The sequence below is a fragment of the Lentzea albidocapillata subsp. violacea genome (assembly GCF_900100275.1).
Taxonomy (GTDB): domain Bacteria; phylum Actinomycetota; class Actinomycetes; order Mycobacteriales; family Pseudonocardiaceae; genus Lentzea; species Lentzea violacea.
This window is the reverse complement of record NZ_FNET01000022.1, coordinates 57672-113273: the sequence shown is the minus strand read 5'-3', so window position 1 is coordinate 113273 and position 55602 is coordinate 57672. Positions and strand designations below refer to the sequence as shown.

56 protein-coding genes and 1 pseudogene (2 of these 57 running past the window's edge) are annotated in these 55602 nt (G+C 70.0%); 26 read left to right on the top strand and 31 right to left on the bottom strand.

Annotated features, from left to right (window positions below; all coding sequences use genetic code 11):
• Positions 1 to 270, bottom strand: partial view of an ATP-binding protein gene (locus BLR21_RS34070; RefSeq protein WP_090012765.1) — the 5' portion only. The gene continues 126 nt to the left of window position 1, outside the view; 270 of the gene's 396 nt are visible here — the first part of the coding sequence; it begins with the start codon at positions 268 to 270; its stop codon lies off the left edge, out of view.
• 120 nt (positions 271 to 390) lie between these two features.
• Here BLR21_RS34070 and BLR21_RS34065 point away from each other — a divergent pair, with 120 nt between their 5' ends.
• Entirely contained in the window at positions 391 to 1563 is a 1173-nt protein-coding gene (locus tag BLR21_RS34065) for an MFS transporter (protein WP_143028012.1), read from the top strand.
• Between the two features lie 55 nt (positions 1564 to 1618).
• Entirely contained in the window at positions 1619 to 2173 is a 555-nt protein-coding gene (locus BLR21_RS34060; protein WP_090012760.1) for a copper resistance CopC family protein, read from the top strand.
• Here the strand turns inward: BLR21_RS34060 and BLR21_RS34055 are convergent.
• Entirely contained in the window at positions 2117 to 3310 is a 1194-nt protein-coding gene (locus BLR21_RS34055; protein WP_090012758.1) for an RNA polymerase sigma factor, read from the bottom strand. The genes BLR21_RS34060 and BLR21_RS34055 overlap by 57 nt on opposite strands.
• Entirely contained in the window at positions 3310 to 3657 is a 348-nt protein-coding gene (locus BLR21_RS34050; RefSeq protein WP_090012819.1) for a YciI family protein, read from the bottom strand. Before BLR21_RS34050 ends, BLR21_RS34055 begins: the two co-directional genes overlap by 1 nt.
• Before the next feature lie 60 nt (positions 3658 to 3717).
• Between BLR21_RS34050 and BLR21_RS34045 the strand changes: the two genes are divergently transcribed.
• A complete protein-coding gene (locus tag BLR21_RS34045; protein ID WP_090012755.1) occupies positions 3718 to 5946 on the top strand; it encodes a PEP/pyruvate-binding domain-containing protein in 2229 nt (742 codons plus the stop codon).
• 23 nt (positions 5947 to 5969) lie between these two features.
• On the opposite strand, the gene BLR21_RS34040 is transcribed toward BLR21_RS34045, so the two are convergent.
• The 6 genes from BLR21_RS34040 to BLR21_RS34015 form a co-directional block, all read right to left on the bottom strand.
• Positions 5970 to 6260, bottom strand: a complete 291-nt coding sequence (locus BLR21_RS34040) for an HPF/RaiA family ribosome-associated protein (RefSeq protein ID WP_176929924.1) — start codon at positions 6258 to 6260, stop codon at positions 5970 to 5972.
• Between the two features lie 156 nt (positions 6261 to 6416).
• Complete coding sequence (locus tag BLR21_RS34035; protein ID WP_090012751.1) at positions 6417 to 6890, bottom strand: TlpA family protein disulfide reductase; 474 nt, start codon at positions 6888 to 6890, stop codon at positions 6417 to 6419.
• A 49-nt stretch (positions 6891 to 6939) separates the two neighbouring features.
• Positions 6940 to 8064 carry a helix-turn-helix transcriptional regulator gene (locus BLR21_RS34030; protein ID WP_090012748.1) on the bottom strand — a complete coding sequence of 375 codons (1125 nt, stop codon included), beginning with the start codon at positions 8062 to 8064 and terminating at the stop codon, positions 6940 to 6942.
• Positions 8065 to 8116: 52 nt separating this feature from the next.
• The gene (locus BLR21_RS43310; RefSeq protein ID WP_218131049.1) at positions 8117 to 10141 is read right to left on the bottom strand and encodes an ATP-binding protein; all 2025 of its coding nucleotides are present in this window, start codon (positions 10139 to 10141) and stop codon (positions 8117 to 8119) included.
• Between the two features lie 169 nt (positions 10142 to 10310).
• Complete coding sequence (locus BLR21_RS34020) at positions 10311 to 10832, bottom strand: AbfB domain-containing protein (RefSeq protein ID WP_090012743.1); 522 nt, start codon at positions 10830 to 10832, stop codon at positions 10311 to 10313.
• A gap of 85 nt (positions 10833 to 10917) precedes the next feature.
• Entirely contained in the window at positions 10918 to 11658 is a 741-nt protein-coding gene (locus tag BLR21_RS34015; RefSeq protein WP_143028010.1) for an IclR family transcriptional regulator, read from the bottom strand.
• 409 nt (positions 11659 to 12067) lie between these two features.
• Between BLR21_RS34015 and BLR21_RS34010 the strand changes: the two genes are divergently transcribed.
• On the top strand, positions 12068 to 12583 hold the full coding sequence (locus tag BLR21_RS34010) for a lytic polysaccharide monooxygenase auxiliary activity family 9 protein (protein WP_090012738.1): 516 nt from the start codon (positions 12068 to 12070) through the stop codon (positions 12581 to 12583).
• Here BLR21_RS34010 and BLR21_RS34005 read toward each other — a convergent pair whose 3' ends face one another.
• The 6 genes and pseudogenes from BLR21_RS34005 to BLR21_RS33980 form a co-directional block, all read right to left on the bottom strand.
• Positions 12584 to 12787, bottom strand: a complete 204-nt coding sequence (locus BLR21_RS34005) for a hypothetical protein (protein ID WP_090012735.1) — start codon at positions 12785 to 12787, stop codon at positions 12584 to 12586. It lies immediately after the preceding gene.
• Between the two features lie 251 nt (positions 12788 to 13038).
• Positions 13039 to 13155 (bottom strand): annotated as a pseudogene (locus BLR21_RS34000) (DnaJ family domain-containing protein); the annotation flags it as partial.
• Complete coding sequence (pip, locus tag BLR21_RS33995) at positions 13152 to 14069, bottom strand: prolyl aminopeptidase (RefSeq protein ID WP_090012733.1); 918 nt, start codon at positions 14067 to 14069, stop codon at positions 13152 to 13154. The pseudogene BLR21_RS34000 and the gene pip, both read right to left, overlap by 4 nt.
• A 17-nt stretch (positions 14070 to 14086) precedes the next feature.
• Positions 14087 to 15094 carry a hypothetical protein gene (locus BLR21_RS33990; protein WP_143028009.1) on the bottom strand — a complete coding sequence of 336 codons (1008 nt, stop codon included), beginning with the start codon at positions 15092 to 15094 and terminating at the stop codon, positions 14087 to 14089.
• Between the two features lie 12 nt (positions 15095 to 15106).
• On the bottom strand, positions 15107 to 16306 hold the full coding sequence (locus BLR21_RS33985; protein WP_218131047.1) for an MFS transporter: 1200 nt from the start codon (positions 16304 to 16306) through the stop codon (positions 15107 to 15109).
• A 4-nt stretch (positions 16307 to 16310) separates the two neighbouring features.
• Entirely contained in the window at positions 16311 to 17303 is a 993-nt protein-coding gene (locus BLR21_RS33980; protein WP_176929923.1) for an ABC transporter substrate-binding protein, read from the bottom strand.
• Positions 17304 to 17490: 187 nt separating this feature from the next.
• Here BLR21_RS33980 and BLR21_RS33975 point away from each other — a divergent pair, with 187 nt between their 5' ends.
• From BLR21_RS33975 to BLR21_RS44475, 5 genes are all read left to right on the top strand, one after another.
• Positions 17491 to 17808, top strand: a complete 318-nt coding sequence (locus tag BLR21_RS33975) for a hypothetical protein (RefSeq protein WP_090012724.1) — start codon at positions 17491 to 17493, stop codon at positions 17806 to 17808.
• A 49-nt stretch (positions 17809 to 17857) separates the two neighbouring features.
• Positions 17858 to 18010, top strand: a complete 153-nt coding sequence (locus tag BLR21_RS42875) for a hypothetical protein (RefSeq protein ID WP_176929922.1) — start codon at positions 17858 to 17860, stop codon at positions 18008 to 18010.
• A 63-nt stretch (positions 18011 to 18073) separates the two neighbouring features.
• The gene (locus BLR21_RS33970) at positions 18074 to 19042 is read left to right on the top strand and encodes a C40 family peptidase (RefSeq protein WP_256335112.1); all 969 of its coding nucleotides are present in this window, start codon (positions 18074 to 18076) and stop codon (positions 19040 to 19042) included.
• 265 nt (positions 19043 to 19307) lie between these two features.
• Positions 19308 to 20252 carry a C40 family peptidase gene (locus tag BLR21_RS33965; protein WP_256335111.1) on the top strand — a complete coding sequence of 315 codons (945 nt, stop codon included), beginning with the start codon at positions 19308 to 19310 and terminating at the stop codon, positions 20250 to 20252.
• Between the two features lie 164 nt (positions 20253 to 20416).
• The gene (locus BLR21_RS44475) at positions 20417 to 20977 is read left to right on the top strand and encodes a LysM peptidoglycan-binding domain-containing protein (protein ID WP_090012719.1); all 561 of its coding nucleotides are present in this window, start codon (positions 20417 to 20419) and stop codon (positions 20975 to 20977) included.
• A gap of 103 nt (positions 20978 to 21080) precedes the next feature.
• On the opposite strand, the gene BLR21_RS33955 is transcribed toward BLR21_RS44475, so the two are convergent.
• From BLR21_RS33955 to BLR21_RS44160, 3 genes are all read right to left on the bottom strand, one after another.
• Positions 21081 to 21383: a hypothetical protein gene (locus tag BLR21_RS33955; RefSeq protein WP_090012717.1), complete on the bottom strand. Its 303-nt coding sequence runs from the start codon at positions 21381 to 21383 to the stop codon at positions 21081 to 21083.
• Positions 21384 to 21534: 151 nt separating this feature from the next.
• Positions 21535 to 22179 (bottom strand): hypothetical protein, encoded by a 645-nt coding sequence (locus BLR21_RS33950; protein WP_090012715.1) that lies wholly within the window; start codon positions 22177 to 22179, stop codon positions 21535 to 21537.
• Between the two features lie 212 nt (positions 22180 to 22391).
• On the bottom strand, positions 22392 to 23585 hold the full coding sequence (locus BLR21_RS44160) for an RNA-guided endonuclease InsQ/TnpB family protein (RefSeq protein WP_090012713.1): 1194 nt from the start codon (positions 23583 to 23585) through the stop codon (positions 22392 to 22394).
• A gap of 152 nt (positions 23586 to 23737) precedes the next feature.
• On the opposite strand from BLR21_RS44160, the gene BLR21_RS33940 reads away from it, so the two are divergent.
• The 4 genes from BLR21_RS33940 to BLR21_RS33925 are packed head-to-tail and all read left to right on the top strand — an operon-like array spanning position 23738 to position 27679.
• Positions 23738 to 24439: a VIT1/CCC1 transporter family protein gene (locus BLR21_RS33940; protein ID WP_090012710.1), complete on the top strand. Its 702-nt coding sequence runs from the start codon at positions 23738 to 23740 to the stop codon at positions 24437 to 24439.
• Between the two features lie 24 nt (positions 24440 to 24463).
• Positions 24464 to 24682 (top strand): hypothetical protein, encoded by a 219-nt coding sequence (locus BLR21_RS33935; RefSeq protein ID WP_090012705.1) that lies wholly within the window; start codon positions 24464 to 24466, stop codon positions 24680 to 24682.
• 7 nt (positions 24683 to 24689) lie between these two features.
• The gene (locus tag BLR21_RS33930) at positions 24690 to 25367 is read left to right on the top strand and encodes an HAD family hydrolase (protein ID WP_090012703.1); all 678 of its coding nucleotides are present in this window, start codon (positions 24690 to 24692) and stop codon (positions 25365 to 25367) included.
• A complete protein-coding gene (locus BLR21_RS33925) occupies positions 25364 to 27679 on the top strand; it encodes a glycoside hydrolase family 65 protein (protein ID WP_090012701.1) in 2316 nt (771 codons plus the stop codon). The genes BLR21_RS33930 and BLR21_RS33925 overlap by 4 nt, the downstream gene beginning before the upstream one ends.
• Here BLR21_RS33925 and BLR21_RS33920 read toward each other — a convergent pair.
• Complete coding sequence (locus tag BLR21_RS33920) at positions 27676 to 28647, bottom strand: GlxA family transcriptional regulator (RefSeq protein WP_090012698.1); 972 nt, start codon at positions 28645 to 28647, stop codon at positions 27676 to 27678. The genes BLR21_RS33925 and BLR21_RS33920 overlap by 4 nt on opposite strands.
• A 117-nt stretch (positions 28648 to 28764) precedes the next feature.
• Between BLR21_RS33920 and BLR21_RS33915 the strand changes: the two genes are divergently transcribed.
• On the top strand, positions 28765 to 29622 hold the full coding sequence (locus tag BLR21_RS33915; protein WP_090012696.1) for an NAD(P)-dependent oxidoreductase: 858 nt from the start codon (positions 28765 to 28767) through the stop codon (positions 29620 to 29622).
• A gap of 78 nt (positions 29623 to 29700) precedes the next feature.
• Here the strand turns inward: BLR21_RS33915 and BLR21_RS33910 are convergent, their stop codons facing one another.
• Entirely contained in the window at positions 29701 to 30672 is a 972-nt protein-coding gene (locus BLR21_RS33910) for an alcohol dehydrogenase catalytic domain-containing protein (protein ID WP_090012811.1), read from the bottom strand.
• Positions 30673 to 30770: 98 nt separating this feature from the next.
• On the opposite strand from BLR21_RS33910, the gene BLR21_RS33905 reads away from it, so the two are divergent.
• The 4 genes from BLR21_RS33905 (at position 30771) to BLR21_RS33890 (ending at position 35107) form a co-directional block, all read left to right on the top strand.
• Positions 30771 to 31937, top strand: a complete 1167-nt coding sequence (locus tag BLR21_RS33905) for a beta-1,3-glucanase family protein (protein WP_090012693.1) — start codon at positions 30771 to 30773, stop codon at positions 31935 to 31937.
• 82 nt (positions 31938 to 32019) lie between these two features.
• Entirely contained in the window at positions 32020 to 32691 is a 672-nt protein-coding gene (locus BLR21_RS33900; protein ID WP_090012691.1) for a response regulator transcription factor, read from the top strand.
• Entirely contained in the window at positions 32688 to 34013 is a 1326-nt protein-coding gene (locus BLR21_RS33895) for a sensor histidine kinase (RefSeq protein WP_090012688.1), read from the top strand. Before BLR21_RS33900 ends, BLR21_RS33895 begins: the two co-directional genes overlap by 4 nt.
• Positions 34014 to 34066: 53 nt before the next feature.
• Positions 34067 to 35107 (top strand): NAD-dependent epimerase/dehydratase family protein, encoded by a 1041-nt coding sequence (locus BLR21_RS33890; protein WP_090012686.1) that lies wholly within the window; start codon positions 34067 to 34069, stop codon positions 35105 to 35107.
• Here BLR21_RS33890 and BLR21_RS33885 read toward each other — a convergent pair.
• The gene (locus BLR21_RS33885) at positions 35094 to 36254 is read right to left on the bottom strand and encodes a hypothetical protein (protein WP_090012683.1); all 1161 of its coding nucleotides are present in this window, start codon (positions 36252 to 36254) and stop codon (positions 35094 to 35096) included. The genes BLR21_RS33890 and BLR21_RS33885 overlap by 14 nt on opposite strands.
• A 121-nt stretch (positions 36255 to 36375) precedes the next feature.
• On the opposite strand from BLR21_RS33885, the gene BLR21_RS33880 reads away from it, so the two are divergent.
• From BLR21_RS33880 to BLR21_RS33865, 4 genes are read left to right on the top strand one after another with little or no spacing between them, the layout of a single operon-like run.
• Positions 36376 to 37014, top strand: coding sequence for a glycosyltransferase family 2 protein (locus BLR21_RS33880; RefSeq protein ID WP_090012681.1), 639 nt, complete (start codon positions 36376 to 36378; stop codon positions 37012 to 37014).
• Positions 37011 to 37643 (top strand): TIGR04282 family arsenosugar biosynthesis glycosyltransferase, encoded by a 633-nt coding sequence (locus BLR21_RS33875; protein WP_090012678.1) that lies wholly within the window; start codon positions 37011 to 37013, stop codon positions 37641 to 37643. The genes BLR21_RS33880 and BLR21_RS33875 overlap by 4 nt, the downstream gene beginning before the upstream one ends.
• A complete protein-coding gene (locus BLR21_RS33870) occupies positions 37640 to 38239 on the top strand; it encodes a methyltransferase domain-containing protein (protein ID WP_090012675.1) in 600 nt (199 codons plus the stop codon). Before BLR21_RS33875 ends, BLR21_RS33870 begins: the two co-directional genes overlap by 4 nt.
• Complete coding sequence (locus BLR21_RS33865) at positions 38236 to 39294, top strand: molybdopterin-dependent oxidoreductase (protein WP_090012672.1); 1059 nt, start codon at positions 38236 to 38238, stop codon at positions 39292 to 39294. Before BLR21_RS33870 ends, BLR21_RS33865 begins: the two co-directional genes overlap by 4 nt.
• Positions 39295 to 39620: 326 nt before the next feature.
• Here the strand turns inward: BLR21_RS33865 and BLR21_RS33855 are convergent, their stop codons facing one another.
• Both BLR21_RS33855 and BLR21_RS33850 read right to left on the bottom strand, forming a co-directional pair.
• On the bottom strand, positions 39621 to 40436 hold the full coding sequence (locus BLR21_RS33855; protein ID WP_090012670.1) for an ABC transporter permease subunit: 816 nt from the start codon (positions 40434 to 40436) through the stop codon (positions 39621 to 39623).
• On the bottom strand, positions 40436 to 41296 hold the full coding sequence (locus BLR21_RS33850; protein WP_090012667.1) for an ABC transporter ATP-binding protein: 861 nt from the start codon (positions 41294 to 41296) through the stop codon (positions 40436 to 40438). The genes BLR21_RS33855 and BLR21_RS33850 overlap by 1 nt, the downstream gene beginning before the upstream one ends.
• A gap of 99 nt (positions 41297 to 41395) precedes the next feature.
• Here BLR21_RS33850 and BLR21_RS33845 point away from each other — a divergent pair, with 99 nt between their 5' ends.
• Entirely contained in the window at positions 41396 to 42451 is a 1056-nt protein-coding gene (locus tag BLR21_RS33845) for a sensor histidine kinase (RefSeq protein ID WP_176929921.1), read from the top strand.
• Positions 42448 to 43092 carry a response regulator gene (locus BLR21_RS33840; protein ID WP_030478877.1) on the top strand — a complete coding sequence of 215 codons (645 nt, stop codon included), beginning with the start codon at positions 42448 to 42450 and terminating at the stop codon, positions 43090 to 43092. Before BLR21_RS33845 ends, BLR21_RS33840 begins: the two co-directional genes overlap by 4 nt.
• Here BLR21_RS33840 and BLR21_RS33835 read toward each other — a convergent pair.
• Together BLR21_RS33835 and BLR21_RS33830 are read right to left on the bottom strand one after the other, a co-directional pair.
• Entirely contained in the window at positions 43078 to 43698 is a 621-nt protein-coding gene (locus BLR21_RS33835; protein WP_090012663.1) for a DJ-1/PfpI family protein, read from the bottom strand. The two genes, BLR21_RS33840 and BLR21_RS33835, sit on opposite strands and share 15 nt — an antisense overlap.
• The gene (locus tag BLR21_RS33830; protein WP_256335110.1) at positions 43698 to 44636 is read right to left on the bottom strand and encodes a GlxA family transcriptional regulator; all 939 of its coding nucleotides are present in this window, start codon (positions 44634 to 44636) and stop codon (positions 43698 to 43700) included. The genes BLR21_RS33835 and BLR21_RS33830 overlap by 1 nt, the downstream gene beginning before the upstream one ends.
• 105 nt (positions 44637 to 44741) lie before the next feature.
• Here BLR21_RS33830 and BLR21_RS33825 point away from each other — a divergent pair, with 105 nt between their 5' ends.
• On the top strand, positions 44742 to 45746 hold the full coding sequence (locus BLR21_RS33825; protein ID WP_090012657.1) for a GDSL-type esterase/lipase family protein: 1005 nt from the start codon (positions 44742 to 44744) through the stop codon (positions 45744 to 45746).
• Here BLR21_RS33825 and BLR21_RS33820 read toward each other — a convergent pair.
• The 4 genes from BLR21_RS33820 to BLR21_RS33805 form a co-directional block, all read right to left on the bottom strand.
• The gene (locus BLR21_RS33820; RefSeq protein ID WP_256335109.1) at positions 45743 to 46531 is read right to left on the bottom strand and encodes a carboxylesterase family protein; all 789 of its coding nucleotides are present in this window, start codon (positions 46529 to 46531) and stop codon (positions 45743 to 45745) included. The genes BLR21_RS33825 and BLR21_RS33820 overlap by 4 nt on opposite strands.
• A gap of 56 nt (positions 46532 to 46587) precedes the next feature.
• Positions 46588 to 48987 (bottom strand): hypothetical protein, encoded by a 2400-nt coding sequence (locus BLR21_RS42870; RefSeq protein ID WP_176929920.1) that lies wholly within the window; start codon positions 48985 to 48987, stop codon positions 46588 to 46590.
• Between the two features lie 119 nt (positions 48988 to 49106).
• Positions 49107 to 49784 (bottom strand): hypothetical protein, encoded by a 678-nt coding sequence (locus BLR21_RS33810; RefSeq protein ID WP_090012652.1) that lies wholly within the window; start codon positions 49782 to 49784, stop codon positions 49107 to 49109.
• Positions 49781 to 50149 (bottom strand): YchJ family protein, encoded by a 369-nt coding sequence (locus tag BLR21_RS33805; protein ID WP_030478886.1) that lies wholly within the window; start codon positions 50147 to 50149, stop codon positions 49781 to 49783. Before BLR21_RS33805 ends, BLR21_RS33810 begins: the two co-directional genes overlap by 4 nt.
• Before the next feature lie 95 nt (positions 50150 to 50244).
• Here BLR21_RS33805 and BLR21_RS33800 point away from each other — a divergent pair, with 95 nt between their 5' ends.
• Positions 50245 to 50796, top strand: a complete 552-nt coding sequence (locus BLR21_RS33800) for a DivIVA domain-containing protein (RefSeq protein WP_090012649.1) — start codon at positions 50245 to 50247, stop codon at positions 50794 to 50796.
• Positions 50797 to 50920: 124 nt separating this feature from the next.
• Here BLR21_RS33800 and BLR21_RS33795 read toward each other — a convergent pair whose 3' ends face one another.
• Together BLR21_RS33795 and BLR21_RS33790 are read right to left on the bottom strand one after the other, a co-directional pair.
• Positions 50921 to 54688, bottom strand: a complete 3768-nt coding sequence (locus BLR21_RS33795; protein WP_090012647.1) for a DNA gyrase subunit A — start codon at positions 54686 to 54688, stop codon at positions 50921 to 50923.
• Between the two features lie 31 nt (positions 54689 to 54719).
• Positions 54720 to 55602 carry the 3' portion of an ATP-binding protein gene (locus BLR21_RS33790; RefSeq protein WP_090012644.1) on the bottom strand. Its footprint extends 2624 nt past the window's final position, so 883 of the gene's 3507 nt are visible here — the last part of the coding sequence; the start codon falls outside the window, past its right edge; the stop codon is at positions 54720 to 54722.

Here is a 55602-nt window from a genome sequence, read left to right as displayed (position 1 = left end):
CAACGGCGGATGGGCACGGGCGTCGTGCGCGATCTCGATGCGGATCTTGTGCGGTTCCACGACGACGCGCAGGAACGACGGTTCCGACGTGTACCGGTAGGCGTTGCTGACCAGCTCGTTCACCACCAGCAACACATCGGCGACGGCGTCCGCGTCCTCGCCCGTCAGTTCCAGCCGTACCCAGCGGCGGACGGCCGCGAGTGACGGTCGTTGCCTGCCCAGGGGCAGATCCGCCGCCTCACCCGTCCTGGCTGCCTGGTCGCGAGCCAAACCGCTCCTCGGTCAGTTGATCAGTTCGGCGGCGGGTTACCCAGCTGCATCCGCGGCCAAACCACTCGTTCATCAACCTGATCTACCCTCACGGCTCCGCCGCGAATCCAGGGGGACAGCGTGCCCAGATCCTTGACGCCGTTATTGGCCGCGTTGCTGGTCATGTACTCGGTGCACCAGATGCTCACCGGCGTCATCGCCCCGCTCGCCGGCGAACTCGCCCTCACCGCCTTCCAGCTGAGCCTGGTGTTCACGGTCACGTCCGTGACGATCACCGTGACGAGCCTGCTCTGGGGACTGCTGTTCGACGCCGTGGGACCGCGTCCCGTGCTGTTCGCCGGACTCGTGCTGTGCGTGGCCGGGCCCGCCGGTTTCGCCGCGACGGTGGCGTTCGGCCTCGACGAGACGCTGACCCCGAACCTGGCGTTCGCGTTCGTGCTGCTGTTCCGCGCCGTGCTGTTCGGCGCGGGCCTCGCCTCGGTGCTCGTCGCCGCGCTCGCCGTCGCGGGTCTCTCCACCCAGAGCGAGACGGCGCGCACCCGAGCCATCGGCTTCGTCGGTGCCGCTCAGAGCCTCGGCGCCGTGATCGGCCCGGTCGCCGGCGGCGCGCTCGCGGTGGCGTCGATGTGGCTGCCGCTGTACGTCGCGCCCGGGGTCGCCCTGCTGCTCTCGCTCCTGGTCCTCGCCACCTTGAAGCCTCTCGCTCCGCAGCCGGGGGAACCGGTGCAGGTCCAGCCGCTGCTTCTGGTGCCCGCCTTCGGCACCGGCTTCTTCCTCTACCTGTCACTCGGGATGGCGCAGGTCGTCGTCGTGTACCTCGCCGTGGACAAGCTGCGGATGGCCGCGGGCGCCGTCGAGGGCGTGCTGTTCGCCTCCGCCATCGGGCTCGTGCTGACGCAGGGGCTGCTCGTGCCGCTGCTGAAGTGGTACCCGGTCCGGCTGATGCGGATCGGCTCCCCCGTCTCGGTGGCCGGCTACGCGCTGCTCGCGGTGGCGCCGTCGTCCTCGTTGATGGCACTGGCGTTCCTGGTGGTGGCGGTCGGCGTCGGTCTCGCGCTCACCGGGTTCGCCGCGGCGGCCTCGCTCGGCGCCGGGCCGCGGCACCAGGGCCTGACGGCCGGGCTGGTCACCACCACGAGCGGGCTGACGTTCATCGCCGCGCCGATGCTGAGCGCGCTGCTGTACGAGGTGGAGCCCGTCGCGCCCGTGCTCGCCGCCGCGGTGGCCGCCCTCGTCGCGACCGGATTGTCGTACGTGCCGGTGACGCCGCAGTTACCCCGGCCGGTGGCGTGACGGTTCCCGGTTCTGAGACTGCCGGACTGATCGGCACAGCCACTACGCTGCGCACGTGACGCGTTACCTAAGCGTGCTCGTGCTGGCACTGCTCGCAGCGACGGCCGTGGCCGTCCCCGCGCAGGCCCACGCCGAGCTCAAGAGCAGCAATCCGGCGTCCGGCGCGGCCCTGGCGGCTCCGCCCGAGCAGATCGAGCTGGTGTTCAGCGAGGCCGTGCAGCTGCCGGACGGGGACGCGGTCACCGTCACGGGGGCCGACGGCACGACGCTGCCGGTCACCCAGGTGCACGCCGTCGACAGGACGATCACGGCGAAGATCGACACCGCCGCCGCCAAGTCCGGCGCGCACACGATCGCCTGGTCGGCCAAGTCCGACGACGGCGACACCGTCACCGGCACGTTCAGCTTCACGATGACCGTCGTGGCGCAGTCCACGTCGGCCAGTGCCCCGCCGTCGGCGGTGACGCCGAGCGCACCCGTGTCGAACGCTCCCCCGTCGACCACGCCCTCCGACTCCGGTGGCGTGCCGGTCTGGGTGTGGATCCTGATCGGGCTAGCGGTCGTCGTCGGCGCGATCCTCCTGGTCCGCCGCAAGCCGGAGAGCCCGTAGCCGTTCGCGCAGGAGCTCGCGTTCGGCCGGGTGTTCGGCCCGGTCGAGTGCGGCCTCCAGTGCCGCCGCCGGGTCTTTCCCGAGCCGTTGCAGCAGGTCCGCGCGCACGGCGTGGAACAGGTGGTAGCGATCGAGGTCGAGCGCGTCGACCTCCAGCAACGCCCGCTCCGGGCCTTCGGTCTCGGCCAGCGCGACGGCGCGGTGCAGGGCCACGACGGGGCTCGGCGTGATCGCAATCAGCTGGTCGTAGAGGGCGACGACCTGGTGCCAGTCGGTCGGCGGGTCGCTGTGCACGGCGTTGATCGCGGCCTGGAGCTGGTACGGGCCGGGCCGGTTCCAGCGCAGGCAGCGGCGCACGAGGTCCTGACCCTCCCGCACGAGATCCGCGTTCCACCGCGCCCTGTCCTGGTCCTGGAGCAGGACGATCCTGCCGTCCCGCAGCCGTGCCTCCCGGCGGGACGCGACGAGCAGCATCAGGGCGAGCAGCCCCCACACCTCGGGCTCGTCCGGCATGAGCCCCGCGAGCACCCGGCCGAGCCGGATCGCCTCCTCCGCGAGCTCCGCCCGGTCGAGCCAGCCCTCGTTGAAGATCAGGTAGACGACGGCGAGCACGGCCTTCAGGCGTTCGGGCAGGTCGGCGTCGCGCGGCACCCGGTACGGGATGCGGGCCGCGCGGACCTTGCCCTTCGCGCGCACGATCCGTTGCGCCATCGTGGGTTCCGGTACCAGGAACGCCTTGGCGATCTCCGCCGTCGTCAGGCCGCCGAGCAGTTTCAACGTCAGCGCGACCTGGGCGGGCAACGCGAGCGACGGGTGGCAGCAGGTGAAGATCAGTCGCAACCGGTCGTCGGGCACGTCCCCCACCTCCTGCTCTTCCGGTTCGTGGTGCAGCAGTGCCGCCTGCGCCTGCTTCTCGTGGCCCTTGGCCTCCCGGCGCAGCCGGTCGATCGCGCGGTTGCGGGCCGTCGTGATGATCCAACCGGCCGGAGCGGGCGGGACGCCGTCGACCGGCCACCGCAGCACGGCCGTGGCGAAGGCGTCCTGCACCGCCTCCTCGGCGAGGTCGATGTCACCGAGCAGGCGGGTCAGGACGGACACCGCACGGCCGTACTGGGCCCGGAAGACGTCCTCGATCATCAGAACGCGACGGGCCTGACCTCGATCGGCAACGGGCTGAGCACGCCCGCGAGCCGGCGGCCCCACTCGAGCGCCTCGTCGAGGTCGGCGGCCTGGATGATCGTGAAGCCGCCGATGTGCTCCTTGCCCTCGGCGAACGGCCCGTCCGTCATCAGCACGTCGCCGTCGTTCGCCCTGAGCACGGTCGCGGTCGACGGCGGGTGCAGGCCGGCGGCGAACACCCAGACGCCCTTGGCCTGCATCTCCTCGTTCAGCGCGCCGAGATTCGCCATGATCGGTTCGAGCACCTCGGGCGGCGGGGTCTCACCGTCGGGCTGGTAGATGCTGAGCAGGTACTTCTGTGTCATCGGGATCTCCTTTCCCCCTTTGTACGAACGGGACAGGCCCCTTTCGACGACCATGGCGACATGATCCCGTTGATCCTCCCGCTCGACGACCCGCGAGCGGTGCTGGCCGTGGCCGGCGGCAAGGGCGAGTCGCTGGCAAGGCTCGTCCGGGCGGGCCTGCCGGTGCCCGCCGGATTCCACCTCACGACCCGCGCCTACCGCGAGCGGTCGATGGAGGGCGTTCTGGAGGCGTTCCGCGCGCTCGGCGGACCCGTGGCGGTGCGGTCGTCGGCGACCGCGGAGGACCTGCCTGGGCTGTCGTTCGCTGGCCAGCACGACACCGTGCTGAACGTGTCCGAGGACGGGCTGTTCGACGCGGTCCTGCGGTGCTGGGACTCGCTGTGCTCCGAACGCGCCGTCGCCTACCGCGAGCACAACGGGATCACCTCGGCCGAGATGGCGGTCGTCGTGCAACGGATGGTGCCCGCGGAGATCTCCGGCGTGCTGTTCACCGCGGACCCCGTGACCGGGCGGGCCGAGCCGGTCATCAACGCGGTCCGCGGGCTCGGTGAGGCACTCGTCAGCGGAACGGAGAACCCGGCCGACGTCCTGTCCGGCGACCAGAAGGCGTCACTGGTCGCCCTGGGTGCGCGGATCGAGGCCCTGTACGGCACGCCGATGGACATCGAGTGGGCGCTGGCCGGGGGCGAGTTCCAGATCCTGCAGGCGCGGCCGATCACGTCGTTGCGGGTCGAGTGGAACGACACGCTCGACGGCGACTACCTGTGGTCCAACGGCAACGTCGGCGAGGCGATCCCCGAGGTGATGACGCCGGTGACGTGGTCGCTGGCGCAGGTGCTGTCGAGCGCGGCGATCGGGCCGCACCGGATCTCCGGCAACATCGGCGGCCGCTTCTACCTCAACATCAGCACCTTCACCGCGCTCGGCGCGGCCGTCGGCAAGGCCGGCGCGATGCTGCGCTCCGGCGAGGAGACGTTCGGGCGCATCCCGGCCGGCGTGACCGTGCCGCCGCTGCCGATGTCACGGGCCGCGATCCTCGGCGCGGTGCTGCGGGGCGCGGGCGGGCCGTTGAAGCAGCAGATCCTGTACCGGACGCGGTTGCCGCGGCTGGTCCGCGACAACCCCGCCCGCTGCGCCGCCGCACGCCGGGCCGTCGCCGCCTGTGCCACGCCGGACGCGCTGCTCGCCCTGTGGCACAACGATCTCGACCAGCTGCTGCGGTTCGTCTGCCCGATCCTCGACGCCGGCGCGCGCATGATCGGGGGCGGGCCGGTGGCGTTGCGGCGCGAACTCGTGGCGCTGGCCGGCGAGGAGGACGCCGCCACGTTGCTGACCGGGTTCCACGCGGGCGCCGGGCTGTCGAGCGTGGGGCCGCTGATCGGGCTGGCGCGGGTGCGCTCGGGAGAGCTGAGCTGGGAGGAGTACGCGGAGCAGTGGGGTCATCGGTCCCACGACGAGTTCGAGATCCACCAGCCGCGTCCCGCCGAGGACCCGGCGTGGATGAGGACGCAACTGGACGCGCTGGCGGATCCCGTCGCGTTGCTGGAGCGGCAGGCGGCGGCGCGGGCAGCCGCCTGGGACCGGCTGGTGGCGGCGCAGCCGCGGCGGGCACCGCGGATCGAACGGCGGCTGGCGCGGATCGGGGCCGGGGCGCGGGCCCGGGAACAGGCGCGTTCCGAGATGGTGCGCGCGTTCTGGGTGATGCGGGCGTTCGTGCTGCGGGCCGGGGAGCTGACGTCGTCCGGCGACGACCTGTTCTTCCTGCCGATCGACGACGTGCTGCGCGTGCTGGGCGGCGAGACCTCGTTGCTGGACCGCGTTCCCGCTCAACGGCAGGCCTATGAGCGTTATCGCGCGCTGCCGCCCTATCCGGCCGTGATCCGCGGGCGGTTCGATCCGGAGTCCTGGGCCGCCTCACCGGACCGCCGGGCCGACCTCTACGACGCGACCTCGGACGTGCCGATGCCGTCGGACGTCACCGGGTTCCCCGGCTCGGCGGGCGTGGTCGAGGGAGTGGCCCGCGTGCTCGCCAGGATCGACGAGGGCGGGGCACTGCAACCCGGCGAGGTCCTGGTGACGTCGGTGACGAACGTCGGCTGGACGCCGTTGTTCACCCGTGCCGCGGCCGTCGTGACCGATGTCGGCGCGCCCTTGTCGCATGCCGCGATCGTGGCGCGGGAACTGGGCATCCCGGCGGTGGTGGGCTGCGGCAACGCGACGACCCGCATCGCCACGGGGGACGTCATCCGGGTCGACGGTGCTCGGGGCACCGTGCAGAAGGTGCGCTGAACCCACCCGCCCGTCCGCCGTGGTCAGTTGTGCGCGAGCACGCCGTGCATCGAGACGAGCTGGCGGCGCATGCGTTCCCGCACCAGGTCGATCACCTCGGTGACCGTGTCACCCTCCGCGTACGCCTGCACCTCGACCCACTTCAGGTCGAGCCGGGCGTGCGCGTGGATCACGGACCTGTCCGAGGTCAGGTTGACCCACGCGAAGTCGACGTGATCCGGCGCGTAGCGGTCCAGCGAGCCGATCCGAGCGGACGCGTAGTCCCTGGCCTGCTCGGGAATGGCCTCCGCGAGCGAGACCTGGATGTAGTCCATCGACACCTGCCTCCTCAAGGCCATGCGGCATCGCCACGTGGCCGGTTCGACGGTACGTTTCCGATCGCGACGCCGAACCAGGCCTTGGTCCCGACAGCACAGGGACTTTCTACCGAGAAGACGGTGATACCAGCCGACCCGGCGATGTCACCGGGATCAAGTCTTTGGTACCAAAGAGGAAACTCGCTGGTCCAGCTGCTCCTCGGTGGGCGAGCCGGTGAGCAGTTCCACGGAGCCGTCGGCGCCCACGAACGCGAACGTCGGCTGCGCGGTGACGCCGAACCGCTTCCACACCGCGCCGTCCAGGTCCGCCAGGTGGGGGAAGGCGGACATCCTGTGGTCACTCACGAACTTCTTCATCGCGTCGAGCTGGTCCTCCGCCGCGACACCGACGAACTGGACCTTGCCGTGCCGCTTGGCCAGCGCCTCGACCGTCTCCGCCTCGGCGTTGCACGCCGGGCACCACGGCGTCCAGAACCAGAGCACGGCGGGCTGGCCGACGAGCTTGTCGCCGCGGAACTCCGCGCCCTCCAGGGTCTTGGCGGTGAATTGGAACTTCTCGGGCGCCGGCGCCTTCTCCGCGCAGCCGGCGAGCAGCAGGATCCCTAGCAGCAGTCCGAGGATGCGCATTCGGCTCCTCACCTCCTGCCCGGACGTACGGCCTAGCGCCGCCTCCGGTTCACGCCCGCGTGGTCCAGGCGGCGATCTGGGCGCGCGAGCGCACACCCAGCACGGACTTGAGGTCGCGCACGTCCGCCTCCACGGTCCGCAGCGACACGTGCAGCCCGTCCGCGATCTGCTTGTTCGTCAGGCCTTCCGCGACCATCGCGGCGACGCGCAGCAGCCGTTCGTCACGCCACGAGAGCGCGGCCTCCTCCGGTTCGGCCTGCGGGCGTGCCGTCGTGACCGACACCCCCGGCAACGCGAACTGCCGGACCGACTCGAGCATCGTGAAGTCGGGTTCGAGCAGTGACCGCGACCGCAGCCGCTCCGCCATCTCCTGCCCGACGGTCCCCGGCACCAGCGCGAACCGGTGCAGCGCGACCTTCTCGGCCTCGGTCAGCAACTCGTAGCCGCGGTCGAACGCGGCGCGCAGCGACCGGTGGTGCGCCGGAGCGTCCCGAGGTCCCGTGGTGAGGACGGCGAACCGGTCGTCCAGCCGTGCCACGATCTCCTCCAGCGTCAGCACGCGCACCAGCCGTGCCGCGAGTTCGAGCGCCAGCGGCAACCGGTCCAGCCGCGCGCACACGACGTCCAGCAGCGCGGCGTTCCCGTCGAACTCGCTGTCGAGCGCCACCGCCCGGTCGACGAACAACCGCTTGGCGTCGCGCGCGCCGAGCGGCTTCAGCCGGTACACCTGCTCCCCCGGCACGTGCAGCGGCTCGTGGCTGGTCGCGAGGACGCGGAGCGAGGGGTGCGCGGCGATAAGGTGCGCGCAGCCGGCCAGCACGTGCTCGCAGCCGTCCAGCACCAGCAGACCGGGCCGCGGCGCGTCGGCGAGCAGGTCCGGGACCCTGGTGACGTCCGCCAGTTCTAACAGCAGGACGTGCTGCCGGTTCGCGATCACCTCGTGCACGAGCCGCGACTTGCCGACCCCGGGCGGTCCGGTGACGGTGACGATCCTGTTGCGCGCCAGCAGGGTGGTGACCTCGGCCAGCTCGGTGGTGCGGCCCGCGAACGTGTCGAGGCGCGGCGAGGCGGGGACTACGTCGCGGGCACGTTTGCGGTAGGCGCGCTGACGACACGCGCCGGAGCAGTACTTGGCGGTGGTGGTCAGCTTGGTGCCGCACTCCTCACACTTCATGAGGTACCGCCTGGGCGGGTCTCACCACAGCCAGCGGATGCGGCACGCCCACTCACCGCGCCCTCGCCGTCCGCGCCGCCAGCTGGGTCCGCGAGCTCAACCCCAGCCGCGACAGCATCTGCGTCACGTGCGACCGCACGGTCGCGACCGAGATCCCCAGCCGCACCGCGATCTCGGTGTTGGTCAGCCCGTCCGCCACGAGGTCGGCGATCTCCCGCTGCCGCGCGGTCAGCGGTCCGTGCTGCCGCGGCGTGCTCACGTACGCGAGCAGCCCGGCGTGGTCGAGCCGCTCCCCCAGCGACCAGGCCCGCGACGCCCGCCGTGGTCCGGCGGCGGACAGCGCCAGCTCGCGTGCGTCCGCCACCATGCGGTTCCAGGGTTCTTCCTGCCGTGAGCCCCGTGTCCGGCGGGTGGCGGCCGCAGCGGCCAGCAGCACCACGGCGCGGTCGGCGTCGCCCCGGTGTGCCGCCACGATGCCCAGTCCTTCGAGCAGGCCTGCTTCCGAGACGGCTGCGAGGGCTCCTACGCGCAGGGCGGTCGTGAAGTGGTGCTCGGCCTGGTCGACGTCGTTCGCCGCCAGCGCGATCACGCCCGCGGTGTGCCGGGAGGCCATCAGGCGGAAGCCGTCCAGGACGCCGAGTGACAGCGATTCCAGTGCGGCCGCGAGGGCGGCGGTCAGGTCGTTCAGCCGCATCAGGAGCCAGGCGTGGTTGTTCAGGAACGTCATCAGCAGTTCCGGGTCGCCCAGGAACCGCGCCGCTGCCACCGACCGTTCGTTGGCGGTGTGGGCGCCGGCGAGGTCGGAGTTGATCCCTCGCGCGTAGCCCAGGGTGTTCCACCCGCGGGCCTCCCAGGCCGGCCGGCTCATGGCCGGGTGTGCGACGAGGGCCTCCGCGTACCGCAGCGCGGCCGCCTCGTCGCCGGTGAAGCCGGCCAACCACACCGCGCGGAAGAGCAGCAACTCCGCGTGGGACGTCAGCGGGCCGTGCGCCAGGGCGGTGGACGCCAGGCGCATCGCCTCGTGGTAGGAACGGTGCAGGTACCAGACGTGCACGATGCCCGCGACGAGCCACGTGTGGCGCGGGTCGGTGCGCGGGACGCGTCCCGCGGCCTGCAGCAGCTGGTGTTCCTGGCTCGCCAGCCACGTGTCCATCCCGGCCGTGACCACCGGGGCCGCCGAGATGGACTGGATGGTTCCGGTCAGCGAGTCGACCAGCAGGTCGAACGTCGCGTCCGTCTCGCCGCTCTCCTCCAGCCGCGCCAGGCCGAACAGGCGGATCGACTCGAGCAGCCGGAACCGCGCGCCCGACGACGACGGCGTGCGCACCACCAAGGACTTGGCGCGCAACGAGGCCATCAGCTGCACGACGTCCGCCCGGTCGCCGCACACCGCGGCGGCCAGGTTCAGGTCGAAGTCGCCGATCAGCGAGGAGAGCCTGCGCAACGCGGACTGCTCGACCGGCGCCAGCAGGTCGTAGCTCCACCTGATCACGGCGTCGAGCGTGCGGTGGCGGGCGGGCACGTCGGTGCGGGCCGCGGCGAGTGCGATCGCCAGCGGCAGGTGGTCCCGCACCGAGCCGGCGAGTTCCGGGGCACCGCCGCAGTCCACGAACAACTGCCGCGCGTCGGCCGGAGACAGCGGGCCGACCTCGACGCACATCTCCCCGGCCAGGTCGAGGGGTTCGCGGCTGGTCACCAGGACGCGCAGGCGCGGGCACGCGGCGAGCAGCTCCGCCACCGCCGAGGCGGCCTCGTGGATCAGGTGCTCGCAGTTGTCCAACACCAGGACGCGGTGATCGGCCAGTGCGCGCCGCACGGTCTCGCGCAGCGCCGAACCCGGCTCCTCCCACACGTTCAGCGAGAACGCGATCACGTGCCACAGCAGGTCCGGCCGGCGCACGGGCTCCAGTTCGACGACGGCGGCGCCGAGGCTCAGTTCGGCCGCCAGCCTCGACTTCCCCGCCCCGCCGGGCCCGACGAGCGTCACCAGCCGGTGCCGCCGCAGCAACCGTCGCACGGTGGTCAGTTCCCGCTCTCGTCCCACCAGACGAGTTCGCGAGTCCACCGACCACCACATGCGCGCGATTCTAGAAGCGGCGGCAATGCGAACAATCGTCGCCCGAGAAATGCAATACCGCACACAAACCGGTTTGAACTGCGCGAACACCGATTTCCACCGGCAGCCTGCCGAGACGGTGGTTCCCACCGGACCTGTCCCGTCCGGCTGGAGTTGGCCGGTCAGGGGTTCACCGAATGTCGGGGCGGGGTGGTCCGGGGACCAGTCCGTCGGTGATGCGGAAGGTTGCATCGGCGCGGGCCAGGTCGTCGTTCGCGGGTTCCAGGTAGAGCTTGAAGCCGCGGTGGCGGAGGTAGCGGTCGGGGTAGTTCACCGATCGGATCGACACGCATGTCGAGTCCGCCAGCCCAGGTACGAGACGGAAACCGGCGTCGGCGTAGAACAGGCCGGATTCGGGGGTGCGGTAGGTCGGTGGCCGGTCGGGATCGATGACGAGGTGCTCCTCGTGGAGCTTGACGACGAAGTCCTGGTGCCGCAGGTAGAACCTCCGCCAGTTGCACGCCTCGAACGCCACACTCTCACCGACGACCGGGTTGCGGTCGCCGCGTCCCCCGAGGAAGGTGGCGTCGTTCTTGTCGAGGTCGGTCGAGATCTCGGTCAGCTCGCCGAGAAAGTGGCGGTGACGGATGTACCTGGTCGGGTAGTTGTACGACTGGAGGGAAAGCGACGGGTAGTTCCCTTGGTGCGTCATCGGAGTTCTCCCTTCACGTGGGTGTCGGAAGGGTCCGTCGCCGTGCCCGCCCCGGGAAACCGAACGGTTCGCTGAGCGGACCGGGTCACCCGGCTTGGAGATTGCGGGTGATCTCCAGGGACGCCCGCCGTACCAGGTTGTCCAGGCCTGGCGGCACGTGCTCCTTCACCGCCATCGCGCCGACCGCGGCGAGAAGCGTGCCGTCCGCCCGGCGAACCGGTGCGGCCACGCAGCACATCCCGGCGACGACCTCGTGCCGGTCGACGACCACCGATCCGGTGCGGCGGAACTCCTCGCGCGCCCGCCGCCACTCGTCGGCTGGAAGTCCGGCAGGCACGTCCTCGGCCGCGGGTGCACCGGCCAGCAGGAGCACCTTGCCGGTCGCCGTGGTGACGGGGAACTCGTCGGCCGGGTGGATTCGGGGTAGGTCCATGACCAGGCCACGGGTGCCGACGACGACCCGGACACGGTCATCGTGCAGCACGGTCACCACGACCGCGGTCGACGTCAGGGCCGACAACAGCCGCACCGGTTCGCGCGCGGCTCGCTGCAACCCAGGGAATGGCTGCCAGGCGGTGCCCAGACGGGACAGCAGGTGCCCGACGAAGTAGCGCTCGCGGTACCTCTGCACCGCGCCCAGCTGCACCAACTGCTCCACCAGCCGATACACGGTGGCCTTGGGCAGGCCGGACTCGCGGGCGAGCCGTGACAACCCCATCCCGCCCTCGGCACGGGAGAGAAGGTCGAGGAGCCGAAATCCGCCTTCGAGCACGCCACGCCCACGGACGGCGCCCCCGTCGCGCCCCGGATGGTCATCGATGTGCAACGGTCCACCTCCCGGCTACACCAACAGGCTCGCCGACCAAGCCATCGCCGTTACGGCCGAATCGACCACAAAGAGTGCGTTCGAGGAGAAGCCGCCCGGCGGTTGCCTGCTCCCGCGCGGAGCGGGGCACCGGACTGCGTCACGCCGACCGCCCGGCCGGCACCATCGGCGCCACGCCAGGGAATGATCAAGCTCCGACGCGCCGGAACTCTCTCGGGGCGGCGCGAGCACAGCAACCTCACCGGCCCTGACAAGTGCCTCCGGACACCGGCAAGTTCGTCCGGACAGGACAACCTGACTGATCTGTCAGACACGTCTTGTGGCGTCGTGATTACGCGCGGTATGGTCTAGACCTTCAGTCGCCGCCGCGATGTAACGGGAGTACGCACATCAAGGCAAAGGAAGACACATGAAGATTGGACGTAAGGTTACGGCCGCCATGGCCGGCGTTCTCGCTGCACCGTTGATCGTCGTGGCACTCCCCAGCGGCACGGCGTTCGCGCACGGCTACGTGAACTCTCCTGCCAGCCGTCAGGCGCAGTGCGCCGCCCGCACGATCTCCTGCGGCGCCATCCAGTACGAACCGCAGTCGGTCGAGGGCCCCAAGGGTCTGCAGAGCTGTCACGCCAACCTGTCGCAGTTCTCCGAGCTGAGCAACGACAACAAGGGGTGGAGGGTCCACAACACCGGCCGTTCCGTGACGTTCAACTGGACGTTCACCGCGCGGCACCGCACGCGTGACTACGACTACTTCGTCGACGGCCGCAAGGTCGCGACGTTCAGCGGCAACAACCAGCAGCCGCCGGCCAACGTGCAGCACACCGTGAACGTGGGGTCGCCCGGCAGGCACAAGGTCCTGGCCGTGTGGAACATCGGCGACACCGCGATGGCGTTCTACTCCTGCATCGACATCAACGCGAGCTGATCACTCTCCGCGTGAGGTCCCCTTCCTCTCACGCAGCAGCTCGCCGACGTCGAACGGCATCAGGTTCAACGGCGGACCGGACAACGGTTTCCGCAGCGCGTCGAGGATCTCCGCGTTCATCCGCTCGATGATCGAGCGCGCCTCCTCGTCGGTCTCGGCCGCCAGGGCACGGGCCCTGGCGGTCTCGGCCTGCTTGCGCAGCACCAGGGAAGGGGGCAACCCTGCAGTGCCCTCTTCCTCCCGGATCTTCTTCCTGATCCACCAGTCTTCGTCCAGGGCGTGTATCGAAGTCTGGTTCGATGAGAGCCGCGCTTGAGGTGGTTCCTGGTGGTGCGGGCGACCGGCCCGCATACCGGTGTTGTATGTGGGCCGGTCGCCCGTGCCGCCAGGGGCCGCCTCGGGCCCGGCTATCGCGGATCAGACTTCGATACACGCCCTAGCGTCTCGCCCGCACCGGGCAACGGTTTGCCCGCGCTCGGCAGGTCGTCGAACTCGCCGCGCTCCTGGGCCTCGCGGATCTGCCTGTCGATCCACGACTCGAAGCCCATTCCGGGCGGTTTCCGTTGTGTCATGGGGAGAACCTCCTGACCGCGGCCCCGATCGCCTCTGCGAAGGCGGGGCTGCCCTTGTGGCCACTGTCGTCCACGAGGGTCAGCTCGGCGTCCGGCCACGCCTGCGCGAGTGCGTAGGCCGTGTCCGCCGGGCAGCTCATGTCCCTGCGGCCGTGGATCAGCGCGGCCGGGATGCCGGCGAGCTTGCCGGCGCCACCCAGCAGATCGTCCACGAAACCGCCGCGCGAGTAGTAGTGCGCGATGATCCGCACGAGCGCGATCACCTCGCCGGACGCACGGCCGGCGAACACGTCCGGCTTGCCGAAGTTCTCCAGCGACAGCACGGTGTCCTCCCACCGGCACCACTCCAGCGCCGCCTGCTCCCGGACGTCGTGATCCGGGCTCTCCATCAGCTGCGCGTACGCACGGACGACGTCGGGCCCGCCACCGGCATGCGCGCTGAACCGGGCCCAGGCCTCCGGGAAGAACCGGGAAACGCCCTTGTAGAGCCAATCCAGCTCGCGCTGCGACGACAACGTGACCGCGATCAGGATCATCTCCGACACCCGCTCGGGATGCCGCTGGGCGTAGGCGACCGCGAGCGTCGTGCCCCAGGAACCGCCGTACAGCAACCACTTCTCGATGCCGAGGTGCTCGCGGAGCTGCTCCATGTCCGCGATCAGGTGCTCGGTGGTGTTGACGCTCATGTCCGCGGCCGGGTCGCTCGCGTGCGGAGTGCTCTGGCCGCACCCGCGCTGATGGAAGATCACGATGCGGAACTTCGCCGCGTCGAGCGACTTCCGCGCGCCCTTCGCCGGGCCGCCGGGGCCGCCGTGGAGGAACACGGCGGGCTTGCCGCCGGGGTCGCCGACGGTCTCCCAGTAGATCTGGTTGCCGTCGCCGACGTCGAGCATGCCGTGGTCGTAGGGCTCCATGAAGCGAGGGTACCGAGCTACACCGACAAGATCTTCCAGGTCAGTCCGGCGTCGTCGGTCCGGTGGATCTCGGCGAACTCCTGGCCGGGCCCGCCACGCACCAGCGTGGCGTGGCGCGAGCCCGAGAACGCCAGGTCCTCGAACGGCGGTCCGCCCAGGGTGAGCGGCGTGTCCCACTTCGCGCCGGCACCGCGGTGCACGAACGACCAGTCACGTCCGGTCGCGGCCACGAGCGCCGCCTCCGATGACACCGCGAAACCCGTCGTGATGCCCTCGCGCGGCGGCACGCTGACGGTCTTGAACGGCCCATCGCCCACGGCCTGACGTAGTTCCTTCGTCATGTTCCCGAAGCCGGGATCGAAGCTGCACAACGCATAGCGGTCGGCGCCGACGGTGCCGAGCCGGGTGGCCGAGAACTCCGTGCACGGCGCCGGTTCCTCCAGCCAGCCCGCCGGTGACCGGGTCCAGTACCGGTTCTCCACGCCGATCGTCGACAGCGAGACCTGACCGGGAGCGATCTCACCGTGAGACTGACCCTTGACCTCGACGCCCGGCACCGGCTGCCACGAGCCGAACCACAGCTCGCGGTGGAAGAGCCGCGACGACGTGCCGTCGTAGCTCACCGCGAGGAAGCCGGAGTCGTCGAAGCCCAGTGCGCCAACGGTTCCCTTGATCCCGGACGGTTCCCAGCGCGTGCCGCCGTTGCTGGTGACGAACAGCTGCTCGCCATCGGTCACCATGCCGGCCGCGTCGTTCGCGAACAGCACCCGCAGCCGGTCGGTCTCCGGCACGGACAGCGCCGGGGTCTTCACCCGCGTCCACGACGCGCCACCGTCGAGCGTGCGGACGAGCTGCGGGCAGTTCGCGGTCTGGCACAGGGTGTCGAGGCCCAGGACGAAACCCCGGTCAGCGGACGTCCACGACGTCGACGCGGGCACTACCCCGGCGCCCGCCTGCGCGACGGAGGCGGTCAATCCGGTCAGCAGCAACGAAACAGCAAGAACAGCAATGCGTTTCCCCCACATCGCCTTCTCCCCTCAAGAGGCTGGTTCCCACTCAACACCTCTCGCCCGTGCGGCGGCAACCACCCACAACGACACCAAAACCCCCGCGCCGCCCGCGATCACGAGGATCAGCTGCGGCCCCAGCACGTCGATGAGCAGACCACCGGCGATGTACGACACCGCGGCCGCCACACCGATCCCGCCGTAGAAGTTGCCGAACACCCTGCCTGTCCGATCACCGGGCACGAGCCGCTGGATCAGCGTGCTGTGCGCGACGTCCATCGCCGCGATTCCCAGTCCCCGCACCGCTTGCAGCGCGAACGCGGACGCGACGCCCCACGCCAGGCCGGTGAACAGGTTGCCGGCACTGCTGATCAGGAACCCGGTGACGAGCAACGCGACCATGCTCCACCGCGCGGAACCCCTGGCCAGCAACGCATAGCCGATCAGCAGACCAATACCCACCGCGCCGAGCACGACACCGGCGACACTCTCCGACTCGCCGAAGACCCCCATGGTCAGTTGCAGCACGGCGACGTCGTCGATGGCGGTGCACGCGACGACACCGCAGAAGCCGAGGAACATGATCCGCAGCGCCCGGTTGCGCCAGATCTCGCTCACCCCGGCCTTCACGTCGGTGAACACCGTCTCCCCCGGCTCGGCCGGCACCACGAGTTTCGGCAGGCGCAGCAACAACAACGCCGACAGGCCGAACGAGACCGCGTCCACGAGCAGCACGCCGCGGGTGTCCATGAACTGCAGTAGCAAGGCGGCGAGGAACGGCCCGATGACGTCGGCGCTGTTGGATCCGAGGCCCAGCGCGGTGTTCGCCTGCGCGAGGTCCTTCGGGGCGACCAGGCTCGGCACCGCCGCTCGCGAGGCGGGGATGAAGACCTGCCCGATCACGGCCCGCACGCCCACCAGCGCGAGCAGGATCGGCAACGGCGGCAGCGTGAGCGCGATGACCGCCAGCAACACGCCCTGCGCGACCTCGCAGACGATCATGACGGTGCGCCGGTCGAACCTGTCGCTGATGACGCCCGTCAGCGGGCTGAGCAACGACGGCGCGAAGTCGCCCACGAGCAGCAGCGCCGCCACCGCGATGGCTTTCCCCAGCACGGACTGCACGTGCACCATCAGTGTGACGAGACTGAGCGCGTCCCCCACGACAGAAACGACCCGTGCGGTGCTGAGCACGCGCAACGGGCCGTTTTCCCTCAGAAGCGTCAGCACATGGCTACTTTGCCAACACCTGGTCCAGCTGGTCAGCCAATTTGTTCATGATGGCGGCGTAGGAGGAGTAGCTCAGCGGCGCGACCGCGTTCCACTCGACGAACCGGCCGGCCTGCACGGCGGGCAGGCCCTGGAAGACCGGGTGGCCCTCCTTCATCTGCTCCGGGGCGAGCACGTGCTGGCGGGTGTCCCACATGATCACGTGCTCCTTGTACGTGCCGGAGTTCTCCCACGACAGCGACTGGAAGTAGCCGCCGCCCTCGGCGTCGGGCTTCTCCGGCGTGAGCATCGGCAGCCCGAGCTCCTTGACGTACCAGTCGAGGTCGGGGTTGCGGGCGGGCACGGCGACGTAGAGGAGCTTCGGGTCCGCGCCGATCACCTGGATCTTCTGCTTCGCGTCGGTCATCTTCCTGCCGATGGCCCTGAGCCTGTCGGCTGCCTTGGTGAAGGCCTCCTCGTCGGCCTTCACCTTCGCGGAGTCGACGTCGGCGCCGAGCGACTTCGCGAGCTCCTTGAAGCGCTTGATCCCGTCCGGCAGCTGGATCTTAGACTGGCCGATGCCGACGGTCGGGGCGACCTTGAGAACCTTCTCCTCGAACTCGGCGGTGAGGTGCCAGAGCCCGGAGACCTCGGGGTAGTAGCCGGCGACGACCAGGTCGGCGTTCAGCGCGGCGAACTTCTCGAAGTCGATCTCGCCGTAGCCAGGGCCGGTGACGTCGGTGACCTGGCTCGGGTCGATGCTGCCGGCCTCCGGGTCGGTCGTGCCGTCCGCGCGCTTGAGCGGGCCGAACGTGCCGACGACGTTGATGCCGTAGTCCTTGAGTGCGCCCGCGGCGGACACCTGCGCGACGACGCGCTCCGGCCGTTTCGGCGCGGTGACCTCCTTACCGCGATCGTCCTTGAAGGACCACTGGCCACTTCCCTGCTCCGTGGGAGCGTTTCCACCGCACCCGGCCACCAGGCCGAGCAGCAGAACCGCGGCGACTGTCCTGCGCACCTGTCCACCTCCTGATTTAGGCTTGCCTAACCTATCAAGAGGGTGTGCGACCCAGGAATTCGCGGTAGGCGGATCACCGTGCGGAATCACGCGACGACTGCGCGTCGAAAGCCGGCGGCGCGTGTCGATTTCGCCGTCGCCGGTTCGACGTTCCAGCAGAAGGCAGGTTCCGGATCGGAGGGTCGCCATGATCGCCACGCTCATCGCAACACTGGTCGAAGAGGACCACGCCGAGGACGACGGCGTGCTGGCGCCCGACGACCGCCTGACCTGCCACGTGCACGGGAGGTGGATCCACGAGTGCGTCTCGTCGCCCGTGCACGTCAACCCGGTCACGCGGCACCGCTGGTGCCGGGGCTGCGACTCGCCGCTGGGCGTCGTGGTCGACGAGCTCACCGGTGCCGTCGCGATGCGCTGCCCCCGCTGTGGGCGCGGGGGCAGCGCCGCCACCGCCCGCCTGATCGCCGCGTGCCGTGCCTCGATCGAGGCACGCCGGGCCGCCTGATCGGGTGAGGCCGCCCGATTTGCGACTTTTGGCCGTTAGGTTGCTCTTCGTGTCTTTGACTTCACGCATCGCAACCACCTTGGCCGCCACCGCGGGAGCCGTGCTGGTGACGGCCTCGCCAGCACTCGCCGACGAACTGGTGGACGTCGAGTTCGACGCTCCCGTCCTCGTTGTCGAAGGACCGCTCGTCGACCTCGACTGAACCCCTGCACCCGTTCGGCCGTAGGCCTCCTCAGAAGCCGATTCCGACTCCTGAGGAGGCCGCGTGCCCGGCCGTGCTGCAAGGACTACCGCTTTGGCCGCCGTGATCGCCGCGACGGTGGTGTCGATGCCTTCGGCGCGCGCGCAACCCGCCGACGACGCGCTGAAGGTCTACAACGACCTGACGCGGGAGGCGGAGAAGCTCAGCCAGGACCACCTCAAGGCGCAGAGCGACCTGTCGAGGGCGAACGGGATCGTGGTCGCCGCCACCGAGGCCGAGAAGAAGGCGCTGGCCGAGTCGGAGCAGTTCCGCGGCCAGGTCGACACGCTGACCGAGGCGACGTTCGAGGGTGCCCGGCTGGGCGACCTGTCGGCGTTCCTTACCTCGACGTCCCAGCAGGACTTCCTGGAACGCATGCAGGCGATGAACATCATCGCCGCCGACCAGAACGCGGCGGTCTCTCGGATGAACGCCACGCTGACCGAGGCGACGAAGGCCCGCACCGACGCGACCAGCGCCGCGGCCGCCGCGGAGAAGCTCGCCGCGGACGTCTCCACCCGCAAGGCCGCCATGGAACAGCAGGTGTCCACCGCGCGGACGAAGTACCAGTCGTTGTCCGCGCCGCAGAAGCAGACCCTGGCCGCTCCCGGCCCCAAGGTGACCGTGAACGCGCCCGCCGGTGCGGCCGGCGCCGCGCTCACCTTCGCGCTGGGCGAGCAGGGCAAGCCGTACGTGTTCGGCTCGAACGGACCGAACTCGTGGGACTGCTCGTCGCTGATGCAGGCCGCCTACCGGGCCGCCGGCGTGTCCATTCCGCGCGTCACCTACGACCAGGCGAAGGTCGGCCGCGGCGTGGGTCGCGGCGAGGTCGCGCCGGGCGACCTCATCATCTATTACTCGGGTCAGTCGCACGTGGCGATGGCCGTGGACGGCACCCGAGCGGTGCACGCGTCCACCGAGGGCGTGCCGGTGAAGATCGCGAACATCGACTCGATCGGGCCCATTTCGGTGATCCGCCGGGTGGTCGGGTGACGCGTCTCTCCCACCCCGCGATAAACCCACGTGGACGACTGTGAGAGCGTGCTGGCCGGTGAACTGATGGGGCCCCGGTGGTAGACGAAGGCAAGGTCATTCCGTAACCTTGCCGAGACCTTCGGCCCAGCAGTTAACCCACTCGGGGCACCCGCCAAGGTTGTCGCCTCACGCGGAGTAGTTCTCGCGGGGGCGACTGCCAGGAAAAAGGAGGAACCGCGACGTGGTGTCGCAACCCTCACGCCGCATCGTGCGTGGAGCATTCGTGGCGACGGCAGCAGTTGTCGCCGCGGCACTGCCCACGGCACCGGCCACCGCACAGCCCAGCGCCGCGGACGCGCTCGCGAAGTTCAACGAGCTGTCCGAACAGGCCTCCAAGCTCAACCAGGACCACCTCAAGGCCCAGGAAGACCTGAAGGCCAAGCAGGGCGAGCTGGACAAGGCCAAGGGCGACCTGGCCGGCGCCCAGCAGGCCGAGGAGTCCCTCCGCGGTCAGGTCGACCTCCTCACCGAGGCCACCAACTCCGGCGCGAACTTCAGCCAGATCTCCGCGCTGCTGGTGAGCGACTCGCAGCAGGACTTCCTCAACCGCATGTCGGCCATCAACATCCTCGCGGCCGACAACGCGGACGCGCTGCAGAAGCTGACCGACGCCGTCAACGCGGCCGACGCGGCGACGAAGTCGGCCAACGAGGCGACCGAGACGTCGAAGAAGCTCCTCGCCGAGATGGACCAGAAGAAGGCCGCTCTCGACAAGCAGCTCGCGGAGGCGACGGCCCAGTACCGTTCGCTGAGCGCGTCGGTGCGCAACACGCTGGCGCAGGCCGGCGACATGTCGAACATCAACGTCCCGGCGGGCACCGCGGGCCGCGCCCTGCAGTTCGCGCTCGACCAGCGTGGCGACCTCTACGTCTACGGCTCCAACGGCCCGAACACGTGGGACTGCTCGTCGCTGATCCAGAAGGCATACGCCTCGGCCGGCGTATCCATCGGCCGCACCAGCTACGCCCAGGCGGCCGCCGGTCGCCCGGTGAGCCGTGGTGAGGTCAAGGCCGGCGACATCATCGTCTACTACTCGAGCCAGTCCCACGTGGCGATGGCGGTGGACGGCATTCGCGCCGTGCACGCGTCGACCGAGGGGCAGCCGGTGAAGATCGCCGACATCGACTCGATCGGCCCGATCTCGGGCATTCGCCGCATCGAGGGCTGATCTCCTTCTCGTGCTGAACGCCCCCTGCCTTCGGGCGGGGGGCGTTTTTCACTCCCTCGGGTGCACGTGCGCCGCTCACCGGGCGGAACGGTGGCGGCCTGACTAGTTTCCGCTTCGGGCGCCGCCGGTTCGGGCGGTCGACATCGTCCGAAGTGGAGCTTCTTGTGGACACCTTGCAAGCCGGGCAGGAACTCACCCGCGGCCAGCAGCTGACCAGTGCCAACGGGTACCTGCTGACCCTGCAGTCCGACGGCAACCTGGTCCTGTCGGAGAACACCGGCACGGTGTGGGCCAGCGGCACCGACGGCAAGGGCGCGGTGCGGGCCGCGCTGCAGGACGACGGCAACTTCGTGCTCTACACGAGCGACGACAACGCCGTGTGGTCCACCGGCACCCAGGGCAACCAGGGCGCGCGCCTGGTGCTGCAGGACGACAGGAACCTGGTCGTGTTCGGCGGTGACGGCGGCGCGAAGTGGGCCTCCAACACCAACACCGACTCGCCGCAGGCCACCCCCGAGGCGCCTGCTCCCGCTCCGGTCGAGGAGGCGCCGGCCGCGCCCGCCGCTCCGGCCGTGCAGACCTACACCGTCGCGGGCGGCGACACGCTCTGGGCGATCGCCGAGCGCTTCTACGGCGACGGCAACCGCTACGGCGCGATCGCGTCCGCCAACGGCATCGCGAACCCGGACCTCATCCACCCCGGTCAGGTGCTGACCATTCCCTGATCCCGGGGCTCTGACGAACCGGGCCGGACACCCTCCCTCACGGAGGGGTCCGGCCCGGTTCGCATTTCGGGGAATCGCCGTTGATCCCGCCTGGCCGAGAATCTCAGCCGGACTGCTCCTGGCGCGCGATCGCGAAAGCCGGGTTGCCCTCGTCGTCCTGGCGCACGTCGAGGACCTTGTCCTCCAGGTACTGGGCGGCCGCCCGCTCCAGGATGACCTTGGCGCCCGCGGGGGCCGCCACCACCTCGTCGCCGTCGGCAGCCTCGCTGAGCGACAGCTCCAGCGCCGCCTGGCTGTTCTGCTCGGTGGCCAGGGCGAAACGCAGGCCGATGTCGTCGGTGGTGCCCTCTGACTGTGACGTCAGCTCGTTGATGACCTCCGCAGCCATCGGCGTGACTTCGAGCATGTCGGCCCCTTATATCGGAAACAAGAAACTCGTTCCGTGTTCCCGGCGTGGGCCGATTTCAACCATCGATCGCCGAAGTCGCAGGTAGAACGCCCTTTTCTGGTCTGCGGGGCCGACGTTCGTGATCAGCGGTGAGGCACCTCGCCGCCTCCTAGGCGACGCGGTGCGCCGGCCTCGGCACCTCGTTCCGCACGTGCCCGCAGGACGAGCACACCCGCTGCACCGGGATCAGCTCGGCGACCAGCCGCCACGAGTCGGCGAACGACGGCACCTCCTGACCCGGCACGAGCAGGCTGTCGAGCACCTCCTGCCGCCGCCGGCCCTTCTCGCGGCTGCGCTCCACCGGGTCGCGCCGGTGGGCGAGCGCACGCGTCTCCGCCTGCGCCTGGCGGCCCTGCGAGCTGAGGCCGACGCCCCGGCGCGGGGCGTTCAGAGCGGCGTTGCGGCGGTTCACCCGGTACCACTCGCCGAGGGAGATGCCCGCCAGCGGCGGCTTGGCGATGCCCGCGCCGTCCGCCGTCCAGGTGCGCAGGCGGGCCCGCAGGAACTCGTGCGCCACCTGCGCGCGGGAACGGGGCCGGCCCTGGCTGGTGCCGTCCGGCTTCTTGTCGATGGCCACCAGCAGGGCGTCGACGCTCCAGCCCGCCCTGAACCACGGCTCGAGCAGGCGCCGCACCCAGCGGCGGTCGGCGTCGGCCCACGAGGCGCGCACGCACAGGGACTCCACGGCGACGTCCACGTCGGAACCGGTGGACGGCACCACGCGGCCTGGCCAGCGGCTGGGTTCGATCTGCATCGGGAACTGACCTCCTCTAGCACGCACACGAACACCTGTTCGACATGCTGCCACGGGGGTCTGACAAAAAATGAACCTCCAGCCTCTGGCCAGGGAGAACTCACCCGTTCAGCAGAGTCCGGACGGTGCGGCGGCGTGGTCGCCCAGCACCCCGCGAGACCAGCGCTAACCTGCGGAATTGACTTTCTCTCCCTCGTGAACGAGGGGGATTCCTACGGCTCGCGCCGCGGGGTTTTCTGCTTCGTCGCCGACTGCCCGCCCGGAGTCTTCCGTTGAGGTCTTACACCGGCTCCACAGACCGACGCCTCCAGCCCGGCGGCCAGAATGTTACGTGCCGCGTTCACGTCCCGGTCATGGGTCGCCCCGCAGCCACAGGTCCACATGCGCACGCGCAGCGGCATCGCCGCCGCGAGCGCGCCACAGACCGAGCACAGCTTGGACGACGGGAACCAGCGATCCGCGACGATCACGTCCCGCCCGTACCAACTCGCCTTGTACTGCAGTTGTTGCCGGAACTGCCGCCAGCCCGCGTCACTGATCGCACGGGCCAGGCGGTGGTTACCGACCATGTTCGACACGGCCAGATCCTCGATCACGAGCGTTTGGGTGTCACGCACGAGCCGAGTAGTGATCTTGTGCAGGAAGTCGGTGCGCCGATCGGCGATCCGAGCATGGATACGGGCAACCTTGACGCGAGCCTTGTCCCGGTTGCCGCTGCCCTTCTGCTTACGGCACAACGTCCGCTGCGCCCTGGCCAGTGTCGTGCGGTCACGGCGCTCCTGCCGGGGATTGCCGATCTTCTCCCCGGTCGAGAGAACGAACAGGTGGTCGAGCCCGACATCGATACCGACGACCGCATCGGTGGCGGGCAACGGCGTCACGCCGGGGTCCTCGCACAGCAGGGACACGAACCAGCGCCCGGCCGGATCCCGCGACACGGTTACCGTCGACGGCGCCGCGCCCTCGGGCAGTGGCCGGGACCAGCGGATGTCCAGCGGCTCGGCCATCTTCGCCAGCGTCAACGTCCCGTCACGCCAGCGGAACGCCGAACGCGTGTACTCCGCCGAAGCGCGCGACTTCTTGCGCGACTTGAACCGTGGAAACCGCGCACGCTTGGCGAAGAAGTTCGTGAACCCGGTCTGCAGATGCCGCAACGCCTGCTGCAACGGCACCGCCGACACCTCGGCCAGAAACGCCAGTTCCTCGGTGCGCTTCCACCCGGTCAGCAACGCCGACGTGGCCTCGTAACCGACCCGCTGCCCACGCAGCGACCACGCCTCCGCACGGGCCCGCAACGCCAAGTTGTAGACCTTGCGGACACACCCGAACGTGCGCGACAGCTCCGCCGCCTGCGCCTCGCTCGGATAGAAGCGGTACCGAAAAGCCCGCTTCACCAGCCCGTTCACCGTTCACAGATTACCCGGCCACCGTGTGACCCTGTACGGCTGGGTCGTGGACGCCGTATCACCCCGACGGCGACACGGCTGTTCCCGCCCTGCTACGCAGAGGTCCGATTCCTCCTCGTCCTGAAGGGCGAGGTCTTCTCGGAGGACTTCAGATGACCCACCACGAGCCCCACGACGAGGTCACCGGCGACCGGATGAACTGGCTGCGCGCGGGGGTTCTCGGCGCCAACGACGGCATCGTGTCGACCGCCAGCCTCGTGGTGGGCGTCGCGGGCGCCACCACGGACCGCGCCCAGATCCTCGTCGCGGGCCTCGCGGGTCTCTTCGCGGGCGCCATGTCCATGGCCAGCGGCGAGTACGTGTCCGTCAGCAGCCAGCGCGACGCCGAACGCGCCCTCCTCGCCCAGGAGCGCAGAGAGCTCCGGGACATGCCCGAGCAGGAACTCGAGGAGCTCAAGGAGATCTACGAGGACAAGGGCCTCGACGAGCAGACCGCGGAGGAGGTCGCCAGGCAGCTCACCGAGCACGACGCGCTGGCCGCCCACGCCGAGGCCGAGCTGCACATCGACCCGGACGGGCTGACGAACCCGTGGGGCGCCGCCATCGCGAGCTTCGTCTCGTTCACCGTCGGCGCGCTCCTCCCGCTCGCCGCGATCGCCCTGACCCCGACCGGCCTGCGCGTGCCGATCACGGTCGCCGCCGCCGTCCTCACCCTCGCCCTGACGGGTTTCGTGAGCGCGAGGCTCAGCGGCGCCGGCAAACGTCGTGCGGTCGTGCGCAACGTCGTGGGCGGGCTGATCGCCATGGGCGTCACGTACGCCATCGGCTCGCTGGTCGGCCAAAGCATCGGATAGCGCCGAACGGGGTACTGGGAGGACATGAGCGAAGAACGCGGCGCGTACATCCAGGAGAACTCGGACGACTTCGAGGCTCTGGACGAGGACAACCTCAAGCACGACCCGTTGGAGACCGAGCCGGAGGAAGGCTGGGCGGAGTCCACCAAGTACGGGATGACGGAGTACGAACAGGCGCACCCACGGCCGCTGGACGAGCGGCTCGCGGAAGAACGCGGCGATGTCGGCGAGACGGGTGCATGATCGAAACATGAGCCTCGGCATCCCGGAGAAGATCACAGCGTTGCTGTTCGACCTCGACGGCGTGCTCACCAGCACCGCCGTGCTGCACCGGCAGGCGTGGCGGCAGACGTTCGAGGCAATGGGCCAGCCGTTCAGCGAACAGGACTACCTGGCCTACGTGGACGGAAAGCCACGCTACGACGGCGTGCGCAGCTTCTTGACGTCACGTGGCCTCACGCCGTTGGAGGACGAGGTCCGCCGCATCGGCGACCAGAAGAACGAGCTGGTCAACTCGATCATCGACGAACAGGGCATCACGCCGTACCCGGCCTCGGTCGACTACCTGAAGGCGGCCAGGGCGGCGGGCATGCCGATCGGCGTCGTCACGTCCTCCGCCAACGCCATGCGCGTGCTGCGGGCGGGCAACCTGCTGGACTACGTCGACGCGCTGGTGGACGGCAACGTCATCACCGCGTCGAACCTGCGGGGCAAACCGGCACCGGACTCGTTCGTCGAAGGCGCCAGAAGACTCCAGACCGCACCTGGGAACGCCGCCGTCTTCGAGGACGCGCTGGCGGGCGTGCAGGCAGGTCACGACGGCGGGTTCGGGTTCGTCGTCGGCGTCGACCGCGGCAACCAGGCGGAGGCACTCAAGGCCGGCGGCGCCGACGTGGTGGTCGACGAGCTCGACGAGCTGCTGTCATGAGCTACGCCGTCGAGCCGTGGCAGCTGCGCTGGCAGGGCCTGTCCGTGGACCACCTGCACCAGACCGAGTCGACGTTCGCGTTGTCCAACGGCCACATCGGCATGCGCGGCAGCCTGGACGAGGGCGAGCCGAGGGGCCTGCCCGGCACCTACCTCAACGGCTTCTACGAAGAGCATCAGCTGCCGTACGGGGAGGGTGGCTACGGCTATCCGGAGGCGGGCCAGACCGTTGTCAACGTCACCGACGGCAAGATCATCCGGCTGCTGGTCGAGGACGAGCCGCTGGACATGCGCTACGGCAACGCCGTCGAGCACGAACGCACCCTCGACTTCCGCTCTGGCACGTTGCGCCGCCGCACGGTCTGGGAGTCGCCGACGGGCAGGCGTGTGATCGTGCGCAGCGAACGGCTCGTGTCGTTCACGCAGCGCGCGGTCGCGGCCATCAGGTACGAAGTCGAGCCGATGGACGACCTGCAGCTCGTCGTCCAGTCCGACCTGCTCGCGAACGAGCCGACCAAGAGCCGCAGCAACGACCCGCGCGTCGCCGCCGCGCTCGATTCCCCGCTGGTCAACGACTTCACGATGGCAGAGAAGTCACGGGCCGTGCTGTGCCACCACACCAGGGTGTCCGGCCTGCGCATGGCCGCCGCGATGGACCACGAGTTCGACGTCGACGGCGTCGACATCCGCACGGAGATCCGCGCCGAGGACGACCTGGCCCGGTTCACCGCGGCCGTCGACGTGCCCGCGGGCGGCTGCCTGAAGCTCACGAAGTACATCGCCTACGGCTGGTCCGGCCAGCGCTCGACCCCCGCGCTCCGGGCCCAGGTGGAGGCCGCGCTCGCCGGCGCCTGCCAGACGGGCTGGGAGGGGCTCCTCCAGGAGCAGAGGGTGTTCCTGGACGACTTCTGGGAGGTCGCGGACATCGAGATCGACGGCGACGACCAGCTCCAGCAGGCGATCAGGTTCGCACTGTTCCACATCCTGCAGGCCGGGGCGCGCGGCGAGTCCCGTGCCATCGCCGGCAAGGGCCTCACCGGGCCGGGCTACGACGGCCACGCGTTCTGGGACACCGAGATGTTCGTGCTCCCCGTGCTCACCTACACGGTCCCGGACGCGGCCCGCGACGCCCTGCGCTGGCGTCACTCCACTTTGGACAAAGCCCGCGAGCGGGCGAAGGTGCTGGGGCTCAAGGGTGCCGCGTTCCCGTGGCGTTCGATCAACGGCGCCGAATGCAGCGCGTACTGGCCGGCGGGCACGGCGGCGTTCCACGTCTCCGGCGACGTCGCGTACGCCACCCAGCAGTACCTGAACGCCACCGGGGACCGGGACTTCGATCGCTGCGAAGCCACCGAGATCCTCGTGGCAACAGCACGGCTGTGGTTGTCGCTGGGTCACCACGACCCGCACGACGGGTTCCGCATCGACGGCGTGACAGGTCCGGACGAGTACTCGGCGATCGTCGACAACAACGTCTACACCAACCTGATCGCCCAGCAGAACCTGTGGGCCGCCGCCGACGCCGCCGAGCGAAACCCCTGTGACGCGACGGAAGAGGAGATCGCGGCCTGGCGCAGGGCCGCGGACGCGATGTCGATCCCGTACGACGAGATGCTGCAGGTGCACCCGCAGGCGGACAACTTCACCAAGCACGCGGAGTGGGACTTCGAGAACACCCCGCAGGAGAAGTACCCACTGCTGCTGCACTTCCCGTACTTCGACCTGTACCGGCGCCAGGTGATCAAGCAGGCGGACCTGGTGCTCGCCATGCACGTGCGCGGTGACGCGTTCACCGAAGACGAGAAGGCGCGCAACTTCGCCTACTACGAGGCTCGCACGGTGCGTGACTCGTCGTTGTCGGCAGGTACGCAGGCAGTGCTGGCGGCCGAGGTCGGGCACCTCGGGCTCGCGTACGACTACCTGGTCGAGGCCGCGTTCACCGATCTCCACGACCTGCACGACAACGTCACCAACGGCCTGCACATGGCCTCGCTGGCGGGTGCGTGGACGGCGCTGGTAGCCGGGTTCGGCGGCATGCGCGACCACGGCGGCGAGCTCACGTTCGCGCCACGGCTGCCGGAAGACCTGACCCGCTTCTCGTTCCGCATGTCCTTCCGGGGCACGAGGATCTCGGTGGACGTGTGCGAGTCCGGGGCCACCTACCGGATCGTGGACGGCACCGAGCTGACCACGAGGCACCACGGCGAGCCGATCACGATCACCGCGGACACCCCGGTGACCATGCCGATCCCGAAGGCTCCCGGCCTGGAGCGACCGAAGTCGCCGTTCGGCCGGGAGCCGCGCAGACACTAAGCCTGGTAGGCGCGCCGGTAGTCGGTGGGCGTGACGCCGACGTGCGTGGTGAAGTGGCGTCGCAGGTTGGTGCCGGTGCCCAGGCCACAGCGTTGCGCGACCTGTTCCACCGACAGCGGGGTCTTCTCCAGCAGCGACTGGGCGTGGGCGACGCGCTGGGCGAGCAGCCACCGCAACGGCGTGCTGCCGGTGGCCTCGTGCAGGCGGCGGAAGAAGGTGCGCTCGCTCATCCCGGCCCTGCGCGCGAGGTCGCCCACGGTCAGCGGGCGGTCCAGGTGCCGCGCCGCCCACTCCAGCACCGGCGCGACGCTGTCGTCGTCGGTGTCCGGGACGTGCCGGGTGACGAACTGGGCCTGGCCGCCGGTGCGGTGCGCGGGCACGCACAGCCTGCGGGCGAGCTGGTTGGCCACGTGCGCGCCGAAGTCCTGGCGCACCAGGTGCAGGCACAGGTCGAGCCCCGCCGCGGCGCCCGCGCTGGTGAGGACGTCGCCGTCGTCGATGTAGAGCACCTCGGCGTCGACCTGGACCTGCGGGTACCGGCGGGCCAGGCGGTCGGTGTAGGACCAGTGCGCGGTGGCGCGGCGGCCGTCCAGCAGACCGGCTTCGGCGAGCACGAACGCTCCGTTGCACAGCGCGGCGATGCGCACGCCGTTGGCCGACGCGTCCTGGAGTTCCTTGACCAGCAACGGATCCAGCGGTGCCGTGCCATTGAGGACCGCTTGCGGCACCGACGGCACGAGGATCGTGTCCGCGCCGTGCAGCCCTTCCAGACCGTGTTCAGGGTTGAGCGTCCAGCCGTGCTTCGCCCGTGGCGCGGCGGGGTTCAGTCCGCACAGCCGCAGCTCGTACCAGGGGTCGGCGAGGTCGCTGTGGTCGATGCCGAACACCACGCAGGCCAGGCCGGCCTCGTAGACGTCCCAGGTGGAGGGTGCGTCGTCCTCGGTCACCAGAATCGCCACCGTGCTCATGCCCGCAATCCTAGTGGCAGTAAACGTTCGAATATCGGCATTCCTGCCACTGTCGGTTGTCCCGGCGGCTTGCGAGGGTAAGTGCTGTCAGTCACGAACCCTTGGGGGACAACAACAATGCACTCCGACGTTGCCGTTATCGGACTCGGTCAGATGGGCTCGGCGCTCGCCTCCGCGTTCCTGCGCGCCGGCCACCGCGTCACGGTCTGGAACCGCTCGGCCGCCAAGACCGCGCCGCTGGTGGCCCAGGGCGCCGTCGCCGTCGGTTCCGCCGCGGAAGCCCAGCGGTCCGCGCCCGTGGTGGTCGCCTGCGTGCTCGACTACCCGGCGCTGACCGAACTCCTCGACCCCGCACTGTCCGGCCACACCATGGTCAACCTCACCTCCGGATCACCCGAGCAGGCCCGCGCACTGGCCACGCGGCTGGCTTCGGAAGGCGTTCGTTACGTCGACGGCGGCATCATGACCACGCCACCCGGCATCGGCGACCCGCGCTCGATGATCCTCTACAGCGGCGACCAGGACGCGTTCGCCGCGGCGTCGGACCTGCTGTCCGCGCTCGCCGAGCCGATCAACCTCGGCGCCGAACCCGGCCGTGCCGCGCTCTACGACACCGCGCTGCTGGGCATCATGTGGGCCACGCTCACCGGCTGGCTGCACGCCACCGCACTCGTCACCGCCGACGGGTCGACCGCCACGCACTTCACGCCGCTGGCCACCCGCTGGCTCGGCCCGGTCGCCGGGTTCGTCGCCACCTACGCCGAGCAGGTCGACGCGGGCAGCTATCCCGGTTCGGACGCCACGCTGGACGTACACCTCGCGACCCTGGACCACCTCGTGCACGCCAGCGAGGTCCGGAAGGTCGACCCGGCGCTGCCGCAGTTGCTGCACGACTACGCGCGGCGGGCGGTCGAGGCAGGACACGGCGCGGACGGCTGGGCACGGATCGTGGAGCTGTTGCGCGCGAAGGCCTGAGGCGGGCCGGGGCACCCAGGGAACGCTGTTCACGCTTGTCCTGTGAGGACTTCGCGAGACGGCGTCCCTGGGGCGCCTTCACAGCTCCAGCACCACCTTCACGTCACCGGGCCGCGACTCGAACGCCTCCGCGAACGACTCCAGCGGCACCCGCCGAATGATCATCGCCGACAGCCACGCGTCGTCCGCGCGGTCCAGCACGGCCGAAGCCTCCCGGTAGTGGCGCGGGTTCGAGTTGACCGTCCCGAACACGATCCCGTTGCGCAGCACCAGATCCCGGTTGATCTGCCCGATGTCGGCCGGCAGCACCTCGGTGGACGGCACGCCGGTCAGGCACACCAGGTCCCTCCCGAGCAGCCGCGCGACCAGCGACGGCGCACCGGTCGCCTCGATCACGACCGGGCAGTCGGGCAACGTCCGGTGGTAGGTGGCGCCCAGCGACTCCACCAGCGCGGGCTTCGGGCCGTCCACCGCCAGGTCGAACACGTGCACGTCCAGCCCCCGCTGCACCCCGATCAACGCCGCCAGCAGCCCGATCGGCCCGGCGCCGGTCACCAGCACGCTCTCGAACGGGTACAACGCCAGCCGGTCGAGCCGCTCCCACGCCTTGACCACGACGGAGGCGGGCTCGACCAGAACACCTGTCGCGGAGCTGACACCCACCGCATAAGCGGCAGGCACGGTCCACAGAGTGGAGCCGTAGCCGTCGAGGCCGGTGATGCCGCGCTCGGTGTACTGCCCGTTCCGGCACATGTCGAACTCCCCGCGCGCACACGCCACGCACGGCACCGGGTCCGGTCTGCGAACCACCCCGGCGACCAGCGAGCCCGGTTCGAACCCCGGACCGCTGATCACCCGGCCCAGGGACTCGTGCCCGATCACGAGAGTTCCGCCGACGCCGAACTCGCCGCGCACGATCTCGCGGTCCGTCCCGCAGATGCCGATCGCCACGCCCTCGACCAGCAGGTCCTCCGGTCCGGGCACCGGGTCGGGCAGTTCGGTCAGGGCCAGCGACCCGGCTCGTGCAAGATCCACCGTCAGTGCGCGCATGAAGACCATTCTTGACATATGAACAGCAACGCGCTGGTATGAGAGCGCTCTCACCGCCGCTCAAAAAGTCACTGCCTGTCTCAGTGAGGAGATAGTCGATGCGCAAGCTCCTGCTGCTCGCGACATCGGCCCTACTTGGGCTGACAACGATGTCTGCACCGGTGCAAGCTGCTCCACCCAGCTGGCTCCCGCTCACCGTCACCAACAACTCGGGCCGCGGCGACGCGGTCCACCTGTACATCACCGGGATCATGAACGGCCGGCTCGGCTACCTGAACGGCAGCGGCCAGTTCACGCCGTGGTCGGGCGGGGCGATCCCGCCCGTTCCCGCGCCGGACTTCTCGATCCCCGGCCCCGGCAACGGTGCCAGCAGGACCGTCCAGATCCCGATCGACTTCGCCGGCGGCCGGATCTACATGTCGTTCCGGGACAAGCTGAAGTTCAGCCTGGTCCCGAACGGTCTCGTGCAGCCGGCCCCGTGGGCGGGCGGCGACCCGAACCGCGACATCCTGTTCGACTGGAGCGAGTTCAGCTACGACGGCGGCGGTCTGTGGCTCAACAGCTCCCAGGTGGACATGTTCGCGGTCCCGCACGCGGTCGAGGCGACGTCCCAGGGCGGTGCCACGAAGAAGACGGGCCAGCTGGTCGCGAACGGGCGCAACCGCGTCTTCGACCAGCACCGGCAGCTCGGCGGCGACTGGGCGAAGCTGGCGTACAGCCGTTCCGACGGCACCCGGCTGCGCGTGCTGAACCCGAGCAAGGGTCTCGACGCGGGCCTGTTCTCCGGCTCGTACTTCCAGAACTACGTCAACAGCGTCTGGTCGACGTACCAGAGCACGCCGCTGACCGTGGTGCCGTTCCAGCACGAGCCGAACCGCCGGTTCACCGGCCGCGTGAGCGGCGGAGTCATGCGGTTCACCAACACCTCGGGCCAGCAGGTCGCGGAGTTCCAGCAGCCGTCCACCCGGGACGTGCTCAACTGCGACGGCAGGCTCGCGGCGCCGAACAACGAGCTCGGCGCGATCTCGCGGTCGCTGTGCGCGGCGCTCAACCGGTCGACGCTCGGCTTCCTGCACACCCAGCCGACGTACAACGCGAGCCAGTTCTACACCCGCGCGACCACGAACCACTTCTCGAAGATCGTGCACGCGAACATGACCGACGGACGGGCCTACGGGTTCGCGTTCGATGACGTCGGCGGGTTCGAGTCACTTGTCCACGAACCGAACCCGCGTTCGGCGAAAATCACGCTGACCGGATTTTAGTCCGAAGTATTCTTGCGTTTGATCGACTTTCACTCCACTGTGTGAGACGCCGTCGCCGCGGCTCTCACACAGTGGAGTCGTTGTGTGCGTACGGGTCTTGCTGGTCGAGGACGACGAGCGAATCCGGCAGGCTTTGGGCCTCGCCTTGTCCGATGAGGGTTTTTCGGTGGACGAGGCGGGTTCGGGCGAAGAGGCGTTACACCGTTTGGAGACGGAATCGTTCGACGTGGTGCTGGTCGACCTCACGTTGCCGGGCATGGACGGCCTGGAGGTCGTGCGAACCCTCCGCACACGCGGTGACCTGCCGATCATCGTGGTGACGGCGCGCACCGACGCCCGTGACGTGATCGCCGGACTGGAGGCGGGAGCGGACGACTACGTCACGAAACCGTTGATGGCAAGCGTTCTCGCCGCCCGCGTCCGCGCGTTGTTACGCCGGCGCGGACCGGGCCGCGAATCCGTTCGGGTCGGGGCACTGGAAATCCGTCCGCAGGAAGGGCTCGTGCACCGGGCGGGTGAACGCGTTCACCTCACCAGGACGGAATTCCGGCTGTTGCTGGAACTCGCTGGTGCGGGCGGCCGAATCGTCACCAGGGAACAGTTGCTGCAGAAGGTCTGGGGATACGACTACTTCGGTGACACCCGGCTGCTCGACGTGCACATAAGGCGCCTTCGCCGCAAGATCGAGGCGAACCCGGACGATCCGGAGCTGCTTCTCACCGTGCGCGGCAGCGGCTATCGGATCCGCTCGTGAAACTGACGTTGCACTGCCGGGTCACCCTCTCGTTCGGCTTCGGCCTGCTGGTCGTCACGAGTGTGCTGGCGTTCGCCACCTGGAACCTCGCCTCCAGTTACCTGCTGCGGCAACGGGAGGCGAGCGCGACGCGGCAGGCCGAGGTCAACGTACGGCTGGTCGAGAGGTCTCTCGCCTCACCCGGTCTCGACGAACTGCTGACCGGCCTCACCACCGGGCCCGACTCGTCGATCCTGGTGCTGAGCCACGACGGCCTGGTGAGGGCGGGCCGCGAGGTCGAGCCGTCCCAGCTGCCGGCCGGGCTGGTGGAGCATCCACCGGGCACGGAGCGGATCACCGTGGACGGCCTGCCGATGCTCGCCGTCGCGCGGCCGGTGGCGGGCGACGCCGTCTACGTCGAGCTGTTCGGGTTGCGGCAGCTGAACCGGACGTTCGCGTTCCTGAGCGCGGTACTGATCGCCGGCACGATCGCCTCGGCGCTGCTCGGGGCGGCGCTGGGCTCGTGGGCGTCGCGGCGGGCGCTGAAGCCGCTGGCGGAGCTGAACTCCGCGGCGAGCCGGATCGCCGGCGGCGATCTGCACGCCCGGCTGCCCGACCAGGACGACCCGGACCTCGCGGCGCTGGCGGCGAAGTTCAACTCGACGGCGCACGCGCTGGAGCAGAGAGCGTTGCGGGACGCCCGGTTCGCCTCGGACGTCTCGCACGAGCTGCGGTCGCCGCTGACGACGATGGTGAACGCGGGCGCGGTGCTGCGCCGGCGCCGTGACCACCTGCCGGGCACCGCCGGGACCGCACTGGAACTGCTGACCTCGGAGGTCGACAGGTTCGCGCGGATGGTCGTGGACCTGCTGGAGATCTCACGTGCCGACCAGACCGGCGACTACGAACCGGAGGAGCTCGACCTGAGCGCGTTGGTGCGCAACGTGATCGGCACCCGCTGGAGCGCGGTGCCGGTCGAGGCGCGTCCGGTGCGGGTGCTCGGTGACCGGAGGCGGCTGGACCGGGTCCTGGCCAACCTCGTGGAGAACGCCGAGCGGCACGCGGGCGGCGCGATCTTCGTGGCGGTGAGCAAAGCGGGCGACAGAGCGCGCGTCGAGGTCGAGGACGACGGTCCGGGTGTGCCGGAGGCGTTGCGGGAGCAGATCTTCGAGCGGTTCACGCGGGGCAGGCCCGGCAGCCGGGGCGACGACTCCGGCAGCGGGCTCGGGCTCGCCCTGGTGCGTGAGCACGTGCAGCGCCACCACGGCCGCGTGTGGGTCGAGGACCGCTTCCCGCGTGGCGCACGATTCGTGGTGGAGCTGCCAGCTCTTACGAAGTCATGACGTGATGGCGTCTGGCGGCGCGCTATCCGGCGGTCCGGTCCTACGGTCGGTCCATGCGAGTACTCATCACTGGCGGGGCCGGGTTCATCGGGTCGCACGTCGCGGACGAGCTGACCTCCCAGGGCCATGAATGCGTGGTGCTCGACGCGTTGCTGCCCGAAGCGCACGGCGCCGTTCCTTCGCTGGAGCACGAACTTGTCGCCGGCGACGTGACCGACGCCGCCGTGCTACGGCCGTTGTTGTCCACAGTGGACGCCGTGTGCCATCAGGCGGCGATGGTCGGGCATGGCGTGGATCCGTTCGACGCGCCTTCCTACGCGCGCCACAACGACCTGGGCACGGCGGTGCTGCTGGCCGAGATGCACCGGGCCGGGGTGTCGCGGCTGGTGCTGGCGTCGTCGATGGTTGTCTACGGCGAGGGGCGCTATCGGTGCCTCTCGCATGGGATAGTGCGGGCTGAACGGACTGCTGCGGACTTGGCCGCCGGCATGTACGAGCCGCGCTGTTTCTGCGGTGACTTCGTGGTGCCCGAGCTGGTGCCCGAGGACGCTCCGCTGGAACCGCGCAGCACCTACGCGGCCACCAAGCTGGCGCAGGAGCACCTCGCGCTGGCGTGGGCCCGGCAGACCGGCGGCAGCGTGTGGGCCCTGCGGTACCACAACGTCTACGGCCCGCGGATGCCGCGCGACACCCCGTACGCCGGTGTGGCGTCGATCTTCCGGTCCGCGCTGCGGAACGGTGCCGCACCGCGGGTGATGGAGGACGGGCGGCAGCGGCGCGACTTCGTGCACGTCACCGACGTGGCTCGGGCCAACGCGCTGGCGCTGGCCTCTCCGCGCCCCGGTTTCGAGGCCGTGAACGTTTGCTCCGGCACCCCGCACACGATCGGTGACCTGGCATTCGCGCTGGCCGACGCGTGTGACGGGCCGACGCCGGAGATCGTGGGCGGGGCTCGGCCGGGCGACGTCCGGCACGTCGTGGCGTCGCCCGCGAAGGCGTTGGACGTGCTGGGTTTCGAGGCCAGCGTCGGGTTCGAGGAGGGTGTGCGGGACTTCGCCTTCGCTTCCCAGCGCGAGCCGGTCACCAGTTCGTGAGCACCAGGTGGTTCACCGCCAAAGCCGTGACGGCCTGGGCGGTGAGCCACCGCTTGTCCAGCCTGGCCGTGCCGGCGAGCAGCCAGACCGCGAACGGCAGCCAGATCCGCTCGGTCTCGGCCTTGCTCAGGCCGGAGAGGTCCGCCGCCAGGATCGCGATGCCCGCGGCGATGACCCACTTGTCGTTGCGCAGCCCCTTGATCCCGGCCGGGCCGATCACCAGCGCGAGTGCCGCGAGGTTCGCCCACGCCCAGTACCAGTACGGCCTGGTGTCGCCGATCCCCTGGTAGTAGCGGAGTTTCACGAGCTCGTAGCCGTCGAGCCACCAGAACCCGCCGATCGCGAACGCCGCCACGACCGCGAGCGCGCCCGCGACGGCCCAGCCGATCCTCCGGCCGACCGCGACGATCGCGAGCGGGGCCAGCAGCACCAGCCCGTAGGACAGGAACAGGCACCAGCCGAGCACGATGCCGCCCAGCAACGGCCATCGGGTGAGCAGGTAGATGCCGACGGCCGCCACCCCCATGAACATGCCGTCCGCGGACGCCCCGACCCAGACCGCGCCGGGGAACAGGACGAGGAACGGCAGCACCGCGTTGGTGCCGATGGCCTTGGGAATCGCCACGACGGCAAGCGATCCGACGAGGACGCAGAAGATCGACGCCGCCGCTCCCCCACCGAGGCCGATGCGGTCGAGCGCGACGAACGTGAGCAGCGCGCCCGGCGGGTGCCCGGAGACGTGCGTGGTCCACGAGTCGGGCTGGAAGTCCGGGATGCGCGCGGCGAAACCGCGCAGCATCGCGGGAATGTCGGTGACGCCGGGAACCTCGTGCAGGTACTCGTCGTCCGTCGTCAGCCTGGTGACGAACCGGGTCCAGCCGTCGACCATCGCCAGCGAGAACGTCCACGCGGTCGCGGCCACGTAGGCGATCGGCAGCGCGAACCGGTGACGCGCCAGCTCCGGTCCCTTGGCGACCACGAGGAACGCGATCAGGGCCGCCACGGGCGTACCGGGGCCCACGTGCGGTTGCCAGTCACCGAAGAGCGGTGCCGCGGCGGCGAAGAGAATGCCGGGGTCGTCGGCGTTGACGACGACCCCGGTGATGATGGCGGCAGCGACGAGCAGCCCTGCGATGACCAGACGCACCGCGCCCAACCTAGGGGGTCGGCCGGGTGCTCGCGGACCTCGCAAGACAATCGTAAGAACTCTTTCGTGCGTCACAATTCCGTAAGCACCACAACACTTTCCCATGGTCCAGGCTGGACACATGGATGTCGTGTTGCCCTGCCTGGACGAGGCCGCCGCACTGCCCGCGGTCCTCGCCTCCCTGCCGGCCGGTTACCGCGCGATCGTCGTGGACAACGGGTCTTCCGACGGCTCGCCCGAGGTGGCCGCCGCGTACGGCGCACTGGTCGTGCACGAGTCGAAGCGCGGCTATGGCGCCGCCGTGCACACCGGTCTGCTCGCGGCCACCTCCGGCCTCGTGGCGTTCGCCGACGCGGACGGTTCACTGGACCTGGCCGAACTGCCCGCGATGGCCGCGCTCCTGGCCGACGCCGACCTTGTGGTCGGCCGGCGAAGGCCCGTGCACGCCGGAGTGTGGCCGTGGCACGCACGGGCCGGTAACGCCGTGATCGCGTCCCTGTTGCGGCGCAGGGGTTTGGATGTGCACGACATCGCACCGCTGCGCGTGTGCCGGCGAGAGGCGTTGCTGGCGCTGGACGTCCAGGACCGCGCGTTCGGCTATCCGCTGGAACTGCTGGTACGCGCGGCGGAGGCGGACTGGCGGGTGCGCGAGGTCGACGTGGCCTATCGGGCCCGTGCGGCCGGCACTCGGTCGAAGGTCTCGGGCTCGGTACGCGGCACGCTGCGGGCGGCACGGGACATGGCGGGGGTGCTGCGATGAGGTTCTGCCTCCTGATCATGGCCAAGTCCCCGGTGCCCGGCCAGGTCAAGACACGGCTGTGCCCGCCGCTGTCGGCCGAGGAGGCGGCGGACGTGGCCGCGGCCTCGTTGCTGGACACGATCTCGGCCGCTCTGGACACCTCCGGCGCCGTACCAGTGGTGGCGCTGGCCGGGGTGGTGCGGCGTGAGGACGTCCGTGACGCCTTGGCCGAGTGCGTGGTGATCCCGCAACGCGGTGTCTCGTTCGCCGAACGGCTCGTGCACGCGCATGCCGACATCGCGCGGTTCCGGATGCCGGTGCTGCAGATCGGGATGGACACGCCGCAGGTCACGCCGTCGCTGCTGGAGTCGTGCGCCGAGTTCGGGGATGCGGCGCTCGGGTTCGCGGAGGACGGCGGCTGGTGGGCGCTCGGGCTGCGGGATCCGTTGCGGGCCGGGGTGTTGCGGGACGTACCGATGTCGCGCGCCGATACGGGAGCGCTGACGCTGAAGTCGTTGCACGGACTGGAAGTGCGGATGTTGCCAGTGCTGTCCGATGTGGACACGATGGCGGACGCCCGCGCGGTGGCACGGCTGGTGCCGGGCAGCCGGTTCGCGGCGGCGCTGACCCAGGCGGCGGTGACGCGATGATGTTCGACCAGGCCCTGAAGGGTCATCCCGGCTGGCTCGACCTCCCCGGCACCATCTCGCGCGAACTGAGCGTCGCCCGCTGGCACGCCGACGCGGACGGCGGCGACTCCGTCCTCCTGGACGCCTGCACCGGCCCCACCCTCGACGTCGGCTGCGGCCCCGGCCGGCTCGTCGCGGCGCTGCTGGCCCGCCGGATCCAGGCGCTCGGCGTCGACGTGTCCCCGGAGGCGGTCCGGCGCACCACCGAACGCGGCGGCATCGCGATCCGCCGCGACGTGTTCGACCTGCTGCCGGGCGAGGGCCACTGGCAGCACGTCCTGCTCGCCGACGGCAACATCGGCATCGGCGGCGACCCGGCCGCCCTCCTGCGCCGCGTCCGGAACCTGCTCAGGCCCAGCGGAACCGTCGTCGTCGAGGTCGAGCCACCCGGTGCGGGCCTGACGGTCGGCCAGGCGCGGGTGCGCACCGAGGACACCCGAGGTCAGTGGTTCCCGTGGGCCTGGAGCGACGCGGAGTCCCTGATCGCCGACGGCTTCTTCCTGCTGTGGCAGACCGAACGTGCCGGACGCTGGTTCGCGTGCTGGGAGCGGCTGTGAAACTCCCCGTCTTCAAGGCGCCTGTCTTCAGGGCACCCGCCCACCACACGGGCGTGACCAGCCGGGTCGGCACGTGGCTCGGCATCGCGTTCGGGCTGTGCTTCGTCACCGGTCTGCTCAGCCACGGCGCGCAGCACGACTGGGTGTGGCCGACCCGCCCGGTCGACCTCTACCGCGTCACCCAGGGCGTGCACGTGATCTCCGGGGTCGCCTCGATCCCGTTGCTGCTGGCCAAGTTGTGGAGCGTCTACCCGAAGCTGTTCGAACGTCCGCTGGTGAAGTCCGTGCCGCACGCCCTCGAGCGCGGCTCGATCTTCGTGCTGATCGCCGCGTCGTTCTTCGAACTGGTCACCGGCCTGTTCAACGCGGCGCAGAACTACCCGTGGTCGTTCTACTTCCCCACCGCCCACTACGCGGTGGCGTGGATCGTGATCGGCGCCCTGCTGGTCCACATCGCCGTCAAGATCCCGCTGATCCGCCGCACGCTCGAACCCGAATCGCCCGAGAAGACGCTGTTGTCCCGCAGGGCTTTCCTGCGCACGACCGCGTTGACCACCGGCGTCGCCGTCGTGGCCACGGCAGGGGTGACGGTGCCGTGGCTGCGCAAGGTCTCGGTGCTGGCGTGGCGGTCGGACGGCGACCTGCCGGTGAACCGGACTGCGCGGGCCGCGAACATCGTGGTGCCACCGGACTGGCGGCTGAAGGCCGGCGCGAGGAGCTACTCGCTGGCGGACCTCCAGGCGATGCCGCAGACCACCGTCGACCTGCCGATCGCGTGCGTCGAGGGCTGGAGCCAGAACGCGACCTGGACCGGCGTCCGCGTCTCCGAGCTGGTGGGACGAGGGGACGTGCGGGTCGAGTCGCTGGAGAAGGACGGGCTGTACCGGGCGAGCACGCTGCCCTCGGAGTTCGCCCGGGATCCGCTGACCTTGCTGGCGCTTCAGCTCGATGGCGAAGAGCTCAGCCTGGACCACGGATACCCGTGCCGCCTCATCGCGCCGAACCGGCCGGGTGTGTTGCAGACGAAGTGGGTCACGTCGCTGGAGGTGCGGTGAGAATCGCTCTGGGCATCCTCGGCGTGGCGCTGGGAGCGTGGGGCGCCTGGCTGCTCCTCCCCCAGGTCACCGTCGAACTCCTGCTCTGGCTCGGCGGCGGCGTGGTTTTGCACGACCTGCTGGTCGCCCCGCTCGTCGGTGCCACCGGACTCGTGGTCAAACGCCCGTCCGTCGGCATCGGCCTGACCGTCTCCGGCATCGTCACGCTCCTCGCGGTTCCGTTGCTGTGGCGCGAGTACAGCGGCCCGGTCAACCCAGGCCTGCACGACCGCGACTACCCCGCAGGAGTCGCGGTCGCACTGGGCGTGACCTGGGCCGCCGTCGTCCTATACGAGGTCGCGGCGCACCTTCAGAAGCGTCGCCGCACCAACGAAGAACACCACGTACCCGACGAGGAACAACGCCGCGGTTGTGCCGCTGAGGTCCGTCAACACGCCGGGAGCACCCGACCCGCCGACGGCACCGGCGAGGTTCCCGGCCGATCCGCCGGGCAGGACCCTGGTCAGCGACTCGACCGGCCCGAGCAGGGAACCCACGCCCCGCAACAGGTTCTCGGTGACGATCGCCCACATCAGCCCGAGGCCGACGGCCAGCGCGGGTCCCTTGGTGACGACGCCGAGGAACACGCCGAACCCCGTCCACATAGCGGCGATCAGCAGTGACGCGCCCAGCGCCTCGAAGACGCCGAGCCCCGGCAGACTCCAGTCCCAGCCTTCCAGCGACGCCACCGTGATGGACGCGCCGACGTTCACGACGAACGTGAGGGCCACCAGCAGTACCACGACAATCCCCAGCGCCCCGAGCGTGCCGGCCATCGCCGAGACCCGGCGCGGGCCGGCCGTCAGGGTCGTCTTCCAGGTGCCCCAGCCATATCCGCTGCCGATAGCCAGCGCCGCCAGCACCAGGATGATCGCGCCGCCGAACATGGGCAGGCCCCGCACCACGGCCGCGCCGACGTTCTCCGGCTGCATCGCGCTGATCAGCTGCTGCTGGGACATCGACCGCGTGTTGGTGCCGCCGTTCAGGGCGAGGTAGTTGAACACGTAGCCGAACGTCAGCGTCATCACCAGCCAGACGCCGATCAGCACCCAGGTCGCCGGCCACTTCCACAGCCTCAGCAGCTCCGCCTTCACGCTGCCCATCACGCCGCTCCCGTCATCTCGAAGAAGACCTCTTCCAGCGTCCGGCGCAGCGGCCGGACCTCCTGCACGTCCACGTCGGCATGCACCAGCGTGCGCACCAACGCCCCTGCGTCCGTCTCCCGCACGTGCAGCACGTCGCCGTGCAGCGAGCTGCCCTCGATCAGCACGTGCGCCTTCTCGATCGGGTCGGCCTTGATCACCAGGACCGTCTCGCCGCGCAGTTGCTCGACCGTGCTCTCGGCGACGAGCTTGCCGTTCGAGATCACGCCGACCCGGTCGCAGATCTCCTCGACCTCGCCGAGCAGGTGGCTCGACAGCAGCACCGTCTGGCCCTGCGCGGCCAGCGCCCGCACCAGGTCGCGCATGTCGGCCATGCCCGCCGGGTCGAGGCCGTTGGTCGGTTCGTCGAGGATCAGCAGCTCCGGCCGGCCGAGCAGGGCCGCGGCGACGCCGAGCCGTTGCTTCATGCCGAGCGAGTACCGCCGGAACTTCTCGGCGGCGGCGCCCATCAGGTCGACCTGCTCCAGCGCGGCCTCGACGTGCGTCCTGTCCACGCCCCGGCGAGCGGCGTGCACGCGCAGGTTGTCGCGGCCGGACAGGTACGGGTAGAAACCGGGCCCCTCGATCAGCGACCCGACCTTGAGCAACGCCCTGGGCGTGCCCGGCTTCTCGCCGAGGACCCTGGCAGCTCCGCTGGTCGGCCTCACGAGCCCGAGCAGCATGCGGATCGTGGTCGTCTTGCCCGCGCCGTTGGGACCGAGGAACCCGTAGACCTCGCCCCGCCGCACGGACAGACTGACCTCGTCCACCACGGCGCGGTCGCCGTAGCGCTTCGTCAGCTTCTCCGTCGTCACGATCATGGGCTCAACTGTGGTCCCGCGGGACCTCTGGGGCGTCCGCTCCGGAGCGTCATGAAGATACGCACATCTGCGTACGTCCCCGGTCGTATGGTCGGCGGCATGCGGATCAAATGGCAGGACGGCGCGCTGGCCGTGGCGCTGCTCGTCTTCGGCATCGGGGGGACCCAGTTCGCCGCGCGCCTTCAAGGTGCGGAACCCCTGGACGCCCTCGCGTACGTGTTGATCGCCACGGCCGCCGCGGGCCTGCTGTTCCGTTCGGTCCGTCCGCTGTGGACGGTCGGCAGCACGACCGTCGCCATCGCGGTCTACCTGGCGCAGGGGTACCCGTTCGGGCCGGTCCTGCTGAGCGGCGTCGCGGCGATGTACGCGGTGGCCGTGTACGCGCGCATCGAACTGGCCGCCGCGTCCGCGCTGGTCTACGCGCTGGCGATCCTGCCGTGGTGGAACGACTCGCTGACGTCGTGGATCACCTGGTCGGCGGGGTGGATCCTGCTGCCCGCCGCGGCGGGCGTGCTGATGAAGCTGCGCAAGAAGTCCGTTGTGGACGTTCGTGAGCGCACCGCGATCTCCGAACGGCTGCGGCTCGCCCAGGAGGTCCACGACGTCGTCGGCCACGGTCTCTCGGTGGTCGCCGTGCAGGCGGGCGTCGCGCTCTACGTGCTGGACAAGGACCCCGCGAAGGCGCGCGCCTCGCTGGAGGCGATCCGCGACACGTCCAAGGAGGCGCTCGACGGCCTGCGGTCCGAACTGGACACTCTGCGCGGCTCGGCTCCCCTGGCACCGGCGATCACGCTAGACGACATCCCGGCACTGGCGGCACGAATGCGCGACGCAGGGCTCGAGGTGTCCGTCGAGGTCGCCGTCGCCGAGATCGAGCTGCCGCACACCTACCAGCTCGCGGTCTACCGGATCGTGCAGGAGTCGCTGACCAACGTCCTGCGCCACTCCTCCCCCGGCGTCACCGCGACCGTGCGCGTGTATGCCGTGCGCGACGAACTGGTCGTCCACGTGACCGACACCGGCACGCCAACCACCTTCACCGAGGGCCACGGCATCACGGGCATGCGCTCACGGGCCGAAGCGCTCGGCGGCACACTCGAAGCCGACGCATCACACGGCTTCACAGTGATCGCCCGGATACCGTTGCCGTCATGATTCGCGTGGTGGTGGCCGACGACCAGCCGCTGGTCCGGATGGGCCTGCGGACGTTGATCGAGACAGAGGACGGCGTCCAACTCGCCGGCGAGGCCGCCGACGGACGCGAAGCCCTGTCGCTGATCCAGTCCGTGAAGCCCGACGTGGTGTTCCTCGACATCCGCATGCCGCTGATGGACGGCTTGGAAGTGTTGCGCCGCATCAGCGCCGACCCGGCGTGCGCCGAGGTCAGGATCATCATGCTCACGACGTTCGACCTCGACGAGTACGTGTTCGAGGCCCTGCGGACGGGCGCGTCCGGGTTCCTCGTGAAGGACTCCGACCCGACGGACCTCCTGCGCGCGGTGCACGTGGTGGCCGACGGCGGTTCGCTGCTCTCGCCGTCCGTCACCCGCAGGGTGATCGACCGGTTCGCGTCCGGGGCGTCGGCGCGGCCCGTGCCGCACCTGGACAGGCTGACCGAACGCGAGCGGGAGATCATGCGGCACGTGGCGTCCGGCGCGTCCAACGACGAGATCGCGGCGGTGCTGGTGATCTCGCCCGCGACGGTGCGCACGCACGTGTCGCGGGCGATGGTGAAGCTGGGCGCGCGCGATCGCGCCCAGCTCGTCGTGTTCGCCGTCCAGTCAGGCCTGACTTGATTCGAACGCGGCCTTGAGGCCAGCCGCGATCTCCGGCGGGATCGAGTCGTAGGCGTGCGGCGGCTGCGGGTCGTACTCGATGCCGACCTGCACGGCCTGCGCGACCATCTCCCCGAACTCGGCCTCGACCAGCCGCAACGCCATGTCGATGCCCGCCGACACGCCGGCGCCGCTGACGACCTTGCCGTCGAACACCACGCGGTCGGTCGACACCTCGACACCACGTGTCTCCAGGTCCGAGCGCGCGGCCCAGTGCGTCGTGGCCTTCGAGACCAGCCCGGCCTCGGCGAGCAGCGTCGACCCCGTGCAGACCGACGTCGTCCACTTCGTCGTCGGGTGGACGGCCTGCAGCCACTCGACGACGCCGCCGGAGTCCTTCAGCAGGTCGCGCCAGTGGCCGGAGCCCGGTACCACGACGATGTCGGTCGACCTCAGCGAGGAGAACGTGTCGGTCGGCAGCACGGTCAGCCCGTTGTCGGACGTCACCGGGTCGAGCGTCGCGGCGACGAACCTCGTCGTGACGACCGGCACGCTGCCGAGCACCTCGAAGGGGCCGACGAAGTCGAGCGCCGTCATCTTCGGGTAGAGCACGAACGTGGCTTCCATCAGGCAACCCCAGTGGTCCGGAAACGGGCGCGGTAGCTGCCCGGCGACACGCCGAGCACGCGCAGGAAGGCCCGTCGCAGGGTCTCGGCCGAGCCGAAACCCGACTGGCGGGCGACGAGGTCGAGCGAGTCACCGCTGCTCGCCAGCCGGTCGGCGGCGGCCTCGACGCGGGCTCGTTCGACGTACTGCGCGGGCGAGACGCCCACGCTGCGAGAGAAGACCCTGGCGAAGTGCCGCACGCTCATCAGGGCCTTGCGGGCCATGACCGGCACCGTCCACTCCCGCGTCGGATCGGCGTGGATGTCGTCGAGCAACGCGCGCAGCGAGCCGTCCGTCACCGGCTTCGCGCGGGTGTGCACGCTGAACTGCGACTGGCCGCCCGAGCGTTGCAGGAAGACGACCAGGTACTGCGCGATCCTGCGGGCCAGCGCGGGCCCGTGGTCCTGCTCGACCATGGCCAGCGCCAGGTCGATGCCCGCCGTCACCCCTGCCGACGTGGCCACCTCGCCGTCGCACACGAAGATCGCGTCCGGCTCCACCTCGACGCCGCGAGCCTCCAGTTCGCCGGTGAACGCCCAGTGCGTCGTCGCCTTCTTGCCCTTCAGCAGCCCGGCCCCGGCCAGCACGACGGCGCCCGTGCAGACACCCGCGACGCGACGGGACCGCAGCGCCAGCCGCCGCAGGTTCGTCGTGAGCACCGCGTCGGACGCGGCCTCCTCGTACCCCCAGCCGCCGACCACGAGCAGCGTGTCGATCGGACGGTCCAGCGTGCTCAGATCGGCGCCTGCCTCGACGCGCACACCCGCGGTGGCGGTGAACGGTCCTCCCCCGAGCGTGGCGACGGTGATCCGGTAACGCTGCTCGCCGTAGTTCGCCGCCTGGAACACCTCGATGGGCCCCGCCAGGTCCAGCAGTGCGGTGCGGTCGTAGCCGACCACGACTATCTCCCTCAGATTCCCCACACTTCCACTTTCCTCACCCTTGCCTGAGGCGGCAACGCCATATCCCCCTCGCATTCGGCCACCCACGTAAAGTGGTGCGCGATGCGCAAACTGCTCTTCCTCGCGGCAATCGGCCTGCTCACGATCGTCCTGGTCGTGAGCGACCACGTGTTCCCGCCACCCTCCGACCCGGACCGCGAGTCCAGGACCGCGATCGTGGCGCTGGGCGACAGCACGATGTCCGGCGAGGGCGCCGGCGCCTACGAGGCCGGGACCGACGGTGAGGACGGCGGCAACTGGTGCCACCGCTCACGCGAGGCCGAGATCATGAGGATCTCGTTCGAGGCCGACCAGAAGATCAACCTGGCGTGTTCCGGCACGAACTCCGAGAAGCTGCGCAACGAGCAGTTGCCCCGGCTGCGCGCGATCGCCGGCTCGAACCAGGTGCTCGCGATCGTCGTGGCGGTCGGCGCGAACGACGACCCGCGGTTCTCCGAGATCCTCAACAAGTGCTTCGAGGCGTGGGGCAAGCGCACCGACTGCACGTCGTCCGTGGCGCCGGAGTGGACCAGGCGCGTGCGGCGGATGGTCCCGAAGGTCGAAGCCACGCTGAACGCCATCCGCCAGACCATGCGCGACTCCGGCTACCTCGACTCCTCCTACCAGCTCATCGTGCAGTCGTACGCGGCACCCGTGTCACCGAAGATGCCCCAGTCGCTGCAGAACCTCTCCGGCTGCCCGCTGCGCACCGCCGACCTGGAGTGGGTGGTCGAGGAGGCCGTGCCGGAGCTGTCGAACGGGCTGCGCGCCGCCGCGGGCAAGGTCAACGCGCGGTTCCTCGACCTGGCGCGAGCCGGCGAGGGCCACGAGGCGTGCGTGGGCGGGGACGAGCCGGAGACCGAGTGGTTCACGCGGCTGACGGTCGACTTCGACGGCCTGAAGGACGAGAGGCGCGCGCCGCACGCGTTGCAGGAGTCGTTCCACCCCAACGCGCGCGGGCATGAGCAGATCGGCCGGTGCCTCACCGAGTTCCTGGCCTCGGACAAGCGTGACGGGGCGTGCGTGCCCCGGCTGGACGGTTCGCTCGGCCTCAACACCGAGAGCTAGACCCAGCGCTTCACTTCGTGCCGCGGCCAGCCGGGATCACCCGTGCGGGCGAACCTCGCCCAAGCCTCCGCGATGTCGCCGCGGAACATGTCCGGCACGTCCGCGCCGTGATGCGCCGGCGTGCGGGCATAGACCGACCGGAACGCGCGGCCGTGCTCGTCGGCCAGCCGCATCGTCGGGCGCTGGAACAGTTCAGCGTCCTCGTCCGCGGTGTGGCAGACCATCAGATCCACCTCGTACGGGCCTTCGAGCGGGCTGCGCGGCAACGTGTCGCCGTCGACGATCGGCTGGTACAGCACGACTTCCGGGTCTGCCCGCCGCTGGACCTCGGCGGCTTCGAGCGGCGTGAAGAACCTGCCGGCGAGGCTGTGCGCGATCGCCCGGTGGAACAGACCGGCAGCGGACGGCATGACCATCAGGCTCGCGACGGTCTGCGCGCCGGACGACTGGCCGGCGACGGTGACGTTCGCCGGATCTCCGCCGTAACGGGCGATGTTGCGCTGGATCCACCTCAGTGCCGAGACGACGTCGAGCAGTCCGCGGTTGTGCTGGATCCCTTCCAGGGCACCGTATCCGTCGGCCGCCAGCCGGTAGTCGCAGCTGACGAACACGATGCCGTGCGACGCGATGACGTCACCCGCGTACTCGGGCTGTGCCGACGATCCGACGGTGTTCGCGCCGCCGTGGACCCAGAGGAGCACCGGCGCTCCGGAGTCCACTGCAGACCAGACGTTCAGGGTGTGCCGGTCGCCGAACGCGCCGGTCGGCTCGCCGTCGCAGTCCACCGGTGGGTGGAGGCGCAGCGGGCCGACCGGCGGTTCCGCGTACCGGATGCCGAGGTTCAGGCCGTCACCTGGTGCGAGACCGGCAGCACGCGCAGGTTCGCCGCCGCCCGTTCCAGCTGGGAGAGCACGCTCGGCCGCAGTCCCGCGATCTCCTGGTCCGCGGCCGGTCCGGCGACCTCCTGCAGCAGCACCTGCTGCGGGTGGTCACCCTCGGCCTCGGCCACCGCGAGCACCCGGAAGGGCGTGCCGGGCGCGAAGACCACGCGTTCCTCGGTGGCCACGGCGACCCGGTCGGACACCTCGACCCGGCGGCCGGTGACCGACCAGATCAGGTACTCGGTGACGCCGTCGACGCGCTGGGACGGGTTCGCGATGGCGTCCAGCAGGCCGTGCTCGACCAGGACGTCACCGCTGCGGTAGCGCCTCGGCCCGGTCGGGCCGCTGACCCCCCACACCGTCGCCACGCCGCTGTGCACGGGCAGGCGGTTCAGGCCCGAGACGATGCACGCGACGTACGGGCGCAGGCGGCCCAGGCGTCCCATGCGGAGCGTCTCGACGACCATCTCCTCGTCCTGCGACACGCACGCCAGCAACGCCGTGAGGTCGGTGACCATGGCCTCGAACGCGGCCGGGTCCTCCTCCGCGTCCGGACGCTGGGAAAGCAGACGGACGACCGTCGCCGCGTGCACGCCGTAGCGCTCACCGAGAGCACGGCGGACCGTGTCGCGTTCGGCGTCGGAGCTGCTGTGGTCCTGGGCGACCGTCTCGCGCTCGCCGTTGTCCTCCGGCGGGGCCTCCCACAGGGCCAGTGGCTGCGGCGGGAGGGGGCCGTCGACGCGGAACCGCACCGGGGTGGAGTCCGGGTCGTCCGACGGGAACGCGGCCTCGTCCGGGTCGTCCGCCAGCGCGTGCGACGTCACGGTCGCCATCGCCGGACCGGCGCCCATGCTCGCGTACGCGGGCCGGTCCTGTTCGGGCTCGACCGGCGTGACGGCGGTGAAGAAGCCGGTGCCGTTGTCCGCCGGCTCACGCGTCGACAACGCGTGCGCCGCCGTGCTCGGAGCCGCGGCGTGACTGCCGGACGGGGGCGGAGGCGGCGCGATGACCTTGGAGTCGCAGAACACCAGGCGCAGGAGCTTGCGCACCTCGGGCTCCAGGCGTTCCACGAGAGCAGCGCCGTGCACCGCGACCGCACCGGGCGTCGTGCGTCCCGGCGTGCCCACGGTCAGACGAGCCCACTCCGGGTCCAACGGCAGGGTGCGCACCTCGGCGGCGTTGTACGGCTCGTCCTGCTCACGCACCCACAGGCCTGAGGGCACGACTTCGAGCACAACGCCGTCGCCGAGGGAGAACACTCCGGGCGAGACCTCGGTCAGGCCCTGCACCGGCGTCCGGTAGCCGGAAACGACGGGCACGGCCTCGTCCGGCACGCACAGCACCTCGGTGACGAACGGGCGCCACGTCTGCTGCCCGCGCGGGTCGACCGCGATCACCGCGGGTCCGCCGCCGCGCAGGTTGCCCACCGGCAGGCCGGTGAACATCGCGATCGGCTCGCCGATCTGGTCGGCGACGAGGCTGCCGATGGCGGCGTCGATGCCGTACGGGACCAGCCGCACGCGCGACCGGGCCGCCTGGGGCAGGGCCGTGAGCAGGCGGCACACCTCGTCGATCGGGATCGACGACTGGCCGGGCCCGCCGACGACGACCGTCAGCACGTTGTCGCGGCACGGCAGCGCCACGATCGGCCGCGAGTCCTGGGCGGCCGGGTCGAACGGCGGCTGCTGCGCGCGCAGCCAGAGTCCGCTCGGGATGGGCTCGGAGACGCCGATCTCGCCCGTCGGCCACGGCGAGTTCGGGTCCATCGCCTCCCACTGCGGCACCGGGAAGCGGCGGCCGTACGGCATCGGGGACGCGTTCGGCTGGAACTTCACCCAGCTGCCGTAGCCCTGCGTGCCGACGACGAACGCGGCACCGGGCACCGTGGTCAGCACGCCGTCCGGCGCCACGACCTCGGCCTGCAGCTGCTCGGCGAGCCACTGCGCGGGAGCGGTCGGCCGCATCGTCCCGGCGTGCGAGACCGCGAGCCGGATGGGCCCGCGGCCGTGCAGCGCCGTCACGACGTGCGGCCAGAAAGTGCTTTGGTCCCCGCCCGGGAAGTCGACCACGACGACGGTCCGGCCGTTGTCGGCCGGAAGCGCGCGGGCCAGGCCCGCGGCGCCCTGACTCGGGCCCTCGGGAGCGGAGACGACGAGCGTCGACCCGACGGAGTTCGCCGCGAACGGCGTCCTCTGCGGTACCTGCTCCGGCTGCGGTACCGCTGCCGGGGGCTGCTCGACGGGGTACAGATCCAGGTCCTGGTCGGTGCTCGTGATGGTCTGAACTCCGAAACTGTTCTGGCCAGAACTCTGCTGGGTCTGTGGTTGCTGGTCGCCATGGGCGGCGGCACGTCGGCCCATCAAGCGCCTGATCACCTCCGTGCCATCCCGGTCACTCGCCCTTTCGGCTTAATCGGGCAACGGTCGTGCACGCTATCAAGACGCGCCGCACTTCCGTCACCCAGTCGGGTTATTTGATCTCATCCGATCGATACCCACACGGCCCGTGCTCGTCCGCACACTCCGTGAGGTCCGATGATGGCGGACGCCGAGTAGGCCTTGCGTCCGTCCTTTCCAAGCTCCCACGCCAGGAGCACGTGGTCCACGCCCAGTTCGACCGGCCGCTCCACCTGGGCGACGAAGGTGCCGAGCACGAACGCCGGACCCCCGTCCGGTGCGACTGGCTGCGCGGACGGGCAGTCGAGCGCGGCCCAGACGATCTCCGGGAGCACGCCGGCCCCGTCGTTCGGCAGGAGGTCCGTCGGCGTCCACACGCCGGCCCACTCACCGCGGCCGTCGAGCGGGCCGAGCAGCGCGGCGATGCCGTCCTCGCGGCCGGGACCGCAGCCGAAGCACGTCGGGAACGGGTGCCTGTCCCGCCACGGCACCTTCGCGGAGGCCTTCAGCGCCTCCTCGATCGTCGGCGCGGCGGGCACCTCCAGGTCGAGCGTGGCGGGCTCGGCCGAGGCGATCACGACGTCCCCGTCGAGCAACTGCCCGTCCCTGACCTGCATCTCCCGGTCCAGCGGCACCGGCTTGCGCAACCGGACGCTCACCGCCCGGGCATCAACGTGCGCGGCGAGCAGACCGGCCGAGTAGCCGCCGTTGCCCATGCCGGGAGGCCCGTTGAACCTGCTCGCGACCGTCACCGTGCTCATTCCAGGCCCTCCGCGTACACCCACTGGCCGTTCTCCCTGATGAACCTGCTCCGCTCGTGCACGACACCGCCGACGTAGTGCGCCCGGAACTCCACCACACCTTCGGCCTGGAGCAAACCGCCGTTCTCGGTCGACAGGATTTCGAGCTTCAACCAGCGGTCGGTCGAGTCGATCCCGGCACTCGAGGGACGGTGCCTCGCCGCCCACGTGCGCAGCAGGTAGTCCTCATCGGACACGGCGAAAGCGCTGTAGCGAGAACGCATCAGCTGCTCGGCGGTGGCCGCCTTGCGGGCCCCGGAGTGCAGCGCACCGCAACAGTCCACATAGGACTGACCGGTACCGCAGGGGCACAGTTTGTTGTTCACGTCCACATTGTGCCTGGTGAACCCGTTAGAACCGATGCCGCGCCCCGTACGTACCCCTTGTCAGGACTGACTCGCGGGAGGCAGAGGAGACGGCAGTGAGTGTCGACAGCAGGACTGAGCTCGTACCGCTGCGCACGTGGTTCGGGCTCCGATGGCGCGGTTACGACCGCGACGAGGTGGACGACTACGTCGCCGAGCTGGAAGCCGAGCTTCGCCTGGTCACAGCCGACCGGGACGCCTCGGAGGCCCGCGCGGAGGCCCTGGCCGCGAGACTGGTCACGGTCCAGGAGGAGAACGCCGCCCTGCAGGACGGCCTGCACCGCATCTGCCTGACCCCGATCGACCTGAAGGGCCTGCCCGAACGGCTCGCCCGGATGGTCGCCCTGGCCGAGGAGGAACGCCGGGAGGTCATCAGGGATGCCCAGCTCAAAGCGTTGATGATCGTGGGCGAGGCCGAACAACGAGCCCGCCGGCTCGACGAGGAGGAGGCCGAGAAGCGCGACGGGATCCGCGAGGACTTCCGGCTCGCGATGTCGGCCCGCCGGGCCGAGGCGATGCGGGCCCTGGCCGAACTGCGCAACGTCGCCCGTGACGAGGCGGACCGCATCGTGGCGGAGGCGAAGATCCAGAGCCTGCATATCGAGTAGGTCCACCGTGACGTCCACCGGACGCGGCGGACAGGTGCGGGCCATGGCGGAATGCTCTGCGCCGCACCGGATCAGCCTGACGCCGGCGAGGAGGAGCTGCTCCTCCTCGCCGACGCCGGGCGCGCTAGTCCCGTTCGATCAGGTGACCGATGATGTCCGGACCGGGGTGCGCGTGGCCGGAGCCGTCGCGACGCGGGTCGATGGCCGGCAACTCCACCGGCGTGCCCTTGTCGTCCGCACCTGCCGGCCTGCTGCCGATCCACGCCAGCACCAGGTGCGTCTCGCCCTTCAGGAAGCGCTGCGAGCGCACACCACCCGTCGCGCGGCCCTTGGCCGGATACTCGCTGAACGGCGTCACCTTGACGCTCTGGCCGGACGAGGTGACGACCATCGGCTCGCCGTGTTCGTCGTCGTCCGTGCGGATCGCACCGAAGTACACCACGTACGCGTCACCACTCAGGTTGATGCCCGCCATGCCGCCGCCCTTGAGGCCCTGTGGCCGCACGAGTTTCGCGTCGTAGCGCAGGAGTGACGAGTCGGAGCTGACGAACGCGAGGGTCTCGCTGCCGTCGGTGAGCCAGGTGCAGCCGACGATCTCGTCGCCGTCCTTGAGCGAGATGACCTCGAACTCGTCCGAGCGGACCGGCCACTCCGGGGCGCAGATCTTCACGGTGCCCAGCTTCGTGCCCAGCGCCATGCCCGGCGAGTCCTTCGGGTCGAGCGGTGCGATGCCGACGACCTTCTCGCCCTTGTCGAGCGGCACCAACTCGGACGCGGCCATGCCACCGCGCAGCGAGACCGTGCCGCTTTGTTCTGGCAGCACGGGTAGTGGGAGCACGTCCGTCTTGAACGCGCGGCCCAGGTTCGTGATGAGGACGACCTGGCCTCGCGCCGTGGAGTGCACCACGGCCAGCACCGCGTCGTGCTTCACACGGCCGGCCCGGCGCTTGCCCTCGGAGGCCTCCTCCGACTCGGCCGCGGTGCGCGCGACGAGACCGGCGGCGCTCAGGATGACCTGGCACGGGTCGTCCGTGACCTCCAGCGGACCGGCGGGCTTGGACGCCGCCAGCACCTCCTTGAGGTCGCCGTCGATGAGGCTGGTCCGGCGCTCGCCGCCCAGTTCCTTGGCCACGGCGGCGAGTTCGCTCGAGACGAGCTTCCTGAGGACGCCCTCGTCGTCCAGGATCGCGCTCAGTTCGGCGATCTCCTGGCGGAGCTTCTCCTGCTCGCTCTCGAGTTCGAGCTTGTCGTAACGGGTGAGGCGGCGCAGCGGCGTGTCGAGGATGTAAGTGGCCTGGACGTCGGACAGCTTGAACTGCTTCATCAGGCCGTCCTTGGCGGCCGCCGCGTTCTCGCTGCCCCGGATCAGCTTGATGACCTTGTCGATGTCGAGCAACGCGAGCAGGAGGCCCTCGACGAGGTGCAGGCGTTCCTCGCGCTTGCGGCGGCGGAACTTCGTGCGCCGCGTGACGACCTCGTAGCGGTGCTGGAGGAAGACCTCCAGCAGTTCCTTGAGCCCCAGCGTCTGCGGCTGACCACCGACGAGCACCAGGTTGTTGATGCCGAACGACTGCTCCATCGGCGTCAGCCGGTAGAGGTCGGCGAGCAGCGCCTGCGGGTTGACGCCGACCTTGCACTCGATGACGAGACGGATGCCGTTCTCGCGGTCGGTCAGGTCCTTGACGTCCGCGATGCCCGTGAGGCGCTTGGACTTGTTGACCTCGTCGGTGATCTTCTCGACGATCCGCTCCGAGCCCACGCCGTACGGGAGCTCGGTGACCGTGATGGCCTGACGGCCGCGGCTGCCTTCCAGCGGGCCGATCTCGACCTTGGCGCGCATGCGGACGACACCGCGGCCCGTCTCGTAGGCCTTCCGGACCTCGTCGAGGCCGAGCAGGATGCCGCCGGTCGGCAGGTCGGGCCCCGGCACGAACTCCATGAGCTTGTCGAGGCTCGCGTCCGGGTGCGTGATCAGCCACCGCGCCGCGCCCACGATCTCGCGGAGGTTGTGCGGGATCATGTTCGTGGCCATGCCGACCGCGATGCCGGACGTGCCGTTGACCAGCAGGTTCGGGAACGCCGCCGGCAGCACGACCGGCTCCTGCAGCGAGCCGTCGTAGTTGGGGCGGAAGTCGACCGTGTCCTCGTTCAGCTCGCCGACCAGCTGCATGGCGACCGAAGACATGCGTGCTTCGGTGTTGTGGTTGACAAACCCGCCCGCAAGGAACGAGTGATCTTCCGAAACGACCCGGACCGAGAAAACCTCGGCCGGTTCGGCTGCCTCGACCGTCGTCACCGGCTCGAACCGATAACCAGAGTCCATGATCGGCAGAATCGTGGCGAGGATCTCCGGGTCCTTGATCCGGTCGATGATCCTCAGCCGCTCGGTCTCCCAGCGCTCGATCCGGTCGAAGTTGTGCTGAGTCAGCCACTTGCGACCACTGCCGCGGCGGTCGAAGTCCAGCGCGTTCCGCACGTAGTCAGCGACGAACGGCACGGAGTCCTGGCTGAGCCGGTGCGGCCGTAGAGGCGAATGCGCGAGCAGGTCCTTCAGCTTCGCCTGCTTGGTCTTGAGAAAACCAACTCGCTCGGCGAATGCCGTGACATTGCGCAGCCCGGAGACAACCAGTCGGTGCTCCACCGCACCGCTGGCACGGGTGTAGCGGCGATGTGTGGCGATGACGCCGAACTCCGCGAGCATCTCCTGCATCTCCGCAGTCAACCGCTCGCTGTACGACGAGTACTGAACCGTGAAGCCGTCCTTCGCGACCCGGCAGCCGCCGTCGCCTTCGAACGCCGCCATCAGGAACGCACGCTTGACGCCCCAGCCACCGCGCCAGACACACTCCGGCACGAACTTCTCCCGCGCCTGATGACCGATGAGTTCCGCCAAGGGGCTCGCCCGGAAGGCATCCATGCCACCCGAGCTCTCCTGCACGTCGAGCTCCCAAATACGCTTCCGGTCTCGTCGCGTCTCTCGGTCTCTGACATAGCGCCGGCCGCCCACCACCTGGTCGTAGGCGTGCAGGACCTCGCGGAAGAAGTGCTCGTCCGTGTTGTTGAACCCGGCCCGCGTATCGGACGCGTACCCCTCTGACACCCAGGCCCCTGCGAGCACGCCGAGGACGTACTCCTGCGCGGTGGGAACGACCTGCGACCAGGCGTTGCGAGCCACAGCAACGACCGCGCCGGGCTTGAGCTCGTCCAGACGCCGCCACTGGAACAACGGCACGCCCATCGGCGCTTCCAGGCAGAGCACGAGGTGGTTTTCGCTACCGCGAACCGAAAAACCCGACTTCGTGGTCACCCGGAGCGTCGGGTGCACACCTGAGTTGAAGACCTTGTCGACCTGGACCGCCTTGCCGTCCTTGTCGAGCACCTCGAAGTCGGCATCCGCTTCGGAGTCAGCGGGCAGGTCGACCAGGTCGCCGATGCGCACGCTGGATCCGTCAGCGAGCCGGATTCGCGTGTCCGACACCATGCAGTATCGGCTCGCGGCCGGTCCATCGTCTGGACTACCGAAATTTCCATGCCCATCGATCAACGGCTCGTTGAGCGAGAAGTCCTGAGTGAGACGGACAAGGGCGTCGTAGATCGCCGTGTCACCGTGCGGGTGGTACCGGCCCATGGTGTCGCCGACGACGCGCGCCGACTTCACATACGCGTGCGTCGGCCGATACCCGGACTCGTGCATCGAGTAGAGGATGCGGCGGTGCACCGGCTTGAGGCCGTCCCGCGCATCGGGAAGAGCGCGCGAGTGGATGACCGAATACGCGTACTCCAGGTAGGAGTCCTCGATCTCGGTCTGCAGCGAGTTGTCGAGAACCGTCGCACCGGCCCGGTCGAACGCGGCGGGGTCGACCTTGGTCGTGGGTCCCTTGCGGCGTGCCATGACTTCGTAACTCCGTCTGTCCGTAGAAGGCTTAGAGGTCGATGGCCGACTGGTCGACCCTGGCGGCGGACTCGACGAGCCAGTTGCGGCGCGGCTCGACCTTCTCGCCCATCAGCAGTTCCAGCGCGTTCTCCGCGGCATCGACATCATCCATGGTGATCCGGCGGACGCTGCGGGTCATGGGGTTCATCGTGGTCTCCCACAACTCGTCCGCGTCCATCTCGCCGAGACCCTTGAACCGCATCACCGGCGAGACGATCTGCTTGCCGGCCTTCTCCAGCGACGCGATCTTCCGTTCCATCTGGCGCTGGGTGAAGGTGAAGTGCGTTTCGGCGTTCCGGCCGCGCGTCACGACCTTGTGCAACGGGGGCATGGCCGCGTAGAGGCGGCCGTCCTCGATCACGGGGCGCATGTACTTGGCGAACAACGTGATCAGCAGCGTGCGGATGTGGCTGCCGTCGACGTCCGCGTCGGCCATCAGGATCACGCGGCCGTACCGCATCTGCGAGATTTCGAACGTGCGGCCGGTGCCCGCGCCCAGGACCTGGACGATGGAGGCGATCTCGGCGTTGCGCAACGTGTCGGCGAGCGAGGCCTTCTGGACGTTGAGAATCTTGCCGCGCAAGGGAAGCAGCGCCTGATACTCGGAGACGCGCGCCATGCGGGCACTGTTGTGGACGAACACACCGGCTTCGAGTGCGAAGTTGTGGTAGCCGTCGACGGTCAGGTCGTAGACGTCTTCCCGCTCCGGCAACGCCTCGACGGACGCGACCGAGTGGTTCACCATCGACGCCGCCTCACGCAACCGCGCGAAGTCGTCGTCGTAGTGCGCCAGCACCTTCAGGAACTTCAGGCCGGTCTTCGCGTTCTTCTTGCGGTCGAGCTCGTAGGACAACGCCAGTTCGAAGTTCGAC

What these genes read in the sequence shown, in the direction of transcription:
- BLR21_RS33910 (WP_090012811.1), bottom strand. Translation starts at nt 30,672, where the DNA reads ATGCGCGCACTGACGGTGGATCTTGCACGAGCCGGGTCGCTGGCCCTG.
- BLR21_RS33810 (WP_090012652.1), bottom strand. Translation starts at nt 49,784, where the DNA reads ATGAGCACGGTGACGGTCGCGAGCAGGTTCAACGGGCCTCCCGGCATG.
- BLR21_RS33905 (WP_090012693.1), top strand. Translation starts at nt 30,771, where the DNA reads ATGCGCAAGCTCCTGCTGCTCGCGACATCGGCCCTACTTGGGCTGACA.
- BLR21_RS33990 (WP_143028009.1), bottom strand. Translation starts at nt 15,094, where the DNA reads ATGTGGGGGAAACGCATTGCTGTTCTTGCTGTTTCGTTGCTGCTGACC.
- BLR21_RS33855 (WP_090012670.1), bottom strand. Translation starts at nt 40,436, where the DNA reads ATGGGCAGCGTGAAGGCGGAGCTGCTGAGGCTGTGGAAGTGGCCGGCG.
- BLR21_RS34030 (WP_090012748.1), bottom strand. Translation starts at nt 8,064, where the DNA reads ATGAAGTGTGAGGAGTGCGGCACCAAGCTGACCACCACCGCCAAGTAC.
- BLR21_RS34010 (WP_090012738.1), top strand. Translation starts at nt 12,068, where the DNA reads ATGAAGATTGGACGTAAGGTTACGGCCGCCATGGCCGGCGTTCTCGCT.
- BLR21_RS42870 (WP_176929920.1), bottom strand. Translation starts at nt 48,987, where the DNA reads ATGGGCCGACGTGCCGCCGCCCATGGCGACCAGCAACCACAGACCCAG.
- BLR21_RS33920 (WP_090012698.1), bottom strand. Translation starts at nt 28,647, where the DNA reads ATGAGCACGGTGGCGATTCTGGTGACCGAGGACGACGCACCCTCCACC.
- BLR21_RS33875 (WP_090012678.1), top strand. Translation starts at nt 37,011, where the DNA reads ATGAGGTTCTGCCTCCTGATCATGGCCAAGTCCCCGGTGCCCGGCCAG.
- BLR21_RS33955 (WP_090012717.1), bottom strand. Translation starts at nt 21,383, where the DNA reads ATGCTCGAAGTCACGCCGATGGCTGCGGAGGTCATCAACGAGCTGACG.
- BLR21_RS33850 (WP_090012667.1), bottom strand. Translation starts at nt 41,296, where the DNA reads ATGATCGTGACGACGGAGAAGCTGACGAAGCGCTACGGCGACCGCGCC.
- BLR21_RS33845 (WP_176929921.1), top strand. Translation starts at nt 41,396, where the DNA reads ATGCGGATCAAATGGCAGGACGGCGCGCTGGCCGTGGCGCTGCTCGTC.
- BLR21_RS34045 (WP_090012755.1), top strand. Translation starts at nt 3,718, where the DNA reads ATGATCCCGTTGATCCTCCCGCTCGACGACCCGCGAGCGGTGCTGGCC.
- BLR21_RS43310 (WP_218131049.1), bottom strand. Translation starts at nt 10,141, where the DNA reads ATGTGGTGGTCGGTGGACTCGCGAACTCGTCTGGTGGGACGAGAGCGG.
- BLR21_RS33795 (WP_090012647.1), bottom strand. Translation starts at nt 54,688, where the DNA reads ATGGCACGCCGCAAGGGACCCACGACCAAGGTCGACCCCGCCGCGTTC.
- BLR21_RS33825 (WP_090012657.1), top strand. Translation starts at nt 44,742, where the DNA reads ATGCGCAAACTGCTCTTCCTCGCGGCAATCGGCCTGCTCACGATCGTC.
- BLR21_RS33835 (WP_090012663.1), bottom strand. Translation starts at nt 43,698, where the DNA reads ATGGAAGCCACGTTCGTGCTCTACCCGAAGATGACGGCGCTCGACTTC.
- BLR21_RS34020 (WP_090012743.1), bottom strand. Translation starts at nt 10,832, where the DNA reads ATGACGCACCAAGGGAACTACCCGTCGCTTTCCCTCCAGTCGTACAAC.
- BLR21_RS33915 (WP_090012696.1), top strand. Translation starts at nt 28,765, where the DNA reads ATGCACTCCGACGTTGCCGTTATCGGACTCGGTCAGATGGGCTCGGCG.
- BLR21_RS33840 (WP_030478877.1), top strand. Translation starts at nt 42,448, where the DNA reads ATGATTCGCGTGGTGGTGGCCGACGACCAGCCGCTGGTCCGGATGGGC.
- BLR21_RS33870 (WP_090012675.1), top strand. Translation starts at nt 37,640, where the DNA reads ATGATGTTCGACCAGGCCCTGAAGGGTCATCCCGGCTGGCTCGACCTC.
- BLR21_RS34050 (WP_090012819.1), bottom strand. Translation starts at nt 3,657, where the DNA reads ATGACACAGAAGTACCTGCTCAGCATCTACCAGCCCGACGGTGAGACC.
- BLR21_RS33935 (WP_090012705.1), top strand. Translation starts at nt 24,464, where the DNA reads ATGAGCGAAGAACGCGGCGCGTACATCCAGGAGAACTCGGACGACTTC.
- BLR21_RS33950 (WP_090012715.1), bottom strand. Translation starts at nt 22,179, where the DNA reads ATGCAGATCGAACCCAGCCGCTGGCCAGGCCGCGTGGTGCCGTCCACC.
- BLR21_RS34055 (WP_090012758.1), bottom strand. Translation starts at nt 3,310, where the DNA reads ATGATCGAGGACGTCTTCCGGGCCCAGTACGGCCGTGCGGTGTCCGTC.
- BLR21_RS33890 (WP_090012686.1), top strand. Translation starts at nt 34,067, where the DNA reads ATGCGAGTACTCATCACTGGCGGGGCCGGGTTCATCGGGTCGCACGTC.
- BLR21_RS33880 (WP_090012681.1), top strand. Translation starts at nt 36,376, where the DNA reads ATGGATGTCGTGTTGCCCTGCCTGGACGAGGCCGCCGCACTGCCCGCG.
- BLR21_RS34040 (WP_176929924.1), bottom strand. Translation starts at nt 6,260, where the DNA reads ATGGACTACATCCAGGTCTCGCTCGCGGAGGCCATTCCCGAGCAGGCC.
- BLR21_RS34035 (WP_090012751.1), bottom strand. Translation starts at nt 6,890, where the DNA reads ATGCGCATCCTCGGACTGCTGCTAGGGATCCTGCTGCTCGCCGGCTGC.
- BLR21_RS33930 (WP_090012703.1), top strand. Translation starts at nt 24,690, where the DNA reads ATGAGCCTCGGCATCCCGGAGAAGATCACAGCGTTGCTGTTCGACCTC.
- BLR21_RS33975 (WP_090012724.1), top strand. Translation starts at nt 17,491, where the DNA reads ATGATCGCCACGCTCATCGCAACACTGGTCGAAGAGGACCACGCCGAG.
- BLR21_RS33925 (WP_090012701.1), top strand. Translation starts at nt 25,364, where the DNA reads ATGAGCTACGCCGTCGAGCCGTGGCAGCTGCGCTGGCAGGGCCTGTCC.
- pip (WP_090012733.1), bottom strand. Translation starts at nt 14,069, where the DNA reads ATGGAGCCCTACGACCACGGCATGCTCGACGTCGGCGACGGCAACCAG.
- BLR21_RS33940 (WP_090012710.1), top strand. Translation starts at nt 23,738, where the DNA reads ATGACCCACCACGAGCCCCACGACGAGGTCACCGGCGACCGGATGAAC.